The following is a 57671-nucleotide window of genomic DNA, read 5'->3' on the forward strand; positions in this document are numbered from 1 at the left end:
TGGCTGATCTGTGTTGGTGAAAGCTGTCCCGTTGAAACCTGTCCCGTAAACATGGGTGCCTGCATGGGGTTCTCCGTCGCGTTGAGAGAAGAGTAGGGGGATGCGAATTAAAAAGGATGAGACAAGGTTTTAGGTAACTAGGAATAATTCTTAGCTAATCGTCTTTTTGTTTAAATTTTGTGGGCAGGTTAACAATTATGTGTGTGCCGTGCGGTGTGGTGGATTCACTGCTGGTCGCGGTCTTCACCAGCCAGTGACCGCCCAGTGCCTGAACGCGTTCCTCGATGCCCCGCAGGCCGAAGCCGCCGCTCGAAGGTTTTTTCTTGTCTTTTTGTGCAATGCCCACGCCATTATCAATGACGTCAAGCGTAATCAGGTTATCCTGCTGAGAAAGCCGAACCGTAATCTGCGTGGCGCTGGCGTGTTTATTGATGTTATTCAGCAGTTCCTGCACCAGTCGGTAAAGGGTGAAAACCACCACGTCATCGTTCGGGGGCGTGGGAAGCTGATAATCCAGCTGAAACTGGATGCCGCGTGCGGCGAAGGCGAATTCATCCGCCAGATGATGCAACGCTTTATCCAGCACCATCTCATCCAGCACTGGCGGGCGCAGCTGGCGCAGAAGCTGGCGCGTGGTGTGGTGGATGCGTCGCGACAGCTCGCTGATTTGTCCGGCAGCATGCTGGGCGGCCTCGGCTGGCGCGCTGTGTTTTACCAGCATGGCCTGAATCTGAATGGCGGTGATATTTTGGCCGATGTCATCGTGCAGCTCGCGTGCGATGTCTTTGCGCACGGCCTCTTCGGTATGGATGATGCGCTCCATGAGCCGCCGCCGGGTTTTCAGCTCCTGTTCCAACTGCTGACGGTAGCGCTGAAGCCGCTGTGCCAGCTGTTGCTGGCGGCTGATGGCGATCCCCAGCCCAATACCGAGCAATGCCTGCGTGGACAGGAATAGCTCCAGCTCGCGCAAATCGTCGAAGGCACCGCTCACCTGGCGGGTGACGGCAATCATCAGACTGCCGAGTACGGCGGAGAGCACGCCACCTTGCCAGCCGAATTTATACGCCATCACCACGTTGGGCAGAAAAACGAAGATCAGCAGCAGTCGCTCCATCTCGGGTGTGAACGCCATTTGCAGGCAAACGCCGATCGAAAAAAACAGTGAGCACCAAATCAGCAGCGAAGTACGCAACGGCGGATCGGGGATCTCCTGCGCCAGCAGGGTCTGTAAGTGCTGCTGCTTGATGTATTCGTAGAGCAGATAGATGAACGGAATCAGCAGGACGCCGCCGGTAAACGTGGCCAGCAGCGTCTGCGTCAGCTGCGAATGCAACCAGGGGCCAATCGAGATGCCGTGCAGAATCGTGTTGAGCGACAGCGCCGCTAGCAACAGCAAGAGGCGTTGCCAATAAAGCGTGTAGCGATGCCAGATTTTATGCGTGATGATGGCCGGAATCAGGCTGAGGAACGGGGAAAGCAGTAGCAGCGAACGCGTCATGAGCTGTTCGCTGATAAGCCAGCTCTGGATAGCAATTTCCGAGAGTAGCAAGGTCGGCCAGTATTTGCGCGGCAGCAAAATCATCAGCGCCAGCCGTAGCCCTTGCGGTAACAGTAGCAGTGCCTGTTGGCCGTTGTTGCTCAAATAGAAACTGATGGTCCACAGCGCCAGCCAGGTCAGACTGTAGAAAAAGGCCAGAAACAGCGTCATACCGACGACGTGCAGGCGGCGCATGGTTTATTTCCCGGCCAGCAATTGATGCTGTAGTGCAAAGTGCACCAGTTCAACCGTGGATTCACACTGCAATTTGCTGAGAATATTGGCGCGGTGCACGTGAACGGTTTTATGGCTGAGTTCGAGCTGTTCAGCGATGCTTTTCACACTAATCCCGTTGATCAGCAGGCTGAATATTTCCCGCTCGCGTGGAGTCAGTGCCAGCAGTTCCTTCGGTGGCTGCTGCTGGTGGCGGATGGCGTGCAGGGCATCCGCGCAGAGGTAAATACCGCCGCTACTGACCACGCGAACCGCCTGTACTAACTCTTCCGGGCCGCAGCGCTTTGTGAGATAGCCGCCCGCGCCCGCGTCCAGCGCGCTTTGTACAAATGCGGTGGTATCGTAAATGCTCAGAATAATGGCGCGAAACTGAGGACGCTGCTGACGCAGGCGGGTTAATAACGACAGGCCGCTTTCATCCGGCATGGCGATATCAATCACGGCAACGTCAATCGGCTGTTTGAGTAGATGCGGCCACGCCTGTGCCGCCGAGGCATATTGTCCAACGACCTGAATGTCATTCTCTAATGCCAGAAGCTGTGCAAAGCCAGACCGTACAACGATGTGATCGTCAACCAAAGCCACATTAATCATGGTTTCGCCGTGTAAATCCAAAGTCATCAAAGTGTCATAATGCGGGGGAATCAAGAGGTGAGCAATAGCAGATAGGTAAAATGGAATCGGCTTAACACATTCACCATATGCATTGACCGAATGATGAAAGGCATATTGATAGAACGCGGAGTTATTTGACTCGCTTAAATAACTTTGCCAAATAGTAGATCACTTGAAGGGAACTCAGTCCGAGTTATGCGATCTGATCAATCGCCAAACATCACAAATCACCAACCGGACTGAGCGATGCCGATCATAGCAGCAATCCCTGATGAAGAACGACGACTAATGCGTAAAGAAGCCCAACAGACACATGATAAAAATTACTCCAGACGACTCATCGCCATACTGATGCTGCATCGGGGAATGACTGTCACCGACGTTGCAAGACTGCTCTGTGCTGCCCGCTCATCCGTTGGACGATGGATAAATTGGTTTACTTTACATGGTGTTGAAGGTCTAAAGAGCCTCAAAGCCGGACGAGCACCGCGCTGGCCAGTCGCTGATATCCTGCATATGCTACCGCTTCTTATTAAACGCTCTCCTCAGGATTTTGGCTGGCTGCGCTCCCGCTGGAGTACCGAGTTGTTGGCACTTATCATTAACCGGCTTTTTAACGTGACGCTTCATCCTTCCACGTTACATCGCTATCTGAGACGAGCGGGCATTGTCTGGCGCAGAGCTGCGCCAACACTGAAAATCAAAGACCCAGATTATGAGGAAAAGCGACTCGCCATCGAACAGGCGGTCTCTCGGAAACAAACGGAGCATCCCGTGTTTTATCAGGATGAAGTAGATATCGACCTGAACCCGAAAATCGGTGCAGACTGGATGCTCAAAGGGCAACAGAAACGTATTACTACGCCGGGACAGAACCAAAAGTATTATCTGGCAGGGGCACTGCATTCGGATACGGGACGAGTCCATTACGTTGGCGGCAGTAAAAAGTGTTCTGATTTATTTATCAAGCTGTTAGAGACATTACGGCGGACATATCGGCGAGCGAAAACCATTACGCTGGTCGTTGATAATTACATCATTCATAAAAGCCACAAGGTGAAAAAGTGGCTGGGAAAAAATACGAAGTTCCGGTTGTTGTTCCTGCCCACGTATTCGCCGTGGCTAAATCCAATCGAGTTGCTGTGGTTGTCGTTACACGAAACGATAACGCGTAACCATCAGTGCCGGTATATGTGGCAGTTACTGGAGCAGGTAAAACTATTTATGAATGCCGCTTCACCGTTCCCCGGCAATCAGCATGGTCTGGCTAAAGTGGAGCGGTATTAGGCGAAGTTATTTAATCGAGGGACATACTGTTTTTTTCTTTAAATCAATATATTGAGAAATCAATGTATTTACGATATCAGGGAATCAGAGTGATGAAGAAATGGCGTATAGCTTTGGTAGCGGGAATGGTCACGGCCGCGATGGCGCTGACCGCATGCGATAACGCAAGCCATTCTGCCAACCACATTAAAGTGGGTGTGATTAATGGTGCGGAACAGGATGTTGCCGATGTTGCGAAGAAAGTGGCAAAAGAAAAATATGGCCTGGATGTCGAGTTAGTTGGGTTTAGCGGTTCGCTATTGCCGAACGAAGCGACGGATAAAAGTGATTTGGACGCGAATGTCTTTCAACACCGTCCTTTTTTGGAACAGCAAAATCGTGAACACGGCTATAAGCTGGTGGCGGTAGGAAATACTTTCGTTTTCCCGATGGCGGGTTATTCGAAAAAGATAAAAAATATCAACGATCTGAAAGATGGCGACACTATAGCGATTCCTTTAGATCCGACGAATCTGGGGCGGGCGCTGTTATTACTGGAGAAAACCGGATTAATTACCCTGAAGCCTGATACGGGTTTATTGCCGACGGTGCTGGATATCACCACTAACCCGCATAACCTACGTATTATGGAAGTAGAAGGTGCGCAGCTGCCACGTTTATTAGATGACCCGAAAGTGACGGTGGCGATCATTAGCACCACCTATATTCAGCAAACGGGTTTAACGCCAACGAAAGACGGTATTTTTATTGAAGATAAAGAATCTCCGTATGTGAATATCATTGTTACCCGTGAGGATAATAAGGAGGCGGAGAACGTGAAGAAATTTATTCAAGCCTACCAGTCCGATGAGGTTGAACAGGCTGCTAACCATATTTTTAATGGCGGTGCAGTAAAAGGATGGTAGCGATAATAATTTGATGGCTATGATGCAGTCACCTTTATTAATAATGTGACTGCAAATTAATTAAATAAGAAGCTATTCGCAAGGTTCTTTTTTTATTAAACTCGATTAATAAGCATAGTAAATTCTCTTATATACACTCTGTAATTGTCGAAGGCGTGTTATTTATTTTATTAATTAACACCTCAAATGACATTACTATTCACTAATTGTAAAAAGGAAAATTTATGGCTTATCCAACAACGAATCTTACTGGGATTATTGGTTTTGCAAAAGCAGCAAATGTTACCGGAGGAACAGGTGGTAAAGTTGTTACGGTAAATTCTCTGGCTGATTTTACATCAGCCGTGAGCGGTTCCACAAAAACGATTGTGGTGCTGGGTGCATCGCTGAAAGCATCCGCGCTGACCAAAGTGGTATTTGGCAGCAATAAAACCATTGTCGGTTCTTTCGGTGGGGCGAATGTGTTGACCAATATCCACCTGCGCGCTGATGCCAGCTCTGCCAATGTCATTTTCCAGAACCTGGTTTTTAAACATGATGTCGGGATCAAGGATAATGACGATATTCAGCTGTATTTGAACTACGGTAAGGGATATTGGGTCGATCACTGCTCATGGCCTGGACATACGTGGAGTGATAACGACGGTAGCCTCGATAAACTGATTTATGTCGGTGAAAAAGCGGATTACGTCACCATCAGTAACTGCTTATTCTCGAATCATAAATATGGCTGCATTTTCGGTCACCCGGCAGATGACAATAATAGCGCTTACAATGGCTATCCGCGTTTGACTATCTGCCATAACTATTACGAAAATATTCAGGTTCGTGCACCAGGCCTGATGCGTTACGGTTATTTCCACGTGTTCAACAACTACATCAATAAATTCCAGTTGGCTTTTACGGTCGCACAGAATGCCAATGTTATTTCTGAACGCAACGTATTTGGCAGCGGTGCGGAGAAGAATGGTATGGTTGATGATAAAGGCAATGGTTCAACCTTCACCGATAATGGTAGTTCACCAGCGGCGGTGGCAAGTAAATCGCCTGCGGCTAAATGGACGGCGTCATCTAATTATTCATACAGTTTGATGACAACGTCGGCAGCGCAATCCTGGGTCGTTTCGAATGCAGGTGCACAGAATAGTGCGCTGAAATTCCCGTCATAATTAGTAGGAGGGAACGTTAGATAGTCGTCTGTCATGCATATTTTTGTGTGCTTGATTTTCAAACGCTTTACGTTTTAGATTGATGGATCTTAGACACATGCCACTCGACATACTTTTTTATGTTGAGTGGCACTTTTTTTATTTTAATAATGATTATTTCAGTAGCATAATGATTTTACGAATACTGCGCAGAAAAATTTCTTTCATCAATAACTAAAAGTGTAAAAAAATTATTCCGTGCCATCAATATCGGATAAGATTGTTCTATAATAAACACTTGGAAAGCCCCATTAGAAGAAGTTTGTAAAGGAAAATAACAAATTTTGTGGGGGATTTTTTCGGCAGTCATGGAGGAATGATGAAAAACAGAGAGTTTATCTATTCAACTATGCCTACGTTTTTACTACGTAGCATTAGTGATGAACTTGTCAATCAAGGTTTTGATCCTGAAATAATTTTTTCCGGCCTCCCTATCACATTGCAAGATGTCAATGATCCCTATGTCCGTATTCCAGTGCTTCATGGACAAACAGTTATCCAGAGAGCCTTACAGCTTTGCCGATATGATGGCTTTGGGCTAAGGATTGGCGCTAATCATACTATCTCTACAATGGGGCCGCTCTATTTTGCTTTTATTACTAGCCCAACGCTCCATCATTTATTAGATATCGGATTTAAATATCAAGGGCTTATCCATGGGTTACTGCATTTCTCGTATAGGAAAGAAGAGTCGAGAAATTTGGTGTTATTTGCCCACAGTACATTTCAGCAGATCGATATTCTTACCTTTCTCATTGAGGAAGCTTTTTCATTCTTACCAAGAATGATTCAAGAGATGTCTGCGAAAAATATCCGGTTGATAAAGATAGACTTTAGTTTCCCTCAACCTTCTTATTTTGATAAATACCGGAAAAAATTCAACTGCGATTTACATTTTAACCAGCCGCATAATGCATTATATTTTCAAGAATCTATTTTACAATTACCTATTCCTACTCATGACCATGTCAATCATAAATTGATGTTGACGTTTCTTGAACAACTGCTTGAACGTTATGTTGTTCAGAAAAATATTGTTAATGAGGTATCCCTTATCCTATATCGAACGCTGGAAAAACCGCCAATGTTTGATGCAATAGCCAGACAGCTTGCAGTAAGTGAACGTACATTACGGCGTCGACTTGCAGAATGCGGTAAAACGTATCTCACGCTGCTGGATGAGGTACGTAAAGAGCGTGCTCTGGCATTGCTGTACACCTCAGGATTATCAATAGAAAAGATTGGCCTTGCGGTGGGCTTTGATGACATTCGTAGTTTTAGGCGTGCGTTTACTCGTTGGACCGGCAAGACGCCTCGTCAACTTCGTGCGCAGCGGCATACCTGAAAATGGCCGGATTTGTCCTCAATTGACCGCCGTACGCCCTTTTTTATTTTAATCACTATTGTAACCTCATCATGCAGTTCGTAAATAAGACACATTATGATTACTCAAACGAGGTATGCAACATGGACGTTACTTTTCATAAAAAGCTACTTATGGCTTGTTCTTTTACCGCCACTGTTTTCTTTCTGCCTGCATTATTTTCATCTGCTACGTCAGCAGCAACATTAGGTGGAGTGACTGTCATTACTAAAGTTATGTCTCATTCTGCCTGGCAAGATAGTTGGGGGGCTGCTTGGGATGAATGTCGTTCCAAGTATCGTGGGACTAAAAGTCTGGGATTTAAAGGAGCAACGCAAGGTATGTCTGAAACGACCGGCGGCGTATATTGGCTGGCCTCATGGGATTGTCACGATAAATAATAAATTGCTATGCAGTTATAAGTATCAACACTCTCTTTAATATTATGTAATATCAAAAGGACGTAAAATATGAGATTAAAAAAATTCGCACACTCGCTTTTTTTATCTGTAGCGTTGCATTAACAGCAAGCTATGTTCCTCAGGCTAGTGCGGTAATATTTGGGATTGTTAATGTTTCCGATCCGGCAACAATTATCTTTGACCGTTCAACGGGGCGTGCAAGTTATACATATTCTATTCCGCCAACGGCGAGTTGGGGTAAGGCTTGGGACGCTTGTCGGAAAGCTTACCCTCAAACAAAAAGTGTGCATTATATAAGGGATACGGCAAAAATTAGTGGCGACCGAGTGTTGTCTAGTTGGGTGTGTGATAGTAATACATAATAGCATCGACTTGATGTGTTAATCTATTTAAAATGATATTTTGTTTGGCCAGTTTTTTATTGTCATAGGACTGGTCAAATATTATTGTAGGTTTTATTTCCACACGCCAGCGCCAGATTTTTTCTGAGTATTGAGTGTTAAATATGGAATCAGAAATAAATAAACAACAGAGAAAACTATGGCTCAGCCTATTATTGGTGTTGGGGGCTCTTGGTATTGGTATTGCGGTTTGGAGTGGCGGTCTATTTTTCAGCCAGACCGAATTTGCGAATCGCCATAGCGTTGAGGTTACCTACGCCGATATTGACGATGTGGTGACTGCAGCAGGGCAGATAAGCCCGATGCAATATGTCGATGTTGGGGTTCAGGTTTCTGGGCAGATTCAGCATATTCCTGTGGCGGTGGGGGCGACCGTAAAAAAGGGGCAGCTCGTCGCGCAGATTGATCCGGAATTACAACTCGCGACGGTTGAGGCGAATCGTGCATTACTTGATAGTCAGCAGGCGGCTATACGCCAGCAGATGGCGCAGTTGACATTAGCTCAGCGCCAGAATGCCCGACAAAGAAAAATGTGGATGGAAGGGGCTGCCAGCGAACAGGACATACAGATTAGCGAAGCCAACTTGCGGGTTGCACAAGCGCAGTTAGAAAGTCTTCAAGCACAGATACGCCAAACGGAGTCAACGTTAAAAGGGGATAAGGTCAAGCTAGGTTATACCCAGATTTACGCGCCCATCGCGGGTACGGTTGTATCATTACAGGCTCGTCCCGGTCAAACGCTCAATGCAGTACAACAGACCCCCGTCATTATGCGGATTGCCGATCTAACAAAGATGACGGTATCCGTTCGTGTCTCTGAAGCGGATATTCCCCGTCTCCGTATCGGAATGCCTGTCTATTTCAGTGTTCTCGGTTATCCGAAAGTGCGTTGGACAGCCAAGTTACAGCAGATCATGCCTGCTCCGCAAGGGAGTCAGGACAACACGATGAATGGTGGTAACATGGGTGGAAGCCCCATGATGGAAACGGTATTTTATACCGCCCTTTTTGATATTGATAACGCAGATGGTCGTTTGATGTCACACATGAGCGCTCAGGTTTACCTCGTTGTGAATGCGGTAAAGCAGGCTATTAGCGTCCCGATTACCGCGTTAACACTACGCCCCGATGGGCATTTTCAGGTTGAGGTGATCCCTCCAGAAGGCGGTCATGTCAACGCGATTCCCCGTTTGGTTCAGGTGGGTATAAAAGGTCCCGTTCTTGCTCAAATCACCTCTGGGCTGAGTCTTGGTGAGCATGTTTTGTTACCACCGTTGCCGCAAATTGTGGAAAGTGATTCGTTATGGTAAATCCTACCCCTTTAATCGCGTTATCTGGTGTTAGCAAGCAGTATGGTAACGAGGCTCAGGGCTACGTTAGCGTATTACAGGATATCAATCTGACTATTCATGCCGGTGAGTTTGTCGCTCTTGTTGGTCCCTCTGGGTCGGGGAAGTCGACTCTCATGCATATCCTAGGGACTTTAGATGGTGCGACTCAGGGTGTTTACCGCTTTGCCGGACAGGATGTTTCTCGGTTAAGTGCTGATCAATTGGCACAACTTCGTCGTACGGTTTTCGGTTTTGTATTCCAGCGTTACTTTCTTATTCCTGGGATTAGTGCGCAGGAAAATGTTGAACTTCCCACCGTCTATGCTGGGCTGGAAAAAAGGTTGCGCCATGACCATGCGCAGGCATTGTTAGGCCAGCTTTCTCTATCCGATCGTTTTGACTACAAACCGGAGCAACTTTCGGGCGGACAACAGCAGCGTGTGTCTATCGCTCGGGCTTTGATAAACGGCGGCGATGTGTTGTTTGCCGATGAACCGACGGGCGCGCTTGATAGTGTTAACGGTGAGTCGGTACTGGTGTTATTGGAGACGCTGGCGGCTTCAGGAAGAACCGTTGTTTTAGTCACGCATAACCCAGATGTGGCGAATCGCGCCCGCCGCGTGATCGAATTACGCGATGGACGTATTGTTTCTGATACCGTCCGTGTTGTCTCTGCCCCAGCAGAGACAATGGGCACACATTGGCTTGTTACGGCGGGAGGGAAAACTGACCGCTATGCGTTACTGCGTCAGGCCTGGCGGACTCTGCTGTTTTCTCCATTGCGCAGTGCGCTGACATTGCTGGGGATTGCTATTGGTATTGCCTCTATTCTCGTGATGCTTGGGATTGGGGAAGGCGCTCGACAAGAAATGTCAAAAACCTTATCGCGGCTGGGTAGCACGCTAATGACCGTGATTCCGCAGAGCATTGACGCTGATGTGGCTGCGGGACGTATTACTGATGCGGATATTGAAGCGCTTAAGCGGCTACCAGATATCGACGCCGTTGTCCCCATGCTTACAGGACAGGCTACGGTGCGACAAGGCGCCTTTAATTTAAAAAGTGCCATTATTGCCACGACGGCTGAGGCGATGGCGGTCAATAACTGGGGGCTAAGCGCTGGGGCATTTATTATGCCTCTGCACGAATACGCGAATATGTCTGTCACTGTGCTGGGTGCAGAGGTCGCGCAGCGCAGTTTTCCTTCTGGAAACGCAGTAGGCAGCGACATTCTATTGAACAATATTCCGTTCACGGTGGTAGGGGTTCTTGCGCCTCAAGGCGGGGCTGACATGAACGGGAATCTTGATCAAGCTGTTATCGTGCCTTTTGGCACAGGAAGTTTACGCGTCATAGGACGGCAGAATATCGACAGCGTGACATTGAAAGCACGCTCCTTACAAACGGTAAGACGTGTGGAAAGCGAGGTGAATGATCTACTGTCTGCACGTCATCAGCGCCCTGATTTCACCATCATCAACCGGGCGGCTATTTTGCGCTCTCAGGAAGCGTCGATGGATATCATGACTGCCATGTTGGGTTCAATTGCCGCGATTTCATTGCTTGTGGGTGGAATTGGCGTGATGAACGTGATGTTAATGTCTGTTGCAGAGCGTACGCGAGAGATCGGTATTCGTCTGGCTGTCGGTGCTCGTCAGCAGGATATCCAGTTCCAGTTTCTGTGGGAAGCCATCATTCTGGCATTGAGTGGTGGCCTGGTGGGGCTACTGTCAGGGTATTTTCTTGCTCACGTTGTTCACTCTTTCGGCAAGCCAGTCGCGCTGGGTTTTCTCCCTGCTTTACTCTCTTTTTGTAGTGCGCTTGTCACCGGGCTCCTATTTGGATATTTACCCGCACGTAAAGCGGCCCAGCTCGATCCCGTTATGGCGTTGAATCAGGAATGAGGACACTAACGAAATTCAGCTATGTATTGATAGGGATGCTATGTGCGGGCTGTACAGTATTACCCATTCCTGATGATGCCGCCTCCGAATTACCGGATACCTGGTCAATAGACGTGACTTCAGCGCTGAAGCCGCCAGATAAGGGGTGGTGGAAGGCTTTTGGCAGTCAGGAGTTGAACACGCTGCTGGAAGGAGCGCTGCTGGTCAATCGTAATCTTGATACTGTTCGCCAGAACATGGAGCAAGCTCGTATCCAATGGCAGAGTAGCCAGATGGCGAAAACACCAGAGGTGAATAGCGCATTTTCTAAGAATCTTTCGGGCGTTTGGGGAGAACATCAGCGGAACAAAAGCTATGGCGCCAGCCTGTCGCTATCTTATTCTCCCGATGTCTGGGGAGCCAAACGCGCTGCTTCTTATAGTAATGAAGCGTTGTGGCGAGCTGCATCTTATGATGTTTCCGCGACGGCATTAATGTTGCGTTCGTCAGTAATTACCCAATATTTAGCACTGCTTGGCATCCGTCGTCAGATCGCGCTGGCCGAGAAAAATTTGGACATTAGCCGCAGATTATTGACCCTTGTGGAGACTAAATATGCTGCTGGTGCTGTCGCGAGACTCGACCTTGCTCAACAACAATCCTTTGTTGCGGGAATGGAAGTGATGTTTCTGCAACTGCATCAGCAATCTCGGCAGGTCAGCAAAACGCTGGCAGCGTTACTCGATAAAACGCCGCAGGAATTAATAGAGCCTAGGCTGCATATTGAAGATCTCCGCATGCCTGATATTGGCAGCGGTCTTCCTGCGGATCTCATGCACAAGCGGCCCGACCTGTTAAGTGCGGAAGCCAAATTGGCTGCTGCGGGCGCCAATATTGATGCGGCACGAGCCGCAATGTTTCCCTCGATTTCCCTTTCGGCGACCTCCAGCGTGAGCGCAGCGGGACTAAATCAGTTATTTCGGTTAGCGCCAGGGTGGGGCAGCGGTCTGGAGATTTCGCTACCGATTTGGGATCGAGCTGCTCGAGTTGATAATCAGCGTCTTGCCTTAATTAACCGAAAAATTGCGCTTAACGCCTACCGCGAAGCGCTATTGGTGGCTTTTGGTGACGTCGAAACGGCGCTCCATGCGATGTTGAATTTACAGCAGCAGCAGCGCTGGCAAGATGCACAGTTGGCGGCGGCACGGGACTCGCTAAGGCTTGCTGAGATCCGCTATAGAGAGGGAGCTGAGGATCTACAGCGTTTGCTAAACGCACAAAATGTGTTTTATAGCACGGAGCTAGCATCCAGCATATTGTGGCAACAGAGGTTGCAAGCCGCCAACGATCTGGCTGTAGCACTTGGAGGCAGCGAGTTGCAGGAGTGATATGCACTGTTGCACCTTAAGCCGCAATATCATTTCTCGGGCTGTGGGAAAAATACCACTCGACCGTTTTCTTTATTAGCTCTTCCGTCGCATCGACATAATGCTGGGGTGACGTTTTGACTTCCTGCTCCAGAATGAGAGGAAGCTCGGTGCAACCCAGAATAATTTTCTCGACGCCAGCCTGCAACAGGCGATCTTTTACCGGCGACAGCATGCTATAGGCACCGGCGATATCACCGGATTTATACGCGTAAATGCTTTCCATTACCTGTTGTTGGTCTGCATCATCCGGCGTGTAGCACTCAATATTATCGGCAATCAGGTTGTCCTGATAAATTCTCGCTTTGACCGTCGCTGTCGTTGCTAACAGGCCGACGCGCGTGGTGTTGGCACTCTTAATCGCCTGACAGGTCACATCAATGATACTGATCATCTCCGCTCGGCATTGCTGTTTTAATTCATTAAACCAATAGTGCGCGGTATTACACGGGATAATGATACATTCAGCGCCTGCATTTTCGAGAATTTTCATATATTGCAGCATTTTTTCCAGCGGTGAGGCACTGTGCTGAAGAATGCATTTTGTTCTGTCAGGGATATCGGGAATAGACACCGCAATCATGGGGATATGGTCTTGATCCCGATACGCTGGCGTGTTTTTAATCAATTTTTGCATCGCATCGACGGTGGCACCCGGCCCCATACCGCCAAGAATTCCCACGAGACTGTTCATGCTGTTAACCCTGTAGCATTATGAAATTAAAAGGATAATCGCACACTGCCGGGCAATGTGAATTGCTAAATTCCCATCTGCTATGTATGATTTGCATAACTATTGGCATCCCTATGCTTTTATTGATTTTAACCGTATACGGTGGGAAGCCGCTTTATCGGCGAGGCAGGACGTTGGCAGAGATAGGACGTTGGTATAGGGAACGAAAACATGACGCTGCGCGTTTTGAGTGAGGGGTAATGCTGAACAATATCGAAACCAAGTGGCTCTACGATTTTATCGTGCTGGAAGAACACCGGAGTTTTACGCTGGCGGCCGAGAAGCGAAATATCTCTCAATCCTCATTTAGCCGGCGCATTCAGGCGTTGGAAGCGGCGGTTGGGTTTGACATTTTCGACCGTAGCGCGCTGCCGCTGCAACTCACCGAACAGGGCCGTGTGTTTCACGCCTATATCCGCAATACGCTGGATGATTTGGAGTATCAGCTCAATAAGCTGCACGGCGGGGATAATTACAAAAACAAGATCACCATTGCGGCGGCGCATTCGCTGTCGGTCTTCATCATGCCGGAGCTGTTAAAAGACGTGCCGGATCCGCAGGAAAAAATCTTCTATGTCGAATCCATCGATGTCGATGAAGCGGTACTGAATCTCAAAGAAGGACGCAGCGACTTCATTTTCTCATTCTACAATGAGGATCTGATGGGGGAGCCCTTTATGCACGAGAAGATACTGGAATCCCGGCTTTATCCGGTCTGCGCGTGTGATAGTGCAGGGAAGCCACTGTTTGATGTCAGCGCCTCATCGGTGCCGTTACTCAACTATACCGAGACGAGCTACATGGGGCGTCAGGTCAGCCGTTACTTATCCAGCGTCGATAGCGATAAGTTTACGGTCAACTTCGTCTCTTCTATGAGCGACTTGCTCAAACGCATGACGAAAAAAGGTTATGGAATTGCCTGGCTGCCGGACTATTCCATTCAGGAAGAGCTGAAAAACAAAGAGCTGACGATCCTGAGCATGGAAAATGCGGTGATCCGCATGGGGGTTTATCTGTATCGTCTTGATGCGCGGCTGAATGTGGCCTCTGAGAAATTCTGGCGCTACATGAAAGGGCTGTCATCGACGTCTGGGCTATAAGCGGCGTGAGACCATTGAGGTGCTGAGTCATACGACCCGCACACGGGCTGCTTGACGTATGGCGAGATAAAAAAATAGCGGCCCGAAGGCCGCTATGATGAAGCATTCACTCACTCAGCATTAGCTATTTTGCGTGGCTTGCTGAGGTTCCTGATAGGCGACGACTTCGTCGGTAGCCTCTTCCTCTTCCTCATCATCATCATCATGGATATCTTTTTCCATACTGGCCACAACGGCAGTAGAGATACTGTTACCGATGACGTTAGTTGCAGTACGGCCCATATCCAGGAACTGGTCGATACCGATAATCAGCAGAATACCGGCTTCCGGCAGGCTGAACATTGGCAGCGTGGCGGCAACCACCACGATGGAAGCACGTGCTACACCCGCCATCCCTTTACTGGTGATCATCAGCGTCAGCAGAATCAGGATTTGCTGGGTAATGCTCAGATCGATGTTGTAAGCCTGTGCGATAAAAAGAATCGCAAAGGACTGGTACATCATGGAACCATCAAGGTTGAACGAATAACCGAGCGGCAGCACAAAGCTGGTGACTTTTTTCGGCACGCCGAATTTGGTCAGCGCTTCCATGGTTTTCGGGTAAGCAGACTCACTGCTCGCCGTGGCGAAAGCCAGCATGGTCGGTTCACGAATCAGCTTCGCCAGCGTAACGATGGCTTTGCCCAAGAACAGGTAGCCAACCAGGAACAGAACGCCCCACAGTACGGCCAGACCGAGGTAGAACTCACCGATCAGTTTACCGAAGTCGTAAAGCAGACCCAGACCTTGCGTGGTAATCGCGGAAGCGATTGCGGCAAAGACAGCAATAGGAGCCAGCGCCATGACGTAGTCGGTCACGCGGAACATCACTTTGGTCAGTTCTTCGATCATGGAAATGATCGTGGTCGCGTGCTTGTTTTTGCCTTTGACATAAGCCAGAGCAGAACCGAAGAACAGTGAGAACACCAGAATTTGCAGAATTTCATTGTTCGCCATCGCTTCTACGATACTTTTCGGGAAGATATGGCTGATGAAGCTCTTAAGCGTAAATCCGTCAGTGTTCAGACCTGTAGCAACCTGTTGTACAGGAATCGGCAGATTCATTCCTGCCCCTGGTTGGAACAGATTTGCGAACACCATACCGATGAGCAGAGAGATGAACGATGCGCTGACAAACCAGATCATCGCTTTCATACCGATACGACCAACGGCAGAAGAATTTCCTCCCATGCTTGCCAGGCCGGAAACCAGCGTAGCGAAGACCAGTGGCGCGATGATCATTTTAATCAGGCGCAGGAAGATATCGGTAACCATGTTGAAATAGGATGCAACTTCTTTTGCTCGACTACCATCAAGATATTGATGGCAGGCCCAGCCGATTAATATTCCCAGGACGATAGCCAAGACTATCTGTACAAGTAACTTCTGCCTTTGCATATAAACCTCATGTTGATGAATTGATTCAGACAACACAATATTATTGCCGTGTGATGGCCGATGTTTCCCTGAATACACCAAGCCCTCACCCGAATCTGTTATTGGGGTGTTGTGTCTGCCCGCAGATATTACAACGATTCTTGCTTTTTACATTTTTTTTCTGCGGATTGTTATGTAATTGTGATCTTTGTCATGCGAAAAATGCATATCCATGTCGTGTATAATGATAAATGGGGATGTGACACACCGAACGCATAAAACAAGCATGCTTCATTAATTCATTAATAAACAATGGTTTGGGTGTGTTTTTTTTGCCCGAAGAGCGGGTGCGTAATGTGTTGAATTAGTGTTGCTAATGATCTGTGGCTATACATCAATAAAACATATGTTGAATTACTTAAAGATTAAGTAAAAATAAAAGAACAATTAACGAAAAGTTTATGTACATGCATTTTTATAAAAAATTAATTTCTTAATTATTTAAAACGTGACTTTTCTTTTGTGATTTAACCTTCATTTTGTTGTTACTGGTTTAATGTTTACTTATTGTTCTATGTATTTCTATTTGTAACTTTCAAAGCATTTGGTGTGTTTAAAATGGTGTTTTTTATTTTTTAAACATATGTTACCTATGATTTGAGGCCTCGCTGTTGGTTATTTCAGCGAAAAAGCTCGATGCTTACTTTATCGTGGCAGGCGTTTTCCAGATGTTTTTTCATCCGCTCTGCTGCCGTTTCGCGTTCTCCCCGCTGTAAACAATCAAGAATGTCCAGATGTTCTGTAATCTGTTCCAGCCGCTTGGGATTGAAGGTTGGGCTGCTTTGTCGGTATTCCACCAGACGCCGTAATTGATTGACTCGTTGCAGGCTATGGTGGGCGAAACGGTTGCCGCTACAGGCGAGTAGCGTTTCATGAAAGTGCGTATTGGCATCGAACATTTCATGGGGGGGCAGCGTTAGGTAACCCCCATTGAGAATGTCTTCCTGCTGCTTACGGCAGGCGTCCAGCGTATGCTGATCGATATGAAACTGCGGCGACAGCAGGCTGATCGGCTCAAGCAGCAGACGGAAGGTAAAACTTTCCTCATAGGCGGCGACGGAATCGATAATCGGCGTGGTTCGCCAACCCTGGCCGGTGCGAAACTCCAGCCAGCCTTCCTGCTGAATTCGTGTCAGAACGTTGCGCAGAACGGAACGGGACACCTGACATTCCCGCATCAGATCCACTTCTGAAAACTGTTCCGGCAACCGGCGGGCGAGACGCATATCGACAATCTTCTGGTAGAGTGGGTCTTCGCTGCTGGTGGCTAATTCGGCGACCAGATGACCCAGTTCATGGGCCGGACGGTCAAGATAAAACCCCCGATTACGGTGGTAATGCAGCATGCCTTTTTCTGTCAGATACAGCAGTGCGGCCTTGACCGGCGTGCGTGAGGCATTCAGCACCTGCGCCAGCGACGATTCGATCAGATGTGCGCCGGGGGGCAGTTGCTCGCGGCGAATATAGGCGACAATCTGCCTGACAATCCTTGTCTGTAGGGGAGTTAAAGCCATCGCTATCCTGCTATGTCATTTAAGGGTGTTACGGGGATCGTTATGTTCTGGAGCAAGGTTCGCTTGCCTGCGAAGTAGGCTCCGGCTGGAGCCGGAGCAATCCTGCGTTACTGGTGATAGAACGGAAACGCGCCGAAGACAATACCACCGACCAGCAGCGACAGGCTGACAAAAATCGCCCATTTGATGGCAAAGCGTTGGTGATCGCCGATGTCCACTTTTGCCAGACTGACCAGCAGGTAGAGTGACGGCACCAGCGGGCTGAGCAGGTGGAACGGCTGGCCGACAATCGACGCCCGGGCGATCTCCTCTGGGGTGATACCATAGTTGACCGCCGTCTGTGCGATAACCGGTAAGATTCCGAAATAGAATGCATCGTTGGACATCAAAAAAGTAAACGGCAGGCTAATGAGCGCGGTGAATACCGCAAGATACGGGCCGAAGCTCTCTGGTATCACCTGCAGTAGGCTTTTCGCCATAGCATCCACCATCCCCGTACCGGATAAGATCCCGGTAAAAATCCCGGCGGCGAAAATGAGTGAGGTCACCGCCAACACGTTAGCCGCGTGTGAGCCGATTCGCGCTTTTTGCTCTTCCAGCTTGGGATAGTTGAGCATGACGGCGATGGCAAAGCCGACCATAAACAGCACCTGAATCGGCAGAATGCCGATCACCAGAAACACCAGAAGCAGGGTGGTCAGGACAAAGTTAGGCCAGAACATCTTAGGGCGGCGATTGGCATCGCTTTCTTCGTCACTACCGTTGCCCAGGTTGATCGAGGCATTCTGGAAGTCGCTGATATCAATGATCCCCAATCGTTTACGTTCCTGTAGCCCCAGAAACACGGCCACGCCGACCAGCGTCAGGCTGGCTAGAATAATCGCAGGGAGCATGGGAAGAAAAACGTCCAGCGCATCAACGCGCAAGGCGGCGGCGGCGCGCGCCGTGGGGCCGCCCCAGGGGGAAAGGTTCATCACACCGCTGGCGATGTTCACCAGACAGGTCAGCCCGAGCACGCTCATACCCAGCCGCTGATAGAGCGGCAGGAATGCGGCAATCGCGATCATGTAGGTTGTTGTGCTGTCGCCGTCCAGCGCAACCATTAAGGTTAATACGGCGGTGCCGACCAACACTTTCAGCGGGTCGCCCTTAACCAAACGGAGGATGAAACGCACCAACGGATCGAACAGCCCTGCATCGATCATGATGCCGAAGTAAAGGATAGAGAATGTCAGCATAACGCCCGTTGGCGCCAGCGTTTTGATGCCGTCCAGCATCATTGCTCCCAGCCCCTGATAAAAACCTGCCGCCAGCGCAAACAGCGTAGGGACGAGAATCAGCGCGATAAGCGCAGACATTCGTTTAGTCATGATCAGGTACATAAAGCAGATGACCATAGAGAAACCGAGAATAGTGAGCACAGTGAATCTCCTGTTTTTTATTATTTTCCTAATAGCTTGCTGCCTTTCTCTTCGGCAAATTTAGGGTGCCAAAAGCCGTACGGTTTTTGCATAACCGCATATCGAAAGAGATAGGAACGGGTTATTTCCTGATGTCAGAGACGTTCAGAGGAAAGACGGATAAAAGGAGGAAATTAGCTTCCGGGGTCGATACGAATAATAAACGACAGGTAATGATGGCGAGACAAGGTAACGGTAATCGGCAACATAAACGACCTCGATACGAGCGATAATAACATTCCTTTTATCCCCGCCAGCTTAAATCTAACCGATTGTTTGGCATTACGTGGAAAATTACCACGACTGGCAGGGGCTCTTTTTGTTAAAAACAAATTAAATCATTGTAAAATGAAACGCAAATTGCGCTAAATTGGAATAAAAAGCAATTGAGCAGAGAGAGGGGATACAATGGCCAACATAATTTTAAAAGATAAACAGAGGTGTGAAAATTTAATGGCTGCGTAGAAATTTATTATCGATTAACGGAAATTCATCCGCGTCCATTAATAAATCTTTACAAGATGAGGTGAGGAATAAGGGTATTATCAGAGAGGGGAGTTAAACGTTGTCTAAACCAGCATGTATTTTCTGGACGCTATGTATTTTCTCAATCACATGTCTTGTCTGGGGGCGATGTATTTCCTAAGCCGCCACGGCTTGGATTCGCGGCGGCTAGAGAAGGGGATTAGCTGACGTTTTCTGCGGTAGTACGTAACCGATCTTTCAACTGGCTGTATTCCTGCTGTACGTAGTGCTCCGCCGCTTGCTGATCGTCAATCGCCTCCACCTTAACGGCGCAGTGTTTGTATTCTGGCGTCTTAGAAACGGGATCGAGATGATCCAACGTCAGCTCATTGCAGGCGCCGATCCACCACTGGTAAGTCATGTAGACAGCACCTTTATTGATGCGTTCGCTGACGGCAACGCGAGAGATAACCTTACCGCGTCGCGACGAGATCCAGGCCAACTGCTGATCGCGGATGCCTAAACGTTTGGCGTCGTATGGGCTAACCTGCACGTAGCCGGGTTCATCCGCCAGCGTTTGTAATGCCGTACAGTTGCCTGTCATGGAACGGCAGGAATAGTGGCCGACTTCGCGCACGGTGCACAAGACCAGCGGATAATCCTCATCCACCCGCTCCATCGGCGGTCGCCATTCTGCCGTCAAGAGCAGCGCTTTCCCACCGGGGCGATCGAAGTGATTACCCGCATAGAGCCACGGCGTTCCAGGGCTGTCTTCGGTCGGGCACGGCCAGGGCACGTAGCCCAGCCCCGCCATTTTCTCGTAGGTCGCGCCATAATACAGCGGGCAGAGTGCTCGCAGTTCGTCCCAGATCTCCTGCGTGTTGTTATAGTGCATGGGATACCCGAGCGCTGTTGCCATCAGGCTGATAATTTCCCAGTCGGGTTTTACATCGCCCTGTGGCTCCACCGCTTTATAAAAACGCTGGAATCCCCGGTCGGCCGCGGTATAAACCCCTTCGTGCTCGCCCCAGGAGGTCGCAGGTAAAATCACATCGGCAATCACGGCGGTCTTGGTCATGAAGATGTCCTGCACGATCAACAATTCCAACTCGTTGAAAGCATCACGCAGCATCGACAGATCCGGCTCGGTTTGCAGCGGATCTTCACCCATTACATAGTTGGCCTTGATTTTCCCTTTCTGTATTTTGTGCGGGAGATCGGTCAGCGAGTAGCCCACTTTGTCAGAGAGTTCAGCCACGCCCCAGGCATCGGCAAATTTCGCCAGCACCGCTTTATCTGTGACTTTTTGATAACCGGGGAACATATTGGGCAGCGCGCCCATATCGCAGGCGCCCTGCACATTGTTTTGCCCACGTACTGGCCCAACGCCGACGTTCGGACGCCCCAGATTCCCGGTCAGCAGCGCCAGACCGGACAGTCCTTTGACCACATCCACGCCTTGCCCCCATTGCGTCACGCCCATTCCCCAGAGAATAGTGGCGGACGGCGCGGCGGCATAGATCCGCATCGCGTCTCGAATCAATTTCGGTGACAGACCGGTGATGTCGGCAACATATTCCGGCGTATATTTCGCGACGGTTTGGCTGAATTCTTCGAAGCCTTCGGTATGGCGGGCAACGTAAGCCTTATCATAGTGTCCTTCGTTAATCAGGACGTTGGCGAAGGCGTTGACCAGCGCCATATTGGAGCCATTTTTCAATGGCAGCCACAGATCGGCGATGCGGGCGGTTTCAATATGGCGGGGATCGCACACGATGATTTTTGCCCCACGCGCTTTGGCTTTCAGGATCCGGCGCGCCACAATGGGGTGTGAGTCTGCGGCGTTGTAGCCGAAAATCAGTATGCAGTCGGTCTTTTCAATTTCACAGATGGAATTACTCATTGCGCCGTTGCCCAGCGTAACCTGTAATCCGGCAACCGAAGGGCCGTGGCAGAGTCGGGCGCAGCAATCGACGTTATTATTCCCGGTGACTGCGCGGGCGAATTTCTGCATCACGTAATTAGTTTCATTACCGGGGCCGCGGGACGATCCCGTGTGCATAATCGACTCGGCGCCGTACTTCTCTTTAATGGTTTTTAATCGCGAGCTGGCGAAGTCGATAGCTTCATCCCAGCTCACCGCTTCAAAGGGAGCGCCTTTCTGACGTCGGATCAGCGGCTGTTTTAAACGCGGCGTCAGAATTTTCGTGTCATTAAGAAAATCCCAGCCGTAATAGCCTTTCAGGCACAGTTCACCTTCATTGGTGACACCGTTTGCCCCTTCCGCACCAACCACTTTGCCGTTCTCTACCAGCAGGTTAATTTTGCAGCCTGACCCGCAATACGGACAGACGGTAAGTACTTTCTGCATGATTATTCTCCAAAGCCGAGTCTTGGATCGTAGGAACTGCATGCTTATGGCTGGCTGTTGATGCAGTCATCTAACATTCGATAATCACCGATAAAGAAAATTAATTTACTGATCGTGGTCATGCTCAGTGCGATGAAAAATCGGCCTAACGCGTTGAGCGATGTGACCTTTTGTCCATAGGGCATCCGTCAGGAAAATAAGGTGACAGCATATTCCTCCTCTTTATCTGTTAATGCCTATACTGTTTTTGATGATATTAATTCTACATGCCACCGATTTGGCTGTGGTAGTGACGCCTATCGGCCGTTTAAAACCATGGAGACAGGCATCTCAAGGAAGATAACGCATTCTATTTGTTCGTATTTAGCGTGACTTCCCATCTGATGGGGGATGAATCAGGGAATTCCAGAACGTCTGTTAGAGCGCGTGGGATAAGGGCGCGGTATAACGGACGGTATCGTCATGGGTAAAAAGTGAATACTTTTCCGACAGAGTATGCGGGCGGGAAATATTTGTTAACGTCGCGGAGTGCATTATGGAATTTCTAAGAAATATCAGCATAAGAATAATGGTGCTGCTTATTGTGGCTTCTCTGTTAGTGGCATGGGGAGTGGCATCAGGATTCAGCCTTTACTCGCTTCATCAGGTCACAAACTTGCTTGATAAAAGTGAGACTCAGCGAAAAACGTATTCCCATCTGGTCTATGGCGCCGATCAATATTTTCGCGCTGTAACTCGTATGGAAAGAACGATGGATTATTTGCAGCGTAATGAGCCAGAAAACGCCAAACAGACGTTGGATATGGCACAGATAGCGCTAAAGAATACCAAAGATTCGCTGGAGAAATTCCAGATGGCAGAGCACGTTGGCGTCGAGCCTGCGACGGTTGACGCGGTAAACAAAACGTGGAGCACTCTGATTGCTACTGCGCTCGACCCGATGAACGCGGCGCTACAGCGTAATGATTACGAAGGATTTCGGCAAATATTTCGCTCCGTGTATCCCCCCATTAGTCTGACGTTTGGTGAAGACATTAAACGCTATTCGGACAGCATCACGGCCTCCTCATTGATTCCAAGTGTCAATGAACACAATGTCGAGAATCGCAATGCAATCATTGCCGTGATGGTGATTGGTCTCATCGTGTTGATGTTTACGGAATTCTATTTGAAAAACTATCTGGTTGCTCCGATTTCTGTGCTGAAATCTCATTTGGCACAGCTCACGGCAGGCCGTTTAGGCTGTGAACTGGCGGAATTTGGCATGAACTGTGCTGGCCGGCTGATTCCCGATATCAAGAAGTTGCAGAAAAGTTTGCGTGATACGGTAACGGTCATCCGGCAGAGCACGACGGAGATCAATAACGGGACATCAAGTATCAAGAATGGTAACGATGACCTCTCCAGCCGTACGGAACAGCAGGCGGCGGCATTGCAGCAGACGGCTGCCAGTATGGAAGAGATCAGCTCGACGGTGCGGCAAACCACCGAACACGTTCATCAGGCGCGTAAGCTGGCGCAGGACGCGGCCAACATGGCGGAAAAAGGCGGGAATATCAGCACTAATGTGATGACGACGATGGATGGGATTAGCGCCAGTTCCCGACAAATTTCCGATATCACCTCGGTCATTAACAGCATCGCGTTTCAGACCAATATTCTGGCGCTGAATGCGGCGGTTGAAGCGGCGCGTGCAGGAGAGCAAGGGCGGGGTTTTGCCGTGGTGGCGGGGGAAGTTCGCACGCTGGCACAGCGCAGTGCGCAGGCGGCAAAAGAGATTGAATCGCTGATTGCAGAATCCGTATCGCGGGTGGAAAACGGTGCGGGATTGGTGAAACAATCAGGTGAGGCCATGACGGCAATTATTGCTTCTATTGCGCATGTCAATGATCTGATTGGCGAAATTTCGGCAGCAACGGATGAGCAAACACGGGGTATTACGCAGATTAGTCAGGCGGTGCACGAAATGGATAGCGTCACACAGCAGAATGCGTCGTTGGTAACGCAATCGGCAGCGGCGGCCGCCCGCCTGGATGAACAAACGAGCGAACTTTCCGCTGTAGTCGATGTGTTTGATCTGGATTCAGACCAGGATACCGATGTGACGTTTTCTCGTCCGGTGGTTGCAGCCCCTGTTCATCGTCCTATTCAGCAGAATGTTACACCGCTGTTGTCAGCACATAGCCGCAATAGCGGGGGATGGGAAAAATTCTGATTCGACATGGGAAACGTGTGACAGAACGTGCACATGTGGGCTGACGCGAAAACGAGATAAGCCATGAGGCTAGCGACAAACTTGGCGGGAAGGAGGGCGTCCGCCGGGGTCTGTTGGTCTCTGGTTATCAGTTGAATGCCACCGTGATTGAAGTGATGGGTGATGGCTCAAAAATAGTGGCGAAAGGCACGGCTAATCCCTTGGACTACCGGGGAAAATAGCATTTTTCTCTGTAAATCTGACCGTGTTACTGTAAAGAAATGCCATTTTAAGACGAGGGTCTCTAGGCCGTCGATGGTTTTTTATTAACATTGGCATTATTTTTGCTTTTCATTTTCGAATAACTTTCGTCGTTTTTGCGATCAAAAAACGGCGTTTTTCCAGAATGATAAAAATAAAATAGGAACGTTAGGCTTTAATTATCGATTGAAATTTTTAATTACAAATAAAAGAATTTATTGCGAATGTTTTCGTGACCTAAATCAAGACAGATGGCGGCTTCAAAGTGATAATAAGAATAACTATCATTTGTGCTTCATCACACGCTTATGTCTATCTGGCAAAAAACGCTTCTATTGTTGTGTTGGCTGTTGAGTTGTTCAGTGGCAGTTGCCGCGACCGATTACGCTTCATTCATTCAGGATATCGAAACCCGGCTGGATAAAACGGCTCAGCTCTATGAGCAGCAAAAGCCGGATGATGCCCGCACCGAAGTTCAGATGGCCTATTTCGAGGTGTTTGAAAACCTTGAAGGCCCTATCCGTATCAACCTTTCCGCGCAAAAAAGCTATCAGCTAGAGGCCACATTCGGTGAAATTCGCCGCATGATTGGCGAAGGAAAGCCACAAACCCAGGTACAGGCAAAAATTTCATGGTTGAAGGGCGAGCTGGATGCCGTTCTGCCCGTGCTGTCAGAAGGCCACAAGCTGGTTGCACAGGAGCAGCACGGTGCCTATGACAACACGGATATTGCACCGTATTGGCAGCAGAGTTTCAAAATCATCGATGACCAGCTCGCGCAGGCCGTGGCGGAATATCAGTCCGGTGATTACAAAAAGGCCAGTCAGAGCGTACAACAGGCTCACTATCAGGGGTTTAAAAACTCTGAAATGGAGATGTCGGTCAGGCAAAACCGCTCGGCGCAGCAGGCCGCTTCCATTAATCAACAATTCTCCGCACTGATTACGCTAGCTGGCCAGCCCGACCAACTGACAGACGTCGCCTATCGGGTAACCACGCTGTTGCAGGACATCGAAGATGTCTTACCGGGATTGCCGACAACGCGCGACAGCCAGCAGGCAACGGCGGCGCCCACTGCCAACGCGGATACGGGTGCGATACCGGATGCCAACTGGGCGAAAGTTGCCGACGATATTAATCAGGCCATTGCTGCTGCGATTGCGCAGTATCGTCAAGGTCAGACTAAGCCTGCCATCATGGCGGTGCAGGACACCTATTTCGATCTGTTTGAAGCCACGGGCATGGAGAACAAAATTGGTTCTCGCGATGCGGCGTTCAAATCTACGCTGGAAGGCTATTTTACCCGTTTGGTGAGTCTGATGAATGCCAAACAACCCGCGGAGCAACTTCAAGGGCAGGCCGAGGCATTGCAACAGGAACTGGCGAAGGCGGTCACCATGCTGGGCGACGGCGGTGAAACGCACTGGAGTTTGTTGATCTACAGCCTGCTGATTATTGTGCGCGAAGGTCTGGAAGCCTTGCTGATTGTGGCGGCAATCGTGGCCTATCTGGTGAAAAACAACCAGCAGGACAAGCTGTCGCTGATTCGTCAGTCGGTTTATGTCGCGCTGCTGTGTAGCGTGATTACCGCCGTCCTCTTCCAACTTCTCTTCACCAATTCCGGCGCCAGTCGTGAGCTGCTGGAAGGCATTACGATGCTGATCGCCGTGGTGATGTTGTTCTTCATGAGCTACTGGCTGTTGTCCAAAGTTGAGGCGCGGCACTGGAAGGCTTATCTGGAAGGCAAGCTGTCCCACTCGTTGAGCAGCGGTTCCATGATTGGCCTGTGGTTGACCAGTTTTCTGGCGGTGTATCGCGAAGGCGCGGAAACGGTGCTGTTCTATTACGCGCTGGTCGGCGATGCCAGCAACATGGCGGGGCACCTCTCTATTTTGGCTGGGTTTGCCATCGGTTGTGTGATTCTGCTGATCGCTTATCTCGTGATGCGCTACACCATTGTCAAACTGCCGCTTAAGCCGTTCTTCATGTTTACCGGCTGCTTTATGTACCTGATGGCATTTGTGTTTGCGGGTAAGGGTGTGTTGGAACTGATCGAAGGCAAACTGTTTGAGCCGACGCTGCTGACCGGCGTGCCGGAAATCAGCGGGTTGGGTATTTATCCTTATGTGGAAACGCTGATTCCACAAGGCGTGCTGGTTGTCGCGGCGTTAATTGCCCTGTGGGTGATGCTGCGCAGGGCGTCAGCCGTCTGATAAAGCATCCATGCAGCGCTAAGTTCATACTGGAAGCAATAAGAGCAGAAAATAACCATAACAACCTCAATCGCTTAGTGAATTAAGCGAAGAGGGTCGACTGAGATGAGGATGGGTTTGATGAATATGCAAAAAAGTCTGATTGCGGGTGCCGTTATTGCCGGTATTTTCACCGCGCCTGCCGCGCTGGCGTTTAAAGAATATCCAGCGGGTGAGCCGGTTTCCATGAACGAAATGGAAATTGCCGCCGTTTATCTGCAGCCTATCGACATGGAACCACGTGGAATGGGTCTGCCTGCCGCGAAAGCGGATATCCATCTGGAAGCCGATATTCACGCGGCGGAAGGTAACAAGAATGGTTTCGGTGCGGGTGAGTGGATGCCGTTCCTGACCATTGCATACACCCTGACTAACACCGATACCGGTGCGAAGCAGGAAGGCACCTTCATGCCAATGGTTGCCAGCGATGGCCCGCACTACGGTGCGAACATCAAAATGATGGGCGTGGGCAACTACAAAGTGACCTACCACATCGAACCGCCATCAAAAGCCGGTATGCACCGTCACACCGATGGCGAAACGGGCGTAGGCCGTTGGTGGAAACCGTTTGATGTCAGCTTTGACTTCAAATACGTCGGCTTAGAATAAGGTCTTCTGTCCGCGATGTTCTGTCGCGGCCGTGTTCACGCCTCTGCGGGTATGCTATCGCTTCCCGCAGAGGCGGTGATTTTTCGGTCAGGGTACTGATGCCAGCAAACATTATGCTCAACCAACACACCTGCAACTTGAACGGTGCCGGGTATATATGAGTTATTTCTTTATCACGACCCTCCAGTCCTTCCTGCCGATAGCGCTCTTGTTGGGGTTGAACTGGAGCCATCGTTCTACGCCGACAATTAGGCCGTTGGGCTGGATCACGCTGCTGGCGTTGTTCGCCGGTACGTTTATTGGCGTACATTTTCCTAACGGACAGGCATTTCTGCTGGGCTTTACGGCGCTTCAGGCGCTTGCCTTGATCCTGTTTCTGGTCTGCCAGTGTTTCTCCCACCCGCGTCTTGGCTACTTTTGGCAGGCGCTGCTGGTCGCGGGAGCGGCGGTGCAGTGGGGCAGCGATCCCAATTTGACCGCGCTGACAACCACCCATGTGGTGAATACCGATCTGCTGCTGAATTTTAGCGCCGTGGTGCTGGCGTTTGGCTGGCTGGTGTTCTGTGCTGCGCTGTGCGGCATGATCGTGCGCCGCATTCGCTTACTGCGCTGGCCGCTTCTTACGCTGCTGGTCGTACTTCTGTTGCTGCCGATAAGCGGCAACCTGCTGTTGCTGTTGATGAAATTACAGGTACTGGGGCTGACCAAGCCACGCCTGAGTTATGTGGCGCACGTGACTAACAGCGCGTATTTACTCAATTACCTCAGCGCGTTGTTTATGGCGATGTTGGCTGCCGGGCTGGTTTGGCCGCTGCGGCATGCGCGTCGCCAGATGCTGGCTGAGCATGACGCGATTGAAAAGCGTAAAGCAACCGCGGGCTATCGCACCGTGCGTCGTACGCTGCTGTCAACCGTCGCAGCGCTGCTGGTAGTGGTGGTGGCACAGCTCTATTGGGACAAAGTTGCATCACAGCCGCCTCGTCTGTCGGAAGCTCAGCCGGTGACGCTGGCGGCGGATGGTAAAGTACATATTCCGATTGAACAGGTGCGTGATGGCAAGCTACATCGTTTTGTATGGATTGCCGATGACGGCAAGGCCGTGCGCTTTTTCATTATTAACCGCTACCCCGATCGTCTTCGTCTGGGCGTGGTGTTTGATGCCTGTCTGCTGTGCGGCGATCAGGGCTACGTGATGGAAGGCAATCAGGTGATTTGTGTCGCCTGCGGCGTGCATATTTTCATTCCTTCTATCGGGAAGGCGGGGGGCTGTAATCCGGTGCCGATTGAAGGGTGGAGCAACGACGATAATGAACTGGTGATTGGACGAGCGTCACTGGCGGCAGGCACGAATTACTTCTCGACAGTGGTGTCGATGGACGTCATCGATCCGGTTGATGGTTCCAAACTGACCAACGTGAACGCGGAACATAAATATCGCTACGGCGGTAAAACGTACTTCTTCTCGTCGGAGGCCAACTATAACCGCTTCCGCGAAAGTCCCGCAAAATTCGCCACCGCCAAAGCGGCTGCTGGCGAGCAGGCTGAGGGGGAATGATCATGCTGTGGCGACTGTTACGTCAGTCCTGGCGCAGAAATATCCGGCGTAAATCGCTGGCGGTGCTGACCGTGTTTTTGGCCGCGGGGTTGATCTCCGCGCTGCTGGCGGTCTCCATCGACATCGGCGACAAAATGGCGCGTGAGCTGAAGTCCTACGGCGCGAATATTTTGATTGAGCCAGCAGGTCAGGCAGCGCTGCCTGCGCTGTTTGGCGAACGCAGTAATCCGCTGGAAGGGCAGGATTTCCTTGATGAGGCAGAGTTGCCGAACATTAAAGATATCTTCTGGCGTAATAACATTGTCGGTTTTGCGCCGCTGTTGAGCGGTGATGTTGAAATCAATGGTCAGCCAGTTGCCGTGCTGGGCACCTTCTTTTCTCAGCCTGTCGCGGTGCCAGATGAGGAAGACTATCGCACAGGGCAAATGACCGTTAGCCCTTACTGGCAGGTGGCGGGGCAATGGCCGCAGGAACCGGTGACGGCGGAACATGTGGCACAGGCGCTGGTGGGAAAACAGCTGGCGGCGCAAACGGGCTGGAAAATCGGGGATAAACTCGCGCTGCACGGCGCAAAAGGGGATGCAACGGTAGAAGTGAGTGGCATTCTGAGCAGCGGTGGTGATGAAGAAAGCCGTTTGGTCATGCCGCTGACAACGGTGCAATCGCTGCTGGGGCTGGCGGGGAAAATTCAGGCGATTCGCGTATCGGCGCTCACCGTGCCGGAAAACGAACTGTCGCGTCGGGCGCGGGAAAACCTGGAGGCGCTGAATTCCGAAGAATATGACCTCTGGTACTGCACCGCGTATGTCTCTTCAATCGCGCACCAGTTGGAAGAAGCGATTTCCGGCTCGGTAGTGCGTCCTATCTGGCAGGTCGCCGCCTCGGAAGGCGTGGTGATCGACAAGATCCAACTGCTTCTGGCGGTGGTGACGTTTGCTGCGCTGGTCGCTTCTGCGATGGGAATCGCCTCGCTGATGACCAGCACGATTATGGAACGCGCCAAAGAGATCGGGCTGATGAAAGCGCTGGGTGCCCGCCAGTGGCAGATCATGCTGTTGTTTTATCTCGAAGCGGCGTTGAGCGGATTGCTTGGCGGGATCGCGGGCTGCGTCGCCGGCTGGGGACTGGCGAAAGCGATTGGCCTGATGCTGTTCGGCGTCCCCTTGAGCTTCGCGTGGATCGTGATTCCCTGCGTACTGGTGATCTCGGTGTTGATTGCCATTATCGGAACGTGGTTCCCGGCACGCCGGATTGCCGGGTTGTATCCGGTGGAGGTGCTGTATGGGCGCTAACGGCTGGATGAACAGCATGTTCTGGCTACTGGTATTCCGCGCGCTGCGGTTGCGTATGCAGCGCGTCAGTGTGGTGTTCGCGGCGCTGATGGTTGGGGCAGCGATTGTGACGGCGATGTCCGCCGTCTATTTTGATATCAACGCCAAGATGAGTCAGGAACTGCGTACCTTCGGCGCGAATTTTTACATCGGTCCGGCGCGAGGCAATTCGATCCCACAGAGTACGTTTCAGCCGATTATTGATAACGCACCGGCTGGGTTAATCAATGCATCCAGCCCTTATCTGTACGGTATGGCACGTACGGAGCTGGAAAAAGTGGTGCTGATGGGCGTGTGGTTCGAATCGCTGCGCCAACTAGCACCGTACTGGCAGGTCACGGGTAACTGGATTGGCGTGAGCTTCGATGACCGTAACGCGATGATCGGGGTGAAGCTGGCGGAGCGACTGAACGTCAAGGTCGGCGACAGCATCACGCTGGTGGGCGACGGCGGTAAACAGCGTTTGCAGATCAAAGGCATCGTGGAATCCGGCGATGCGACGGACAACATGCTGATCGTGAATCTGGAACTGGCGCAAAAGTGGCTGGATAAAGAAGGTGCGATCAGTAATGCGTTGTTGAGCGTCAGTAACGATCTGGGGCAGGTGGATCGCTTCGCCGCTCAACTCCAACAGCAGTATCCACAACTGGAGATCCGCCCGATCCTGAAAGTGTCGGCGTCGGAAGGTCAGGTGTTGAATAAAATCAAAGGGCTGATGGGGCTGGTATCGGCGGTGATCCTGGTGCTGTCTTCCCTGTGTGTGAATACCACGCTGATGGCGATTGTTGGTGAACGTGCCCGCGAATTTGCGCTACAGAAAGCGCTGGGCGCGAGCGGACGAGACATCATTCGGCAGATGCTGGCGGAAACCGGCATCATTGCACTGGCGGCCGTGGTGTGCGGCTCACTTTTGGGTTATTTGCTGGCACAGGTGCTGGGAATGGCCGTATTCAACGCGACGATCTCGCTGCGGTTACCGGTGTTCCCGCTTACGCTGGGACTGTCGTTGTTGGTTGCTGCCGTCGCGGCAGTGGTTCCCACCCGGCGGGCGATCTACGTCGAACCAGCCAAAGTCTTGAAAGGAGAGTAGGTCGATGTCTGTAGAGGTGAACGCGCAGGAAAGGGCGCAGGCAGCGGAGGCGGTGATTGAAACTCGCCAGCTCTATAAACGCTTTGGTCAGGTTACCGCGCTGGAGAACATCAATATCCGTATTGCCCGCGGCGAGTTTATCGCCATCATGGGCGCGTCGGGTTCGGGTAAAACCACGCTGATGAATATTCTCACCTGTCTGGATACGGTGAGTGAAGGGCAGGTATTGCTGGACGGCGTCGATGCCGCTGGGCTGGATGAAGAAGGGCGACGCCAGTTCCGTGCCGATAAGATTGGGCTGGTCTTTCAGCAGTTCCACCTGATTCCGTTTTTGACCGCGCTGGAGAACGTGATGCTGGCACAGCATTACCACAGCGTGGTGGATGAAGCGGCGGCGCAGCGCGTACTGGATCAGGTGGGGCTGGCGCATCGCGTGAATCACTTACCGAGCCAGCTTTCCGGCGGTGAACAGCAGCGCGTGTGTATCGCCCGTGCGTTGGTGAACGAACCTCCTGTGATTTTCGCTGACGAACCGACGGGGAATCTGGATGAAGAGAACGAACGGCGGGTGTTGGATCTGCTGCAAGATCTGCATCGGCAGGGGCGCACTATCGTGATGGTGACGCACAATCCTGAACTGGGCCGGTTTGCTGACCGCATTATCCGTTTGCAACACGGTAAGTATTTTGGTGAAGAGGTGAATCATCATGAAATGGCGTAACGGTATTACCGCGTTTTGCCTGCTGGGCGCACTGGTGCTGAGCGGTTGTAAGGAAGAACAGGTTAGCGTTGGGGCGCAGGCACCAGCGCTGGCGGCTTACGATCTGGCTGGGCAGCAGGTGGATCTATCGCGCTGGCAGGGGAAAAACGTGTACCTGAATTTCTGGTCATCGGGCTGCGGCGGTTGCATGGTGGAAATGGGCACTCTGGAAAAGCTGAGTCAGGAGTATGGCGATAAAGTTGTGGTGGTTGCGGTTAATACCGATCCTGACGGCGTAGATATCACCTCGATGCTGGCGCACCACAAGGTGACTTATCCGGTCGTACGCGATCAGTTGGGCATCACCAAAGAGCGCTATCAGGTCAGCGGCACGCCAACCTCATTTATTATTGATGCCAACGGCAAGGTGACCGATCAGCATCAGGGCGCGAGGGATGAAGCGCAACTCACTGCGCTGTTTCAGAAGCTGGCAAGCCGGACATAAAGACCGGCTTGTCTTATTTCCTCACTCGCTTTCACTCAGTCCGTGAAATCGGCACCTGAACTTCCACAATCACAGGTTCCGGTTTCACCCGCATGGCGTAGATCACCCCGACAATCAGGCAGGTGATGCCGCAGAGCGTCAGCAGCGGCGGCCAGGATTGCCGGATGATGAAGGCATAGGTCAGCCCCGCCAGCGTTTCAAACACAATCAGCGGCCCTACCAGCACCGTCGGCAGACGTTGGCTGGCTTCGTTCCAGAACAGCGTACCGATCCACGAACAAAACAGCCCAATCGCCAGCATCAGCGGGATGAAGACCTCAGGCCGTGGGCCGAACGGCTGCGTAAAGGTGCTGTCCGTTAGCGCCAGATGGCCGCACACCAGCAGATAACCCAACAGCGCCAGCGGTAGCGTGACCAGCCCCTGCGCTGTAGCCCAGGTTGTTGGTGTGTTGCCTTTGTGGTCGCGCAGCCAGCGGGCGTTGCGTAGTGGATACCAGGTCCAGCAAACCACGGCGAGGAAAGCCATCGCAATGCCGCTGGCGTAACGCCATAAATCGAATGTGGCCGTGCTTCCCTTTAGCTCTGCAATATTGATGCAGACCAACCCCGCCGCAATCAGCAGCAGCGACGGCAGTAGCCGACGCCAGGCGACGCGGCCATCGTGCTTGCTATACAACACATTCGCGGTGACAGAAATCACCACGGGCAGGGTGCCGATAATCATCGTCGAGATCGGTGCGCCCGTGCGTTGAATCGCGCTGGCGAGCAGAAAGTAGTACAGCAGATTACCGATAATCGTGAGCTTCGTGGCCTCCAGCCAGTCGCTGCGGGTCAACTGGCGCAGACGACGGCGATCGAGCCAGGCTAACGGCAAGGCAATTAACCCAAAAGCCAGATAGCGCCCGGTAGATTGCAAGGCAGCAGAATAGTCCGGTACCAGCAGCGGCCCAACGAAAATCAGCCCCCACATCAGTCCGGCGGCAAGTGCAAATAAAATACCAATCAGCATGATAGACCCATTTGTTCACAATAGTGCATCGCGCCAGTCTAGGGAGAGTCTGCGATGAATTATTGTAGGATATTGCTGTTTGTCATCGAAGGGGGAGCGATGACCGTCGGCGTGCTGAAAGCGTTAGCGCTGAACCGGATACACCTGCTTTTGGTAGCGAATGGGCGTGACACCATAGCGTTGAGCGAAGGTGCGGGTCAGATGCGCCTGATCGGTCAACCCGACGGCGACAGCGACATGGGCAGCCGCCATTCCGCGCGTCAGCATCTGTTTAGCTTCATACAGCCGAATTGCCATCAGCATCTGGTGCGGTGTGACGTGAAACTGGGCTTTGAACTGGCGCAGAAAGTGATAGGGGCTGAGGGAAACCAGCGCTGCCAGTTCTTTTAGGGTAATCGTATGGGCGAAGTTTTCCCGCAGATAGGCTTTCACCACATCAAAGCGATGGATCGGTTCAATCCTCTGGCGCTGTGCGATGTGCGCATGCGGGCGGAAAAGTTCAATCAGCGACAGCAGCAGGCTTTCGCTCGCTAAGGGATCGGTCGTCTGCCACATCGCAGCCAACGTTACTGCCAACTGGCGAGCGGTGGCCGGATCGTGGCGCACCACGTCGGTAAACCACCAGCCTTTCTCGCCGGAGACGTTCTCCAGCACATCGGGTGGGATGTAGATCATGGGATAGCGCCAGCCGTCTTCCGCCGCCGATTCCCCCGTATGCAGCTCATCCGGGTTCATCAACACTAACGAATCGACAGGCGCAATATGCTTGGCGCCACGATAGCGGAATCGCTCCGCGCCGGCGTCGATGGTGCCGATGCCAAACGCCTCATGCGTATGCGGCTCAAAGGCATAACGGCAGATATGCGCGTGGTAAAGCTCAATGCCGGGCAGCGTCGGCAAATGCCGGAACTGGGCATAGTCTCTTTCATCGGTAAAGTGTTCCGGTACGCCCTGCATGCTGTCACCTTGTCTCTCATTATGATTTCCATCATAGCAGCGATAGCACGTCAGCTTGAAGTGGTGCGTCTTATTTAGCGGGTACGGAAAGTGTGAAAACAGGGAATAAAAACGCGGGGATAAATAGATCAGAAAGGCATAAATCATAGCGAAATGGTTGATTGATGGCACGCGAGTGACAAAAACGACTTCATCTAACTGTTTGATTTTAAAATTTATGTCTATTCCTTGTTAGGTAAGATAGTGCGGTAGACATACCGTTAGTATAAAAAAATATAATCAACTCCATTTGCTTATTTGTTCTGGCTCTCATTACTTGCATCAATATTGCTATCTGTAATAAAGGACAAGGGAGTGAAAGGTGAACTTTCAGCAACTGAAGATTATTCGTGAATCAGCACGGTGCAATTACAACCTGACCGAGGTGGCGAATACGCTGTTTACCTCTCAATCCGGCGTGAGCCGACATATCCGCGAGCTGGAAGAAGAGCTGGGGATTGAAATCTTCATCCGGCGTGGCAAACGTCTGTTAGGTATGACCGAACCGGGAAAAGAGCTGCTGGTCGTGGCGGAGCGTATTCTGAACGACGCCAGCAATATCCGGCGATTGGCGAATGTTTTCACCAATAACGATACCGGCCAATTGGTCATCGCGACCACGCATACGCAGGCGCGCTACAGCCTGCCGCCGGTGATTAAAGCCTTCCGTTCGCTGTATCCGCAGGTGCGTCTGGTGCTGAATCAGGGCACGCCGGATGAGATCGTGGCGATGCTCCATTCCGGTGAAGCGGATATCGGTATTGCCAGTGAGCAATTGATTAACGATCCCTCGCTGGCAGCGTTCTCCTATTATCGTTGGCACCATTCGGTCATTGTGCCGGAGGATCACCCGCTGACGCAGGAACGGGTTATTACGCTAGAGATGCTCAATGCGGAGCCGTTGATTACCTATCGTCAGGGAATTACCGGTCGCTCGCGTTTGGATCGTGCGTTTCAGGCGGTGGGGATGTCGCCGGATATTACGTTGAGCGCGCAGGATTCGGATGTGATTAAAACCTATGTTGAGCTGGGGCTTGGCGTCGGGATTGTGGCCGATATGTCATACGATCCTGCGCGCGATACCGGGTTGGTGCGGTTAAATGCCGAGCATTTGTTTGAAGCGAATACGGTCTGGCTGGGGTTAAAAAAGGGTCAGTTACAGCGTAATTATGCCTGGAAATTTATTCAGCTGTGTAACACGGAACTGTCGCTGGATGACATTAAAGATAAGGTGTTCTCGGATAACGATGAAGCGGTGATTGATTACCAAATCTGAGTGATAGCACGGTTTCCTAACCCGATGCCCAGACAGCATTTTTCTGACTGGGCAGGGTTTTTCCTGTCGATTTTGTGGCGATTTCTTGTACCGCAGCGCCCGCCATTTTCTGTACTCGATTCAGCATAAATATGGTTTATCGTGCCGACAATCTGCTTGATCTGATCGTGCTGCAATAGTAGCATTCCTGCCATAACAATAACTTATGTCTGAATTTTTGTTAAGTGATACAAATACTTGTGCGTTTTTATTGAATAATTATGTTAACGGTTTTTGTATCGTAATAGAAAGTTTACCCCAAATCATTCGAGTGGCAGGACAAAACGTGTGCGTTTTGAACAGCGTGCATGCAGCTTGACGTATGACGGGGTAATTCATCAGACATCCTTCTCAATAGTCAGTCACCTCCACGTTGATTTTTTCGGTTCGCATTGCGCCGGAGTCGCGCTAGCGCCATGTTCGTCATGGCGGGGAGTTTAAAACGGAAAATGACGATGAAAACACAAAAAATCAGCCTTGCCTGGCAAATCCTTATCGCATTGGTACTGGGTATTGCACTCGGTGCCGTGCTGCATGAACAGCAAGAAAGCCGCCAGTGGCTCATTAGCAATATTCTTAGTCCTGCTGGCGACATCTTTATCCGCCTGATTAAAATGATCGTTGTCCCGATTGTGATCGCCACGTTGATTGTCGGGATTGCCGGTGTCGGGGATGCCAAAAAGCTCGGACGCATCGGCTTCAAAACCATCCTCTATTTTGAAATCATCACGACAGTGGCGATTATTCTTGGCATCACGCTGGCGAATGTCTTCCAGCCGGGTCACGGCATCGATATGTCGACGCTGACCGCCGTGGATATCTCGCAGTATCAAAAGACCACCGAGCAGGTGCAGAGCGGTTCCCACAGTCTGGTGGGGACGGTGCTGTCGCTGATTCCGCCGAATATTTTTGCGGCAATGGCACATGGCGAAATGCTGCCTATCATCTTCTTCTCGGTGCTGTTTGGTCTGGGGCTCTCTTCGTTGCCGAAAGAACATCGTGACCCGCTACTGAACGTCTTCCGCGGCGTGTCAGAAACCATGTTCAAGGTGACCCATATGATCATGCGCTACGCACCGGTTGGGGTATTTGCGCTGATTTCCGTCACCGTGGCTAACTTCGGTTTTGCGTCGCTGTGGCCGTTGGCCAAGCTGGTTATGCTGGTGTACGCCGCGATTTTCTTCTTCGCACTGGTGGTGCTCGGCATTGTCGCTCGGCTGTGTAAGCTGCGTATTACGATGCTGATCCGCATACTGAAAGATGAACTGATCCTCGCGTACTCCACCGCCAGCTCTGAAACCGTGCTGCCGCGTATCATCGAAAAAATGGAAGCCTATGGCGCGCCGAAGTCGATTACCAGCTTCGTCGTACCGACCGGCTACTCTTTTAACCTCGATGGCTCTACTCTGTACCAGAGTATTGCAGCGATCTTCATCGCGCAGCTATACGGCATCGAACTGTCGATTGGGCAGGAAATCGTGCTGGTGTTGACGCTGATGCTGACGTCAAAAGGCATTGCCGGCGTACCGGGCGTGTCATTTGTCGTGCTGCTGGCTACGTTGGGCAGCGTCGGTATTCCACTGGAAGGGCTGGCGTTCATTGCGGGCGTTGACCGTATCCTCGATATGGCGCGTACCGCGCTGAACGTAGTGGGAAATGCACTGGCGGTGCTGGTTATCGCCAAGTGGGAGCACCAGTTCGATGAGCAGAAGGCGCGGGCCTATGAGCGTGAGTTGAAAGGGATAAGTACACAGCCCGCCCAGCAGGGATAATCCTGCGGTATTGATTGCATGAACAACAGGCGCGTCGAGTCATCGAGGCGCCTGTTTCTTTTATGGATCCACCGTCATGCTGCGTGGCTATTTATCTCGTTGGTTTCTAAAGTTTGTGTGCGCCACAGCGCCTGTTCAATACGTTCGGCATCCGTTGCAAAAGGGAGGCGGGCGGCAATTTTCGGTGCGATTTTGACGTTCTGCGCGATGCTTTCAACCTGTTGGGGGCGTTCGTTCAGGCCGAGGGCACTTAGCGTGATCGGGCTTCCGTAGCGGCGCAACTGAGCGAACAGCTCTTCGCGGTCGGCGTCGTTGTCGTGTTCCAGAAATGCTTGTGCGGCCAGGCCAAAACCGACTTTCTCTCCGTGCAGCCAGTCATGTAGCTCTGGCAGGCGCGTCATGCTGTTGTGAATCGCATGTGCGACGCCGATACGCGGCACCTCATCTTTCATGCTGTTCGCGACCCCTGCCAGCGCGATAACGGCGTCGATCACGCGCCGCAGAGCTGGCGTGACCAGACCCTGCTGATTGTCTGCGAGAGCCTGTTCGCCATACGTATTAAACGTCTCCACGGCCAGTCGCGCGGCCTGTGCTTTGAGCACCAGCGCCAGCCCGTCATCGCCGTGGCGCAAGTACGGTTGAAATTCGTACCACTTTGCCAGCGCATCCACGATGCCTGCCTTGAGGTAACGCACGGGACTATGAGCGATGATTTCGCTGTCTACCAGCACCCACACCGGCAAGCGCGTCAGCGGAAAGGGGCCGTTGTGCGCACCGCTGTCGCTGTATATCACGCTGATCGGTGACCAGGCGGCGCAGGTCGCTGCAATGGTTGGGACGGTGATGACGGGAATCTGCCCCAGAATGTCGCCGACGGCTTTGGCGACATCCAGCACACGCCCGCCACCGATGCCTAAAATCAGTTCTGCGCCAAATGTTCGTGCCTGTGCGGTCAGCGCTTCTATCGCTGGCTTGGTGCAATCACCCGGCAAAAACTCGACCTGATACTGTAAGCGGTGTTCGCTGAGGCTGCGTTCAACGGCATCCGACGTCGTTTTCCACGCCTGTGGGCTGGTAATAATCAATACTGTGCTGGCGTAGGGGGCAGCATATTCGCCGACAGAACGAATGACGCCATCACGATTCAGATAGGTTTGTGGCGCTTGGATTGCAATCATGTGCGCGATCTCTCATCTCTGTGGGAAAAGATAAATCAGTTGTAGCAGCGATGCAGAACGCCGCAAAAGAACAATTCTGGCTATGAATGGGCAAATTCTGCATAACCAGAATGAGGTCTAGCGCTGCATTCCCCAGCGTTTCACCGTGACGCGTTCGATAGTGGAAAACACCAGTCCTTCGACCAGCAGCCCGATGATGATGACGGAAGCCAACCCGGCGAAAACGCGATCGGTATAAAGTTCGTTACGGTTCTGGAAAATGTACCACCCCAAACCACCATTACCGCTGGATGCGCCGAATACCAGTTCGGCGGCAATCAGGGTTCGCCAGGCAAAGGCCCAGCCGATTTTCAGGCCGGAGATAATCGACGGCAGCGCGGCAGGAATCAGAATGGCGTTGATGTAGCGAAAGCCGGTCAGGCCGTAGTTGCGGCCTGCCATACGCAGTGTTTCCGAGACGCCGAGAAAGCCGGAGTAGGTGTTCAGCGCCATCGGCCACATCACGGAGTGAATGAGAACAAATACCAGACTCTTCTCTCCCAGACCAAACCACAGCAGCGCCAGCGGCAATAACGCAATCGCGGGCAGCGGGTTGAACATGGACGTTAATGTGCCTAAGAGGTCGCGCCCAAAACGCGTGGAAACCGCCAATGCGCTGAGCGCCAAGGCCAGCAGGCTACCGATGACATAGCCTTTCAACAGCGTACCGAGTGAAATCACCATTTTCTGCGGCAGTTCACCGCTGGCGAGATCGTCGCGAAAAGCCTGAAAGGTTTGCAGGAAGCTCGGCAGCATCAGGTCATTGTTTTGCCAGCGCGCGGCGAACTCCCACAGGATAAGCAGCCCAGCCAGTAGCACCAGCTTGCGCAGCCAGGTCTGATTCCACAGGCGCGTCGTCAGCGGCAGAGGTTGGGTGAGGGTAAAATCTTTCAGCGGCGCCAGTTCACGCTGATACTCGGGCCGCACGGGGGGCAGGATGCTCATAAAGTTTACCTTGTGTGGAGGTGACGGATGAAGGTGCAGCGACATCGGTTGGAAAAAGAAGATGGTGGATACGCTGTGCGGTGGTTTGAAAGGCTTCACTGCCCTGATCGCTCAGTGCAAACTGGTGACAGTTGATTTCCGCACGTACGCGGCCGGGATGCGGCGAGAGCAGCAAAACCCGGCTGCCGACGATGAGCGCTTCCTCAATTGAGTGGGTAACGAACAACAGTGTGAAGCGTACCTCTTCCCACAGCGCCAGCAGTTCTTCCTGCATTTTGCGGCGGGTTAGCGCATCCAGCGCGGCGAACGGCTCATCCATCAGCAACACTTTCGGCTGCATGGTGAGCGCCCGCGCGATGGCGACACGCTGCTTCATCCCGCCGGATAAGGTATGCGGATACGCATCGGCAAATTTCGCCAGTCCAACCTTATTGAGAAAATAGCGGGCGCGTTCTTCTGCCTCGGCACGTGTTGCCTGGCGGCTGGCCACCAGCGGGAACAGCGTATTTTCCAGCACGGTTTTCCACGGTGGTAGCTGGTCAAATTCCTGAAACACCATGATGCGATCCGGGCCTGGACGCGTGACGGGTTGGCCGTCAAGGCGGATTTCGCCGTCTACTGGTGAAAGAAAGCCACCAATCGATTTGAGCAGGCTGGATTTCCCGCAGCCGGAAGGCCCTAATAGCACAAAGCGTTCGGCGGGAAAGACGTCAAAACTTACATCATGGGTGGCGCGTACCAGACTGCGCCGCGTTCGGTATTCCAGCCCGACGCTATCAACCTGTAACAGCGGCTGGGTGACCGTATCCGGGGAGTGGTGTGTCATGCTTGTTCTCCTGCATAGCGACGAGGGGTATCGTCGAATAAGCCTGATTCTGGCCGCTTAGCTTAGCTGCCCGGCTGTTCGTAGATTTCAGCAAAGAAATAGTCTTTCCAGGAGGTGGCTTTGTTTTTCAGCACGCCAAGCTGTTGCAGTTTCTCGGCATAAACATAAGTGCGCTCTGGAGTGATCGTGAAATCGATCTCGGGATCGGCGACGATGCGTTTCACCAGTTCAGGATCCAGTTTCGATTTCTCGACCCGAATATAGGTTTCAGCCGCTGCGGCTTTATCTGCTTTGATGATCTGCGAGGCTTCTTTCAGGGCTTCATAGAAGGCGCGGTAGGTTTTCGGATTCTCATCATGGAATTTCTGCGTGGTATAAAGCACGTTGAACGTTGCCTGACCGCCTAACACATCATAAGAGCTCAGAATTTTGTGCACATTGGCATGTTCTAACGCCTGATATTGGAAAGGCGGGCTGGAGAAGTGTGCGTTGATTTCAGAACCGCCGGCGATCAGTGCCGCGCTGGCATCGGGATGGGGCAGGCTGATGGAAATCTTGTCGAAGCGCTTGAAGTCCCCCGCGCCGTAGAGCTTCGCGGTTTCGATTTGCAGCGTGCGCGACTGGAAGCCGACGCCTGCGGCAGGCACGGCGATACGGTCTTTATCGCTCAGGTCGCGAATGGTTTTCACCGCCGGGTTATTGCTAAGTAAATAGTTGGGCATGGAACCGAGTGAGGCGATGGCTTTCACATTCTGACGCCCCTGAGTGCGATCCCATACGGTCAACATCGGCGGAACGCCAGCGGAAGCGACATCCAATGCACCAGACAGCAGCGCTTCGTTCATAGCCGTCGCCCCCGAAAGCGTGCGCCAGTCTACCTTGATATCCAGACCCTGCTGCTTACCGTGCTTCTCTATCAGATTTTGGTCGCGCACGACATCCAGAATCAGGTAACCAATGCCAAACTGCTGCGCAATGCTGATGCTGCCTTCCGCACTGGCACCAAATGCCGTTAAGGTCAGGCCAATCATGACGGCAAGACGCGCGAAACGCGTCGATTTTTTTGCGGGTATTATGTGATTCATTATCGTTGTCTCATTATGAATGAATAATAGGGGCTGGCGATAAAACAAGAGAAATGGAAAATTATTATTTCAGTAAATAACGCGTCACGAATAATTGGGTGACGGAGGAATCCTATTTTCTTGTAACGTCATGGATAAAGTGTTTTTTGGAATAACTTAGAATGAATGTGATTTAAATGGCGGTGAATGCGAGAAATCAAGTAAATAACGGCTTTAGCTAAATATCGACTATAGATAGTCTTATTTTTCAGTTATGAATAAAAACCACCACGTTATAGTGAAAGTCAATAAAAATGGTGATCTAATATAGAGAAAACTTATGCCTGTTTTTACGCATCATTATTTACGCGATTATTTACGCAACCGGTTGACGGACAATGACGTGGACGCGTCAGTTGCAGCAATTGTGGCGGACAACCTCGTCGAATCCAGCCTGAAAGGACATGACTCCCACGGCGTAAGCATGCTGCCGCGCTATCTCGAGGCGATTCGAGAGGGCGGATTGTCGCCTCATGCGCAGGCGGAGAAAACGCTGGATTTCGGCCCACTGATCTCGTTTGACGGCCAGCAGGGTTTCGGGCAGGTGGTGGCAAAACAGGCTGTGGCAGAAGGCATTGCGCGCGCAAAAACACATGGTTTGGCAGTAGTTAGTTTAGCGAATGCTCACCATCTGGGGCGCATCGGTGCATGGGCGGAACAGGCCGCGGAGGTGGGGCTGGTGTCACTGCATTTTGCCAACGTGTATACCAAACCGGTGGTGCTGCCGTGGCAGGGACAGCAGGCGCGTTTTGGGACAAATCCGTTCTGTGCCGGCATTCCGGTTGAGCATGACGACCCGGTGATTCTGGATTTTGCCACCAGCGTCATTGCGGGTAACAAGGCCCGTATCGCGTGGAACGAGGGCAAATCGGTAGCGCCCGGCTGTATCGTTGATAACGAAGGTAACCCGACGGTGGATCCACGTTGGTTGATGGAGCAACCTCTGGGGGCTCTGCTGCCATTTGGTGAACATAAAGGGTCAGGGCTCTCGCTCGTCTGTTCTCTGCTGGGCGCGGCGCTAACTGGTGGTAAAACCGAACGCACGGCGAAAGGCGAAGGTAAGCAGATTATTAACAGTATGCTGTCTATTCTAATCGATCCGCAGAAATTAGGCGGAGCAGCAACCTATCAGCAGGAAATCCCCGCGTTATTAGAATGGGTGCGCCAATCCCGTGATGACGATACGTTATTACTGCCGGGCGATAAAGAAAAACAAACCTATCGTCAGCGGCTGGAGAACGGCATTTTTGTCGATGATGTCAGCTGGGGGCAACTTTCTTATTTACAGAATAACGTCGCCTGATCCGCTGAATTAATTATTTTTTAATTTATTTAACTGATTTTATTTATCCCAATGAGGGAAGTATATTTGGCGCACTCGGCTAAATACGTTGAAATCACGCCTTTATATCGCGTTGATGAAAGCCGCACGTCGTCATCTCAACCTGCCATTCGTATTTCAGGAGATTATTATGCACCTTGCCCGATTCCCCCGTTTGTCACTGGGGCATTTTCCGACGCCGTTGGAGGCGTTGCCGAACCTGTCTGCCTATCTGGGGGGGCCGACAATCTATATCAAGCGCGACGATGCTACAGGGCTGGCGACGGGCGGTAATAAAACCCGCAAGCTGGAATTCCTGCTTGCCGATGCGCAGCAGCAAGGGGCGGATGTCATCATCACGCAGGGGGCGACACAGTCTAACCATGTTCGGCAAACCATCGCGGCGGCGACAAAGCTGGGGCTAAAAACCAAAGTGCTGCTGGAAAAGCGTGTGGAAGATTACGGCGAAGATTATCAGCGCTCCGGTAACGTGCTGCTGGATAACCTGCTTGGTGGTGAAATAGTCGATCACCTGCCTGCCGGTACAGACATGCAGCAGGCGATGGAAACGCTGGCGGCGTCGCTGCGTAAAGAAGGGTTTAAACCTTATGTTATCCCCGGTGGTGGCTCCAGTCCGGTAGGTGCACTGGGCTATGTCGCCTGCGCAGAAGAATTGCTGTTTCAGTCCAGCCAGCAGCGCCTGCGCATCGATCATATCATTCATGCGACAGGCAGCACGGGAACACAGGCGGGGTTGGTTACCGGACTGGCGGCGACGCACAGCCAGATTCCCCTATTAGGCATCAGCGTCAGAGCGCCAAAAGAGAAGCAGGAAGAGAATGTTTACGCGCTGGCACAACGCACCTCGCAGCTGTTGGGGATTCCGGGTGAGCTGGCGCGCAGTGCGGTGCAGGTGAACAGCGATTATGTCGGCAAAGGCTACGGTATTCCAACCGAAGGCACGCTGGAAGCGCTCAGACTACTGGCGCAACTGGAAGGGATTTTGCTCGATCCGGTCTATTCCGGCAAAGGTATGGCGGGGCTGATTGACCTGATTCGTCAGGGACATTTTCGCGCTGATGAAAATATCGTCTTCATTCATACCGGTGGTTCGGCGGGGCTGTTTGGTTACCGTCAACTGTTCGAACAGACGGCGGCACAATGAGTACACCGCTGATTGGCGTTCTGGGTGGCATGGGGCCGCTGGCAACGGTCGATCTGCTGCATAAAATCATTGAAGAAACGCCTGCCAGCCGCGATCAGGATCATGTGCCAGTGGTGGTCTGGAATGTGCCGCAGATTCCCGATCGTCAACAGGCGCTGGCAGGAACGGGTGAATCACCGTTGCCGACGCTGTTGCATGCTATCCGGCAGCTTAATTGTCTATCAGTCAGCCATATCGTGGTGCCGTGCAATACGGCGCATCACTGGTTTGACGCGCTGGCTGAGGCAAGTCATGCGCCGCTGGTGCATATTGCCGACACCACGCTGCACGCCATTGCACAGTCTGCGGCAGTGAAGGATGCACCGCACAAGATTGGTCTGATAGCGACACACGGGACGCTCAACGCCGGGTGGTATCAGCAGCGTTTTGCCGCGCAGTTAGAGGCTGAAACCGTGGTGCCGAATGAGCAGGAGATGACGACGCTGTTTGTTCCAGGGTGCTATGCGGTAAAACGTGGCGAGCTACGACAGGGTGGACGCTTACTGGATCAGCTTGCTGAACAGTTGGTGGAACGAGGAGCAGAGCGTCTGGTGCTGGCCTGTACGGAAGTGCCTCCGGCGCTGGAGGCGGTATCGTCACGCTGGCGTGACATCAGTATCGATCCAACACGCGCGCTGGCACAGGCCTGCGTGCGCATCTGGCAACAGAAATGAAAACACCCTGCCAGCGGCTGCTAGCAGGGTGGCGCGACTATCGCATGAAAGCCGCTCATTGCTGAGTAATACTGTTCACTTAAGCGTGGATTTAGGGGGAAACACGGTGATGAGGTTCCCGCAGGGATACCTCGCACCGTGGTAGCCCCCGGTATCTCGATTCTTAAACGATCGGCATTACTCATTGCTGAGCGGCTTTTCGGCTGATTACAGGAAGCCGTACATGGCGGCGAACACCCAGCCAAAGATACAGGAGGTGGTTACGCCAATGAGTCCCGGCAGGATGAAGCTGTGGTTGATAACGAAACGGCCAATCTTGGTGGTGCCGGAGCGGTCAAACTGGATAGCAGCCAGATCGCTTGGGTAGGTTGGCAGAATGTAGTAACCATAACAGGCGGGTGCGGATGCCACGATGTATGCGGGATCCACCCCGATAGCCAGCGCTACCGGAACAATCGCTGCCAGCGCTGCCGCCTGCGAGTTTACGAACTTCGAGACAATCAGCAGGATAATCGCGTAAGCCCAGGGATACACTTTCACCAATGAACCCAGCGTACCCTTTATCTCTTCCAGATGTGCGCCAAACATGGTTTCCGCCATCCAGGCGATACCGTATACCGCGACGATAGCGATCATCCCTGAACGGAACACTTCATTCTTCGAAATCGATGACGGATTGGTTTTGGTCGCAATAATGATGATGGCGCCAGACAGCAGCATAAACATCTGAATCACCAGCACCATCGACAGCGGCTTACCGGCAAAGGCTGGACGTAGCCCTTCAACGGCACCCAAAATTGCTACTGCCGCGATGGTTGCCAGAAAGATCCACATGGCGATCCAGTTACTGCGTGGCAGTTTTCTGTCCAGCAGGGTGGCGGTATCACCATACACATATTGCTTGTTTTCAGGATCGGCGATGAATTTCTGGAAATCTTCATCCTTGTCCAGCTCTTTACCGCGGAACCAGCTGAAAATCCCGATCGCCAGAATACCCAGCAGGGTAGAAGGGATGGTAATAGACAGCAGGTCGAGGAATCCCAGATGTTTGCCCTGGAAAGTGAAATTCGCCAGCATGGCAACCAGCGACACCACCGCAACAGAGACTGGGCTGGCGATAATCCCCATCTGGGCACCGATGGAACTGGCAGCCATCGGCCTTTCTGGGCGGATATTATTCTTGATGGCGACATCATAAATAATTGGCAGGATGGTATACACCACGTGGCCGGTACCACACAGGATCGTCAGAATACAGGTGACGAACGGTGCGATAATCGAAACGTATTTCGGGTTACGCCGCAGCATACGCTCCGCGATTTGTAGCATGACATCCAGCCCACCCGATGCCTGAAGCGTTGCCGACGCGGCCACCACGGCAATGATGACCAGCATGACGTCAACGGGAGGTTTACCCGGTTGCAGTTTAAAAATAAAGACCAGAATAACAAGCCCAATCCCGCCTAATAAACCCAGCGCGATCCCGCCTTTTCTTGCCCCGTAAAAAAGGCAGATCAGGACAATGACTAATTGAATGATGAAGTCCATAGTAGCCCCATTGCAAAAATATAATGAACTAATTAGTTAGAATTAAAATAAGTGAGTTGTTACTGTGGGTACTATATGGACGGGTTGTTATTTATTTTCTTGATCTAAATCTATTAAATTTTATCTTTGCCTGCTTTACTGAAAATAAAAGATCTCGCTCGCAATAATTATGTTTTTCTGATTTATTTAGTTATTTAAGTGTAATTTTAATTTATTAATGATTGATTTAAGCATTCTTTGACTGGGTTGTTAATGGATGATGGCGTGTTTTTAAAATCCATTAAATTATTGTTCTTATTTTGTTGTATCTTGTTTTCTTTTATTTCTTATTTTCGTTAACGATAACTGTAAAAAAACAGACTTTAAGGTCACCTTATCTACCTCTAATGAGGTATTTTCTCCTATTGTATTGTTTTTAAATGATTAGTTTAAAAATGACAACATGAATCCCTTTTTGATAATGAAGTCAACGTCAGGCCACTGGAGAATAGCCGAAAAATAAAAACGGCTGTCGCGATACCACTATTTACACTGTCAGTATAGCTGACAGATTTACAGCTATTTTCACATCGTATGCGAAGCAAGACACCTTTTATAGTGTGATTAGTTATTAATATAAAATCTTTATAAATATTTTAGAATATCTGGATGCGGCTTATTTTCCTTTCTAACCGGATGTAGCCGCACAGCAGTGTTATCTCTTATATAGTGTTCTGAATTCGCGTTGTTAGCGGTGTACGAAATAGGTCGCTAATTGACGCAAGGTCTGTTCGTCCAGCGTTCCGGCGTAGTAACGCAACTGTAGCCAGGCCGTCAGCCAGGTATAACGCGCTTCAGTCAGATCGCGCCGTGCACCATAGAGCTGCTGCTCGGCGTTCAGCACGTCAAGGTTCACGCGCTCTCCGCCCTGAACGCTTTTTTGGGTGGCGGTAACCAGCGCCAGCGCCGACTTTTCCGCCAGTTCATAGGCGCGGATTTTCGCCTGACTGCTCGTGACCAAATTAAACTGGCGGCGCAGTTCCGTCTGGATTGTCGCCGTCTGTTCGTCTTTCTCCCGCGCCGTCTGCTGATAGCGCTCCTGTGCCTGACGCGTCGCGGCAGAGACGCCGCCGCCAGCAAAAATCGGTACGCTGACGCGGATGCCAATCGATCGCGTGTCGTATTTTTGGTTGTAGCTGTTTTCGGTGTCTGACTGCGTATTACGCGTGCTGGCAACCAGCGTGACCTGAGGCAGATGACCCGCCCGGTTACGCTCAATGCCGTACTTCGCCACGGCCAGCGACTGAGTAAGCGCCAGTAGCTGCGCGTTGTGACGCAGCGCCAGCGTTTGCCAGTGCTGATAGCCCGCGGGCTGAAGCGGCTGCGGCGTAAAGCGTGGCGTTAGCGCCGCAAGCTGATCCACACCAACGGGCATCCCCAGCAGCGTTTCCAGTTCACGCAGGCTGATATCCAGATTGTCCTGCGCTTCGATGAGCTGCGCTTCGGTCAGATTGACGCGCGCTTCGGTTTCCAGCATATCGGTGCGCGTACCTTCCCCCTGTTGGAAGAGGTGTTGATTCAGTTGATATTGCTCACGATAAGCGCGCTGCTGTGCCTGAACCAGCGCAATCTGCTCGCGGCTAAATAGCACGTTGGTGTAAGCCTGGAACAGACGTACCAATAACTGCTGGCTGGCATCGCGCAGCTGTTCGTCTGCCAGCACGGCGCTGGCTTCACCCTGCTGATAGCGTGACCACGCTGCGTAGTCGATCAGCGGTTGTTGCAGAGAAAAGCTGGAAGCCCGACTGGTGTAATCCCGTTCTGACTGCTGACCACCTGTCGTCACTGTGGAATCGTTACGGGACTGGCTGTAATCATAGGTGACTTTCGGCAACAGCCCGGCGCGCCCGATGTTTTTCTCTTCGCTATCGGCATTACGCGCATGCACAGCGGCCTGAAAGGCGGGGTCGTGCGTTAATGCATGTTGCCAGGCTTCCATTAATCCTAATGCCTGGCTCGGTGTGCTGTAGAGCAGCGTGAGAACAAGGGAAACGGCATAGCTGGAGCGGATCGCCGCGCGATAAACGGATGAAAGGCGCAGCATGATTACTCCTCGGTCAGTGCCAGATGCAGGCGATCGGAAAGCGGTTTGAACAGGTAGTTGAGTAGGGAGCGTTCACCGGTACGAATAAAGGCTTGCACCGGCATACCGGGACGCACGTCCAGCCCGGCGAGCTGTTGCTTACCCTGTTCATCGACGTGAATACGCAGGGCGTAATAGGGTTTTCCTGTTTGTTGCTCGACGAGTTGGTCGGCACCGATGAGTGCGACAACACCAGAAATACGCGGTGTGGTGCTTTGGTTGAACGCAGAAAACAGCAACTCGACCGGCAACCCGTTATTGACTCTGTCTACCAGCTCGATAGGCAACTGCGCGTCAATCAATAGCGGTTGCCCATCAGGAACAATCTCCATCAACATCTGCCCACTATTGACCACGCCGCCTTCGGTATGCAGCGCCAGCCCGACGACTGTACCGCTGGCGGGCGCGCGAATATGCGTGTGCTGAAGTTCATACTCCGCTGTTTTCAGTCGCTGGGTGAGATCCTGAATGGAACGCTGGGTATCGGCGAGCTGGGCGCGTACCTCTTTCTGATATTCGTTCTGGCGCTGTTGGATCTTTTGCTCCAGTTCGACGACCTGCTGCTGAAGCTGTACCTGATTATTCCGTTCCTGCGCAATTGCGCCTGCCAACTGGGCAGCCTGCCGCTCGACGTCCAGCAGGCGGTTACGGGCGATATAGCCTTCCTGCGCCAGCGGACGCAGCCCGCGTAGCTGCTCGCTGATAATCTGAAATTGCGTTTGGCTGCTAGTCAGCAGTGCCTGTGAACCCTGCGACTGCGCCTTTGCCCCGATGAGGGCTGCCTGCATCGCCGCGTGTTCCTGTTGCAGTGCGGCGCGGCGGCTGATGAAAAGCTGCTGCTGGGCGATCTGGATCTGCTGCGTGACGGTACTGTGTGGTTCTGTGGCGGCTGGGAAGGGAATCGCACTCAGATCGTCACGTTCCGCCAGCAGGCGTGCTTCGCCCGCGTGCGCTTCCTGAAGTTGGGTGACGAGATTGTCGCGCTGCGCCTGAGCGGGTGTCTGATCCAGCGTGGCAAGAATTTGTCCGGCCTGCACGTGGTCACCATCTCGCACACTGAGCGAGGCGATGCGTCCGCTACTGACGGGCTGCACTGCTTTGCGGTTGTCTGCGACAATGACCCGACCAGATACGGCGACGCCTTTATCCAACGGCGCCATGCCTGCCCACAGCAGCAGGCCACCAAAGCCGATAAGCACCAGCCAGAGGCCGTGCTTCAAATAGCGCCCGGCATCGGTATGTAATGGCATCGCCGCAACGTTATCCGCCACCGGATAGACGGGAGTTGTCGGCTGTGATGTGACTTCGCGTAACGCGGACATGATTATCCTCTTCTTTCCATGATGCTTTTCTGACGGCAGGCGTTTGTTATCAATGCGCTAAGCCTCATTTATCCGGTGCGGCACGACGCGGCGTCGGCGCGCTGTACACCATGCTCAATCCGGCGGAACCGGGCTCTTTTGGAGCAAAGGCATTTGCGGCGTCAGCGGTATTAACCGATGTAGGTTTAGGGCTGGTGGGTTTCGTCATCGGTTTGGTCAGAGAAGCATTGGCGGGCTTGGCGCGCTGTAGCTCTTTCAGTACCTGTTCCGTTGCGCCGAAATACTGAATCTGCCCTGCGCGCAGGACTAACAGCTTAGTGGCGCAGGACAGTAGGGCGGGCTTATGTGTGATCAGCACCTGCGTGCTTTTGGCCTCCTGTTGGGCGGCAATTGCGGCCAATAAGGCTTTCTCGCCGTCGTCGTCCAGGCTGGCATTGGGTTCGTCCATCACAATCAGGCGTGGCTGGTTGTAAATGGCTCTGGCGAGGGCAACCCGCTGCTTCTGTCCACCGGACAGCCCGGCACCGCCTTCGCCCAGTGGTGTATCGTAGCCTTGCGGCAGTCGCAGAATCATCTCGTGCACGCCTGCTGTGATGGCAGCGGCAACGATCTTCTCTGCATCCGGCTGAGTGAAACGCGCGATGTTTTCGGCAATCGTCCCGCTGAAAAGCTGCACATCCTGCGGCAGATAGCCGATGAAGCGACCTAAATCACCTTTGTCCCACTGGTGCATATCTGCGCCGTCCAGCCTGACTTTGCCGCCGAGAGCGGGCATGGCGGCAACCAGCAGACGGGCGAGGGTGGATTTACCTGAACCAGAAGGACCCAGCACGCCGAGCACATCGCCGGGAGCCAGTTCAAACGTGATATTGGCGAGTATGGGGGTACGCGTGTTGGGCGCGTTCGCGCTGAGCTGTTCCACCTGAAGTTTACCTTCTGGTGTTGGCAGCGCCATGCCAGCGGCACGCGCCGGGTGCGTATCGAGCAGGAGATTGACCCGTTGCCAGGCAAGACGCGCCTGCATCCACTGTTTCCAGACGCCAATGATCTGATCGATCGGACTGAGCACGCGGCTCACCAGAATGGATCCGGCGATCATCATGCCTGGCGTGATATCCCCGTTGACGGCCAGCAGCGCGCCCAGTCCCAGCATCAGCGATTGAAGCGCCAGTCGGGTACTTTTCGTCAGCGAGGTAATATTGGCGCTTTTTTCGCTGGCTACGTTCTGATAATAGAGGAACGCTTTATGCTGCGTCAGCCAGCGTTCTCGCATGGCGGGGAGCATGCCCATGGCTTCGATAGCATCGGCGTTGCGTAGGTTAGCGTTAGCCTGTTGCGTCGCCTGAACGGTGTTTTGTGCGGCTAAGGCGAGTGGTTCGCGAGTGAGCTTTTGATTCAGCCAGGCCAGCACAATCAGTATGATCGCCCCCGCCAGTGCCATCACGCCCAGCCAGGGGTGAAGTAAGAAGATCACCAGCAGATAAACGGGAAACCACGGCGCATCAAAGAAAGCGAACAGCGCATTTCCGGTGGCGAACTGGCGCAGGGCGGTCAGATCGTTTAAGGCTTGTCCGGCACCCGCCGTGCCGTTCCTGAGATTGCTTTCAAACGCCGCATTGTAGATACGCTGATTCAGCCGCATGTCCATCTGCGTACCGAGGCGGATCACCACGGCGCTGCGTATCCATTCCAGTAATCCCATCAGTAAGAACAGGCCCAGCATAATGATCGTCAACATGGCCAGCGTCATGGTGCTGCTGGAAGGTAATACGCGATCATAAACCTGAAGCATATAAATCGCTGGTGCCAGCATCAGCAGATTGATAACGGCGCTGAACAGGCCAATTCCCCAAAATCCCTGACGGTAGGCGGCCAGCGCGTCGATAATTTCCCTGCCTGATGAAGCCGGATGGGATGCGGGCATGGGAGGTTCCTTCTTCAATAAAGAGCCATCGTTCTCACCGTGGTGTGCCCACAAGGTGGAAGAGGGGGAAAACGGTTAGCCGTACCGCTATTGACGCGGTTTGCTAACGGTTATTACACTCAATAGACCGCCGCGGTGCCGTGCCCGTTATACTTCACGCTGCATCCGTGTAACGCGAAATATTCAGGGCATCTCTACTCTCTCCGTACCGCGACGGTGTTCACTCAAACGGCTAAAAGCGTCATCTTTTAGCCGTTTTCTTATGCCGCCAGCAGATCGGTCGTTTCGGCGACGCCAACGACGTCAACCACGGTATCCGCAGAAAGTGCGGCATCGGACGTTGCTGTCGCGAAGCTCAGGCTATCCAGGCTCGCATTGATGTCGATACCCGCATTGGTCAGCGCATCCAGCAGCGGCTGCACTTGTCCGCTCATCAGGCCGTAGACAACCTGATGCACCACGCCTTCACGGCCGCTATCCACGATGCTGGAGAGATCCAGGCCGCTAAAGGTGACTTGAGGTTCTTGAATGGCGTATTCGGTGCTGGTGCCGCCGCTCAGACCGTCGCCGAAGGTCAGTGAATCCAGTTGGCCATACAGAACGTGGTTAGAGAATTGATAGGTCAGGTTACCTTCGGCAACGAAGGCAGAGGTGGCGTTATTCGGGCTGACCAGAGAGTATTGTGTCCCGTTATTCCAAGAGGTACCACCGTAGAAACCTCCCGAGTTGCTGTCGGTGACGTTGCCGTTAGTGTGGTTAGCATCGCCGAACAAAGAGGACCACTCGGTCAGATACTGGGAGATAGAATAACTGGAAAACTCGGTGTCATACTGAATACTTAAACTCATGTTTTATTCCTCATTAATACTCTATCTGATAAACGGAGGCGTTTTGTGCCTCCTCTGACAAACCGCGCATCGTGATGATTCGCGGTTGATTCACACGCAGGCAGTCCCTGCGAAGAATGCTTAAAAGCGATATTCAACGCCGCCCTGGATGGTTCTTCCTCTCCCCAACGTGTATGAAATCGAATCGCCATAGCTAACGAGGTAAGCGCGATTAGTGACGTTTTCTATCGCCCCGCTGACCTTTACATTATTCGTGATTTGATAGCTGGCGTAGAGATCGAGTAGGGTATATTTGGGCCAGTCGGCGACGTAGAAATTGCCGGTACCTCCCGTCTGATTCACCGCCGAGCGATCCTGATAGCCTCGGTTGTAGCGAATCACCGCGCCAGCATCTAATTTACGATCGAATGCTCTGGTGCCAATCGTGAGACTTCCCCGATCGCTCGGCATATACGAAGACGAGCTAAAAACGGTGCCGTAATTGCATTGCACGTAGTTGTTCACGTCATCATAGGGAGTGGCGTAATAATTATTTCTACCGCCTTCGCGTATGACGACGCCACCAAGCCAGGCCGTGTTTGAGCAAAAGTCATTTTTGCCAATCATTCTGGTGTAGGTCAGATCGGCATAAAATCGACCTGTATCGTAATTCAATTGATATTCAATACCGCGGAAACGGGTTTTTGCCAGATTATTGACATAGGCTGCGTTACCGGAACCTGCGCCAGTGTAGACACCGGGTTTAACTCGCCCGATTTCCATATTGATGTAGTTGCTTATCTTGGTATCAAAATATGCCACCTTGGCAACCAGACGATCGGATTCTGTAAGCAGCTCGCTAGCCTTAATATTGAACCCCGTTTCCCACGCAGTTGACCGTTCCGGCGCCAAATAAGGGTTGGGATATTGCGTAGATGAGGAGTGCGCGCTGCCAGTGGTCAACGTTTCTGTAATCGCGGGTGGGCGCCATGATTTCCCATAATTACTGAACAACTCAAGCCAGGTTATCCCGGGTTTAACGGCGATAGCGGCGGTGGGAGAAAGCTTTCCGGTTTCGCTATCCACCTTCCAGAGCTGAGTGTTTCTGACGACCGGGCAGAGTGTTAGTCGATTTGCCGTGCAGGGGTTATCGACCGTATACGGGAACTCGGTGATCTCCATTCCCGTTGTTCCGCGCAGGCGATAGCGGTCATAACGTAGGCCGCCTTCTAGCATAAGGAAATCCTCATAGCCATAGGTCAGGTTGGCAAACAGGCTAGCCAGAGAACGATTACCACCCGGTGTGACGCCCGCCATGGATTCACGTGTGGACTCACTGCTGGACTTATCGTAGAAAACGTCAATGCCGTAGTTGGCGCTCAGCTCATGCTGAGCCGGTAAACTGAAACGTGAGATATTCTGTGCCTGCACGCCGTAAGTACGCATCCGGCTACGCGTCCAATAGCTATTATCGATGACGCTGGTACTGTAGGTATCTGATTTGTCAGTCGTATCCACATAATAAATCTTGGCGCTAAAATCAAGCCAATCGCGATCGTCCGGGTTTAGGTGATAATCCAGCGCGCTGCTACGCGACATGACGTCGCTAAACCCGCTTTTTTTCCAACCCAGTTCGGGAAACGTGGTGTTCGTTAACATACTGGGATTGGGCGTGTCTGTCTGAGTCTGCAAATAACTGAACTGAATACGTTGGTTGGCGGGAAGATTCCAGCCTACTTTAGCCAGCCGGGAGCGCATCGTGTGGCCTGAGTCAGTCACTTTGCCATGTTTCAGCGAATCGCTGGCGCGAAGCGTGTTCTCATCGCTTCCCGATGCGGTGCGGATGTCGCCGATTTTGCCTTTATTGCCCGGCCAGTAGTCGCCCAGATGGCGCTCGCTGGCTCCGACTAAAATATCACCGCTTTCGTTACCGAGTGCGAGAATCCCGCTGCCGATAAAATGCGTCCCATTGTCGCCCGTGCTGGCGTGCAATTTTCCGCCCAGTTCTTTACCCGGCACCAGAAAATCACTGGCGCTGACGGTATTAAACGTGGCGATACCTCCGAACGCGCCTGCGCCGCCCATGCCGCTTGTGGCACCTTTCTCAATCGTGGCGTGAGAGAGCAGTTCTGAATCAATATACATTTGGCCGTTACGTTGCCCGTGACCGCTTTTCTGGAAGTTCTGCCGCATACCGTCAATGTTCATATTGACGCGGCCATAATCCTGTATGCCACGAATATTCACCGAGAGGGCGGGATCCTGCTGGCTCACGCTGGAGTAAACGCCAGCGGACTGCTCCAGCATATCGGCAGCGTGGCGGGCTGGGCGGTTGTCCATCTGCTCGCGTGAGATGACGCTGATGGCGCGCGGTTGTTCGTAGATCCAGTCACCCGGATTAGCGACGGTAAACGCCCGTACCGTCATCACGTCATCTATTTTTACCGTATCGACGTTGACTGAACGAGGGCGCAGAGTAATGACGCCATTGCTGCCGATTTGGAAATCGATCGGGTTAGCACCGATCAACTGGCGCAGCCCTTGCTCGGGTGCGAAACGCCCTTGAAGCGCAGTGGCCTGCATATTTTCCAGTTTGACGTCGGCAAAAAAGACCTGTAGCCCGGCCTGTTCCGCAAAGCGGAGCAACGCGCTGCTCAACGGTTGTGTGCTGATGGAAAAGGTGACACTTTGGCGGGTTGCTTCCTGAACGTTGGCAGTGTGGGTCTCTGCTTGCACAGAATGGAATGTACCAGGCAGCGAAAGCGCGATGCCGACGGCAAGAGAAAGTGGATTAAGTTGTAACAAGCGGCTGTCTTGCTGTTGTGCTTTTTTAAACATTTTTCGCCTGGTCTGCCATTCGTTAAATTACCAATAAGCATTAATAAACAAAGGGATAATTAACCTTTCTTTTCTTAATGAAAATGATAATAAAAATCATTACCTAAATATGAAGACGGCTGAGAAGACAGAACCCGTAAAAAAATATTTAAATTTTTTTCTACGGCGCGTTGCGGCCTTGTGAACGTAAAGGGCGTTTATGAGAGAGCGCCACGCCTGAGCGGCGTGGCAAGGGTGGGACTACCGATGTAAGTAGAACTTGCCCAAAAATGATTAATCGCTATACTAATTGCATGTATATTGTGTTATATGCGACTTTGAGTCAGGTGGTTGTATGGGTGAAATTATTCGAAGCGAGTATCCGGAATTGGATAGGGTGCTTTGGGATTACCACACTCAGAGAATTCCGGCTGATTTGGCTTTTCGTATGTATGAAGAGCGTTGGAGATTTGTCGATAAGAATCGTATAGGCCAGAACGAACGTCTTCTTATTGAAAAGCTTACTGAACTATATGGTAACGGTCTTTTCATGGCTGCATGAGGGTGAATATCGCGTGACTGAATATAAGATATCTCATCATAAGATAATCAGATCGGTGTTGGATAATTTCAACACCGATTTTTTTATTGCAAATTCGATTTTCTTTGGTGGCGGCACTCGGATTGCTCTTGAGATTAATGAGTACAGAGAATCCATTGATGTTGATTTTTTATGCCCAAATAAGGACTCATATCGAGCTGTAAGGGAGCAAGTTACATCGGGGTCTCTTGGGTTGCTTGTAAAAAAAGAATTCAGTTATGCAAGAGAGATAACTTTTGACCGATACGCGGTTAGAACGTTTATCGATGAACAAGATACAAAAGTTAAACTTGAGATTGTTAGCTTTGACAACTATGAGTTAGTTGCAGATGACCGTAATATTTTTCCCGTTCCTTGTATAGATAGAGAAACTTGTTTTTATACAAAATTGCTCGCAAATGCGGATAGGTGCTTAGTGGGTCAATGCAAGGATGTCTTTGATATTATTGCGATGTATGACGAATGGGGTAGTATACCTGAACGCGCACTTAGTAAGGCTGAAGAACACTATGGCTCTACTGTGTTAAAAACGCTAATTTGTTCTTTGCGACATATACAATCTAATAAAGAAAAATATTATCAGATAGCAGAAAATTTGCTGATCCAAGAAGAGTATGCAAAGCGGCTCATTGATAAATCAGCGGATGAGTTGCTTATCAGTATTCAGTAGCAGGTAATTCTATTTATTCCTTCACATTAATAAACAACGCAAGAATAAAGATTTTTGGAGTGGGCGTCAGTATCAACATTCATTGTTGACCTGTTCCATTGATTAATATACCAAGATTGCATGTTCGTCCGCAGATCCTTGGCAAATATGAAGCCCGGCAGCTATCAACTGATACCCTGCTATCAGGGGGACATCATCGAATTTACGATAATCAATAGTAATCCCATATTTAGTGCTATCGCTGTTGATGGCTTCTCGAGTTTCTTTCATTCATTGAATTCTTTAATCAGTACAGCACGGTGACGCCGGGGAGTGAAACGGTTTTGGCGCCCAGTTCGCTGGTGATGGTTTGCAACGCGCCATCCAGCTCGTTCAGTGAAAAAATGCCGCTGACCTGACGCTGGCGCAGTGTTGAATTGGGAATGACGATCGTACCCGTTCGATACTGATTGATACGGGCGATCACGATGGCCAGCGGCTGTTGATCAAAGATCAGCAGGCCACGTCGCCAGTCGCCGCGCTCGCGGCTATTCCAGCCGGGGAGTCGCATCATCCCCTGTTCGGTATAGCGTGCCGCCTGCTGCTCATCAAGCCGCAGCGTTTCTCCGCTTGCCGTGACCTGCACGCTGTGTTCCACCACGCCAACGGTTGTTGTCTGTGATGAATGTTGCACGATGAACTGCGTGCCCAGCGCCTGTGTGGTGCCTGAGGCGGCATCAACCAGAAAAGGCCGCTGTTCCTGTGTGTTTGTTGGGGCGACGGTGAACCAGGCGGAGCCTTGCAGCAGCGTAACGCGCCGCTCTTGTGGTGTATAAGCGAGCGCAATGGCGCTACCCGCATCCATATCGACCTGACTACCATCCGGTAGCGTAACCTGTTTAACCTGATGGTCGGCACGATAATCCGAGCGCAGCATGAGGATGCCGTCGGAAAGCCATGTTGTGCCGATACAGAAACCCAGCAGCAATAACGCGGCTATTTTCCACTGTGTCGCGCGATTGACGCGTCGGCTGGGCAATGTTGCCGGTGGTTGTCGTTGCAGCACTTGCTGCTGCTCGGCGCTGAGCGACCCGAGCCCATGCCAAAGCCTCCCAGCCTGTTCCAACGCGTGGCGATGGCGCAGATCCTGTGCCAGCCAGTGCTGGAAGGTCAGTTCCTGTTCATCGTCCAGCGGCGCTTCGGCCAAACGTATGGCCCAGCGTGCTGCC

Annotated in this window: 47 protein-coding genes (2 of these 47 only partly in view); 24 read left to right on the forward strand and 23 right to left on the reverse strand. The window is 51.7% G+C overall.

Annotated elements, in window-relative coordinates:
- The 3 genes from uhpC to NAL19_RS07065 form a co-directional block, all read right to left on the reverse strand.
- Positions 1–65, reverse strand: the start of a protein-coding gene (gene uhpC / locus NAL19_RS07055; RefSeq protein ID WP_225087496.1) for an MFS transporter family glucose-6-phosphate receptor UhpC. Its footprint begins 1273 nt before the window's first position; the window shows 65 of its 1338 coding nt (coding positions 1–65); it begins with the start codon at positions 63–65; its stop codon lies beyond the left edge, outside the window.
- A gap of 89 nt (positions 66–154) precedes the next feature.
- Complete coding sequence (locus NAL19_RS07060; RefSeq protein WP_263059232.1) at positions 155–1732, reverse strand: MASE1 domain-containing protein; 1578 nt, start codon at positions 1730–1732, stop codon at positions 155–157.
- 3 nt (positions 1733–1735) lie between these two features.
- Positions 1736–2365, reverse strand: a complete 630-nt coding sequence (locus tag NAL19_RS07065) for a response regulator transcription factor (RefSeq protein WP_043881903.1) — start codon at positions 2363–2365, stop codon at positions 1736–1738.
- A 267-nt stretch (positions 2366–2632) separates the two neighbouring features.
- On the opposite strand from NAL19_RS07065, the gene NAL19_RS07070 reads away from it, so the two are divergent.
- The 8 genes from NAL19_RS07070 to NAL19_RS07105 all read left to right on the forward strand — a co-directional run bounded on the left by NAL19_RS07070 (position 2633) and on the right by NAL19_RS07105 (position 12574).
- Positions 2633–3673, forward strand: coding sequence for an IS630 family transposase (locus NAL19_RS07070; RefSeq protein ID WP_263059225.1), 1041 nt, complete (start codon positions 2633–2635; stop codon positions 3671–3673).
- 89 nt (positions 3674–3762) lie between these two features.
- Positions 3763–4578 (forward strand): lipoprotein NlpA, encoded by an 816-nt coding sequence (gene nlpA, locus NAL19_RS07075; RefSeq protein ID WP_411561421.1) that lies wholly within the window; start codon positions 3763–3765, stop codon positions 4576–4578.
- Between the two features lie 224 nt (positions 4579–4802).
- Entirely contained in the window at positions 4803–5747 is a 945-nt protein-coding gene (locus tag NAL19_RS07080; protein ID WP_263059234.1) for a polysaccharide lyase, read from the forward strand.
- 355 nt (positions 5748–6102) lie between these two features.
- On the forward strand, positions 6103–7131 hold the full coding sequence (locus NAL19_RS07085) for an AraC family transcriptional regulator (RefSeq protein ID WP_225087499.1): 1029 nt from the start codon (positions 6103–6105) through the stop codon (positions 7129–7131).
- Between the two features lie 122 nt (positions 7132–7253).
- The gene (locus NAL19_RS07090; protein WP_225087500.1) at positions 7254–7550 is read left to right on the forward strand and encodes a hypothetical protein; all 297 of its coding nucleotides are present in this window, start codon (positions 7254–7256) and stop codon (positions 7548–7550) included.
- 526 nt (positions 7551–8076) lie between these two features.
- On the forward strand, positions 8077–9282 hold the full coding sequence (locus tag NAL19_RS07095) for an efflux RND transporter periplasmic adaptor subunit (protein WP_225087502.1): 1206 nt from the start codon (positions 8077–8079) through the stop codon (positions 9280–9282).
- Complete coding sequence (locus NAL19_RS07100; protein ID WP_225087503.1) at positions 9276–11207, forward strand: ABC transporter permease; 1932 nt, start codon at positions 9276–9278, stop codon at positions 11205–11207. The genes NAL19_RS07095 and NAL19_RS07100 overlap by 7 nt, the downstream gene beginning before the upstream one ends.
- The gene (locus NAL19_RS07105) at positions 11204–12574 is read left to right on the forward strand and encodes an efflux transporter outer membrane subunit (protein ID WP_225087504.1); all 1371 of its coding nucleotides are present in this window, start codon (positions 11204–11206) and stop codon (positions 12572–12574) included. The genes NAL19_RS07100 and NAL19_RS07105 overlap by 4 nt, the downstream gene beginning before the upstream one ends.
- Positions 12575–12590: 16 nt before the next feature.
- Here the strand turns inward: NAL19_RS07105 and NAL19_RS07110 are convergent, their stop codons facing one another.
- Complete coding sequence (locus NAL19_RS07110; RefSeq protein WP_263059235.1) at positions 12591–13307, reverse strand: aspartate/glutamate racemase family protein; 717 nt, start codon at positions 13305–13307, stop codon at positions 12591–12593.
- Between the two features lie 239 nt (positions 13308–13546).
- On the opposite strand from NAL19_RS07110, the gene hypT reads away from it, so the two are divergent.
- Positions 13547–14446, forward strand: coding sequence for a hypochlorite stress DNA-binding transcriptional regulator HypT (hypT, locus tag NAL19_RS07115; protein ID WP_129703913.1), 900 nt, complete (start codon positions 13547–13549; stop codon positions 14444–14446).
- 120 nt (positions 14447–14566) lie between these two features.
- Here hypT and NAL19_RS07120 read toward each other — a convergent pair whose 3' ends face one another.
- The 4 genes from NAL19_RS07120 to fdhF form a co-directional block, all read right to left on the reverse strand.
- The gene (locus tag NAL19_RS07120; RefSeq protein WP_263059236.1) at positions 14567–15883 is read right to left on the reverse strand and encodes a dicarboxylate/amino acid:cation symporter; all 1317 of its coding nucleotides are present in this window, start codon (positions 15881–15883) and stop codon (positions 14567–14569) included.
- 659 nt (positions 15884–16542) lie between these two features.
- On the reverse strand, positions 16543–17436 hold the full coding sequence (locus NAL19_RS07125) for a GntR family transcriptional regulator (protein ID WP_263059237.1): 894 nt from the start codon (positions 17434–17436) through the stop codon (positions 16543–16545).
- Between the two features lie 107 nt (positions 17437–17543).
- A complete protein-coding gene (locus tag NAL19_RS07130) occupies positions 17544–18857 on the reverse strand; it encodes a CitMHS family transporter (RefSeq protein WP_263059238.1) in 1314 nt (437 codons plus the stop codon).
- 724 nt (positions 18858–19581) lie between these two features.
- On the reverse strand, positions 19582–21732 hold the full coding sequence (fdhF, locus tag NAL19_RS07135; RefSeq protein WP_263059239.1) for a formate dehydrogenase subunit alpha: 2151 nt from the start codon (positions 21730–21732) through the stop codon (positions 19582–19584).
- 535 nt (positions 21733–22267) lie between these two features.
- Here fdhF and NAL19_RS07140 point away from each other — a divergent pair.
- The 8 genes from NAL19_RS07140 (at position 22268) to NAL19_RS07175 (ending at position 32229) form a co-directional block, all read left to right on the forward strand.
- Positions 22268–23947 (forward strand): methyl-accepting chemotaxis protein, encoded by a 1680-nt coding sequence (locus NAL19_RS07140; protein ID WP_263059240.1) that lies wholly within the window; start codon positions 22268–22270, stop codon positions 23945–23947.
- A 548-nt stretch (positions 23948–24495) separates the two neighbouring features.
- On the forward strand, positions 24496–26400 hold the full coding sequence (locus NAL19_RS07145) for an FTR1 family protein (RefSeq protein WP_263059241.1): 1905 nt from the start codon (positions 24496–24498) through the stop codon (positions 26398–26400).
- A 120-nt stretch (positions 26401–26520) separates the two neighbouring features.
- Entirely contained in the window at positions 26521–27048 is a 528-nt protein-coding gene (locus NAL19_RS07150; protein WP_180743736.1) for an iron transporter, read from the forward strand.
- A 157-nt stretch (positions 27049–27205) separates the two neighbouring features.
- Positions 27206–28603 carry a Fe-S-containing protein gene (locus NAL19_RS07155; protein ID WP_263059242.1) on the forward strand — a complete coding sequence of 466 codons (1398 nt, stop codon included), beginning with the start codon at positions 27206–27208 and terminating at the stop codon, positions 28601–28603.
- 2 nt (positions 28604–28605) lie between these two features.
- Complete coding sequence (locus tag NAL19_RS07160; RefSeq protein WP_263059243.1) at positions 28606–29895, forward strand: ABC transporter permease; 1290 nt, start codon at positions 28606–28608, stop codon at positions 29893–29895.
- Positions 29885–31024 carry an ABC transporter permease gene (locus tag NAL19_RS07165; RefSeq protein WP_317630309.1) on the forward strand — a complete coding sequence of 380 codons (1140 nt, stop codon included), beginning with the start codon at positions 29885–29887 and terminating at the stop codon, positions 31022–31024. Before NAL19_RS07160 ends, NAL19_RS07165 begins: the two co-directional genes overlap by 11 nt.
- Before the next feature lie 4 nt (positions 31025–31028).
- Entirely contained in the window at positions 31029–31745 is a 717-nt protein-coding gene (locus NAL19_RS07170; RefSeq protein WP_263059244.1) for an ABC transporter ATP-binding protein, read from the forward strand.
- Complete coding sequence (locus NAL19_RS07175; protein WP_263059245.1) at positions 31732–32229, forward strand: TlpA family protein disulfide reductase; 498 nt, start codon at positions 31732–31734, stop codon at positions 32227–32229. The genes NAL19_RS07170 and NAL19_RS07175 overlap by 14 nt, the downstream gene beginning before the upstream one ends.
- A gap of 31 nt (positions 32230–32260) precedes the next feature.
- Here the strand turns inward: NAL19_RS07175 and NAL19_RS07180 are convergent, their stop codons facing one another.
- Together NAL19_RS07180 and NAL19_RS07185 are read right to left on the reverse strand one after the other, a co-directional pair.
- Complete coding sequence (locus NAL19_RS07180; protein ID WP_263059246.1) at positions 32261–33238, reverse strand: DMT family transporter; 978 nt, start codon at positions 33236–33238, stop codon at positions 32261–32263.
- A gap of 123 nt (positions 33239–33361) precedes the next feature.
- Positions 33362–34195 carry an AraC family transcriptional regulator gene (locus NAL19_RS07185; RefSeq protein WP_263059247.1) on the reverse strand — a complete coding sequence of 278 codons (834 nt, stop codon included), beginning with the start codon at positions 34193–34195 and terminating at the stop codon, positions 33362–33364.
- Between the two features lie 361 nt (positions 34196–34556).
- Here NAL19_RS07185 and cbl point away from each other — a divergent pair, with 361 nt between their 5' ends.
- Positions 34557–35510 (forward strand): HTH-type transcriptional regulator Cbl, encoded by a 954-nt coding sequence (gene cbl / locus NAL19_RS07190; protein ID WP_225087518.1) that lies wholly within the window; start codon positions 34557–34559, stop codon positions 35508–35510.
- On the opposite strand, the gene NAL19_RS07195 is transcribed toward cbl, so the two are convergent.
- A complete protein-coding gene (locus NAL19_RS07195) occupies positions 35498–35704 on the reverse strand; it encodes a hypothetical protein (RefSeq protein ID WP_225087519.1) in 207 nt (68 codons plus the stop codon). The two genes, cbl and NAL19_RS07195, sit on opposite strands and share 13 nt — an antisense overlap.
- A gap of 300 nt (positions 35705–36004) precedes the next feature.
- On the opposite strand from NAL19_RS07195, the gene gltP reads away from it, so the two are divergent.
- Entirely contained in the window at positions 36005–37321 is a 1317-nt protein-coding gene (gltP, locus tag NAL19_RS07200) for a glutamate/aspartate:proton symporter GltP (protein WP_263059248.1), read from the forward strand.
- Between the two features lie 74 nt (positions 37322–37395).
- On the opposite strand, the gene NAL19_RS07205 is transcribed toward gltP, so the two are convergent.
- The 4 genes from NAL19_RS07205 to NAL19_RS07220 all read right to left on the reverse strand — a co-directional run bounded on the left by NAL19_RS07205 (position 37396) and on the right by NAL19_RS07220 (position 41394).
- Positions 37396–38499: an iron-containing alcohol dehydrogenase family protein gene (locus NAL19_RS07205; RefSeq protein ID WP_263059249.1), complete on the reverse strand. Its 1104-nt coding sequence runs from the start codon at positions 38497–38499 to the stop codon at positions 37396–37398.
- A 117-nt stretch (positions 38500–38616) separates the two neighbouring features.
- Positions 38617–39483 (reverse strand): ABC transporter permease, encoded by an 867-nt coding sequence (locus NAL19_RS07210; RefSeq protein ID WP_263059250.1) that lies wholly within the window; start codon positions 39481–39483, stop codon positions 38617–38619.
- Positions 39443–40309: an ABC transporter ATP-binding protein gene (locus NAL19_RS07215; RefSeq protein ID WP_263059251.1), complete on the reverse strand. Its 867-nt coding sequence runs from the start codon at positions 40307–40309 to the stop codon at positions 39443–39445. Before NAL19_RS07215 ends, NAL19_RS07210 begins: the two co-directional genes overlap by 41 nt.
- 62 nt (positions 40310–40371) lie before the next feature.
- Positions 40372–41394, reverse strand: a complete 1023-nt coding sequence (locus NAL19_RS07220) for an ABC transporter substrate-binding protein (protein WP_411561422.1) — start codon at positions 41392–41394, stop codon at positions 40372–40374.
- 319 nt (positions 41395–41713) lie between these two features.
- Between NAL19_RS07220 and NAL19_RS07225 the strand changes: the two genes are divergently transcribed.
- The 3 genes from NAL19_RS07225 (at position 41714) to NAL19_RS07235 (ending at position 44632) form a co-directional block, all read left to right on the forward strand.
- Entirely contained in the window at positions 41714–42736 is a 1023-nt protein-coding gene (locus NAL19_RS07225; RefSeq protein ID WP_263059252.1) for a malate/lactate/ureidoglycolate dehydrogenase, read from the forward strand.
- A gap of 169 nt (positions 42737–42905) precedes the next feature.
- A complete protein-coding gene (locus tag NAL19_RS07230) occupies positions 42906–43919 on the forward strand; it encodes a D-cysteine desulfhydrase (protein WP_225087525.1) in 1014 nt (337 codons plus the stop codon).
- Positions 43916–44632, forward strand: a complete 717-nt coding sequence (locus NAL19_RS07235; protein WP_225087526.1) for an aspartate/glutamate racemase family protein — start codon at positions 43916–43918, stop codon at positions 44630–44632. The genes NAL19_RS07230 and NAL19_RS07235 overlap by 4 nt, the downstream gene beginning before the upstream one ends.
- Before the next feature lie 207 nt (positions 44633–44839).
- Here NAL19_RS07235 and NAL19_RS07240 read toward each other — a convergent pair whose 3' ends face one another.
- The 6 genes from NAL19_RS07240 to NAL19_RS07265 all read right to left on the reverse strand — a co-directional run bounded on the left by NAL19_RS07240 (position 44840) and on the right by NAL19_RS07265 (position 55213).
- On the reverse strand, positions 44840–46180 hold the full coding sequence (locus tag NAL19_RS07240; protein WP_263059253.1) for an anaerobic C4-dicarboxylate transporter: 1341 nt from the start codon (positions 46178–46180) through the stop codon (positions 44840–44842).
- Positions 46181–46907: 727 nt separating this feature from the next.
- Complete coding sequence (locus tag NAL19_RS07245) at positions 46908–48263, reverse strand: TolC family outer membrane protein (protein WP_263059254.1); 1356 nt, start codon at positions 48261–48263, stop codon at positions 46908–46910.
- Between the two features lie 2 nt (positions 48264–48265).
- Positions 48266–49624: an HlyD family type I secretion periplasmic adaptor subunit gene (locus NAL19_RS07250; RefSeq protein ID WP_225087529.1), complete on the reverse strand. Its 1359-nt coding sequence runs from the start codon at positions 49622–49624 to the stop codon at positions 48266–48268.
- A 64-nt stretch (positions 49625–49688) separates the two neighbouring features.
- The gene (locus NAL19_RS07255) at positions 49689–51548 is read right to left on the reverse strand and encodes a type I secretion system permease/ATPase (protein WP_263059255.1); all 1860 of its coding nucleotides are present in this window, start codon (positions 51546–51548) and stop codon (positions 49689–49691) included.
- Positions 51549–51808: 260 nt separating this feature from the next.
- Positions 51809–52396: a heme acquisition protein HasA gene (locus tag NAL19_RS07260; RefSeq protein ID WP_263059256.1), complete on the reverse strand. Its 588-nt coding sequence runs from the start codon at positions 52394–52396 to the stop codon at positions 51809–51811.
- Positions 52397–52516: 120 nt separating this feature from the next.
- Positions 52517–55213, reverse strand: a complete 2697-nt coding sequence (locus NAL19_RS07265) for a TonB-dependent receptor (RefSeq protein WP_263059257.1) — start codon at positions 55211–55213, stop codon at positions 52517–52519.
- A gap of 334 nt (positions 55214–55547) precedes the next feature.
- Between NAL19_RS07265 and NAL19_RS07270 the strand changes: the two genes are divergently transcribed.
- Together NAL19_RS07270 and NAL19_RS07275 are read left to right on the forward strand one after the other, a co-directional pair.
- Positions 55548–55754 (forward strand): hypothetical protein, encoded by a 207-nt coding sequence (locus NAL19_RS07270; RefSeq protein WP_225087533.1) that lies wholly within the window; start codon positions 55548–55550, stop codon positions 55752–55754.
- A 55-nt stretch (positions 55755–55809) separates the two neighbouring features.
- Positions 55810–56463, forward strand: coding sequence for a nucleotidyl transferase AbiEii/AbiGii toxin family protein (locus tag NAL19_RS07275; protein WP_263059258.1), 654 nt, complete (start codon positions 55810–55812; stop codon positions 56461–56463).
- 102 nt (positions 56464–56565) lie between these two features.
- Here the strand turns inward: NAL19_RS07275 and NAL19_RS07280 are convergent, their stop codons facing one another.
- Entirely contained in the window at positions 56566–56733 is a 168-nt protein-coding gene (locus NAL19_RS07280) for a hypothetical protein (RefSeq protein ID WP_263059259.1), read from the reverse strand.
- A 16-nt stretch (positions 56734–56749) separates the two neighbouring features.
- Positions 56750–57671, reverse strand: the 3' portion of a protein-coding gene (locus NAL19_RS07285) for a FecR family protein (protein ID WP_263059260.1). Its footprint extends 32 nt past the window's final position; 922 of the gene's 954 nt are visible here — the last part of the coding sequence; its start codon lies beyond the right edge, outside the window; its stop codon occupies positions 56750–56752.

This window comes from Pectobacterium sp. F1-1 (assembly GCF_025643735.1).
GTDB lineage: Bacteria > Pseudomonadota > Gammaproteobacteria > Enterobacterales > Enterobacteriaceae > Pectobacterium > Pectobacterium colocasium.

Bases quoted from the DNA above. Each gene is read 5' to 3' on its own strand.
- NAL19_RS07165 (WP_317630309.1), top strand. From the start codon at position 29,885: ATGGGCGCTAACGGCTGGATGAACAGCATGTTCTGGCTACTGGTATTC.
- NAL19_RS07270 (WP_225087533.1), top strand. From the start codon at position 55,548: ATGGGTGAAATTATTCGAAGCGAGTATCCGGAATTGGATAGGGTGCTT.
- NAL19_RS07160 (WP_263059243.1), top strand. From the start codon at position 28,606: ATGCTGTGGCGACTGTTACGTCAGTCCTGGCGCAGAAATATCCGGCGT.
- NAL19_RS07145 (WP_263059241.1), top strand. From the start codon at position 24,496: ATGTCTATCTGGCAAAAAACGCTTCTATTGTTGTGTTGGCTGTTGAGT.
- NAL19_RS07195 (WP_225087519.1), bottom strand. From the start codon at position 35,704: ATGGCAGGAATGCTACTATTGCAGCACGATCAGATCAAGCAGATTGTC.
- NAL19_RS07155 (WP_263059242.1), top strand. From the start codon at position 27,206: ATGAGTTATTTCTTTATCACGACCCTCCAGTCCTTCCTGCCGATAGCG.
- NAL19_RS07245 (WP_263059254.1), bottom strand. From the start codon at position 48,263: ATGCTGCGCCTTTCATCCGTTTATCGCGCGGCGATCCGCTCCAGCTAT.
- NAL19_RS07210 (WP_263059250.1), bottom strand. From the start codon at position 39,483: ATGAGCATCCTGCCCCCCGTGCGGCCCGAGTATCAGCGTGAACTGGCG.
- NAL19_RS07125 (WP_263059237.1), bottom strand. From the start codon at position 17,436: ATGGCTTTAACTCCCCTACAGACAAGGATTGTCAGGCAGATTGTCGCC.
- NAL19_RS07185 (WP_263059247.1), bottom strand. From the start codon at position 34,195: ATGCAGGGCGTACCGGAACACTTTACCGATGAAAGAGACTATGCCCAG.
- NAL19_RS07215 (WP_263059251.1), bottom strand. From the start codon at position 40,309: ATGACACACCACTCCCCGGATACGGTCACCCAGCCGCTGTTACAGGTT.
- NAL19_RS07065 (WP_043881903.1), bottom strand. From the start codon at position 2,365: ATGATTAATGTGGCTTTGGTTGACGATCACATCGTTGTACGGTCTGGC.
- NAL19_RS07080 (WP_263059234.1), top strand. From the start codon at position 4,803: ATGGCTTATCCAACAACGAATCTTACTGGGATTATTGGTTTTGCAAAA.
- NAL19_RS07150 (WP_180743736.1), top strand. From the start codon at position 26,521: ATGAATATGCAAAAAAGTCTGATTGCGGGTGCCGTTATTGCCGGTATT.
- NAL19_RS07220 (WP_411561422.1), bottom strand. From the start codon at position 41,394: ATGAATCACATAATACCCGCAAAAAAATCGACGCGTTTCGCGCGTCTT.
- NAL19_RS07095 (WP_225087502.1), top strand. From the start codon at position 8,077: ATGGAATCAGAAATAAATAAACAACAGAGAAAACTATGGCTCAGCCTA.
- fdhF (WP_263059239.1), bottom strand. From the start codon at position 21,732: ATGCAGAAAGTACTTACCGTCTGTCCGTATTGCGGGTCAGGCTGCAAA.
- gltP (WP_263059248.1), top strand. From the start codon at position 36,005: ATGAAAACACAAAAAATCAGCCTTGCCTGGCAAATCCTTATCGCATTG.
- NAL19_RS07260 (WP_263059256.1), bottom strand. From the start codon at position 52,396: ATGAGTTTAAGTATTCAGTATGACACCGAGTTTTCCAGTTATTCTATC.
- NAL19_RS07265 (WP_263059257.1), bottom strand. From the start codon at position 55,213: ATGTTTAAAAAAGCACAACAGCAAGACAGCCGCTTGTTACAACTTAAT.
- NAL19_RS07085 (WP_225087499.1), top strand. From the start codon at position 6,103: ATGATGAAAAACAGAGAGTTTATCTATTCAACTATGCCTACGTTTTTA.
- NAL19_RS07175 (WP_263059245.1), top strand. From the start codon at position 31,732: ATGAAATGGCGTAACGGTATTACCGCGTTTTGCCTGCTGGGCGCACTG.
- NAL19_RS07120 (WP_263059236.1), bottom strand. From the start codon at position 15,883: ATGCAAAGGCAGAAGTTACTTGTACAGATAGTCTTGGCTATCGTCCTG.
- NAL19_RS07235 (WP_225087526.1), top strand. From the start codon at position 43,916: ATGAGTACACCGCTGATTGGCGTTCTGGGTGGCATGGGGCCGCTGGCA.
- NAL19_RS07140 (WP_263059240.1), top strand. From the start codon at position 22,268: ATGGAATTTCTAAGAAATATCAGCATAAGAATAATGGTGCTGCTTATT.
- NAL19_RS07225 (WP_263059252.1), top strand. From the start codon at position 41,714: ATGCCTGTTTTTACGCATCATTATTTACGCGATTATTTACGCAACCGG.
- hypT (WP_129703913.1), top strand. From the start codon at position 13,547: ATGCTGAACAATATCGAAACCAAGTGGCTCTACGATTTTATCGTGCTG.
- NAL19_RS07105 (WP_225087504.1), top strand. From the start codon at position 11,204: ATGAGGACACTAACGAAATTCAGCTATGTATTGATAGGGATGCTATGT.
- NAL19_RS07230 (WP_225087525.1), top strand. From the start codon at position 42,906: ATGCACCTTGCCCGATTCCCCCGTTTGTCACTGGGGCATTTTCCGACG.
- NAL19_RS07240 (WP_263059253.1), bottom strand. From the start codon at position 46,180: ATGGACTTCATCATTCAATTAGTCATTGTCCTGATCTGCCTTTTTTAC.
- NAL19_RS07110 (WP_263059235.1), bottom strand. From the start codon at position 13,307: ATGAACAGTCTCGTGGGAATTCTTGGCGGTATGGGGCCGGGTGCCACC.
- NAL19_RS07255 (WP_263059255.1), bottom strand. From the start codon at position 51,548: ATGCCCGCATCCCATCCGGCTTCATCAGGCAGGGAAATTATCGACGCG.
- NAL19_RS07250 (WP_225087529.1), bottom strand. From the start codon at position 49,624: ATGTCCGCGTTACGCGAAGTCACATCACAGCCGACAACTCCCGTCTAT.
- NAL19_RS07280 (WP_263059259.1), bottom strand. From the start codon at position 56,733: ATGAAAGAAACTCGAGAAGCCATCAACAGCGATAGCACTAAATATGGG.
- NAL19_RS07180 (WP_263059246.1), bottom strand. From the start codon at position 33,238: ATGCTGATTGGTATTTTATTTGCACTTGCCGCCGGACTGATGTGGGGG.
- NAL19_RS07090 (WP_225087500.1), top strand. From the start codon at position 7,254: ATGGACGTTACTTTTCATAAAAAGCTACTTATGGCTTGTTCTTTTACC.
- NAL19_RS07060 (WP_263059232.1), bottom strand. From the start codon at position 1,732: ATGCGCCGCCTGCACGTCGTCGGTATGACGCTGTTTCTGGCCTTTTTC.
- NAL19_RS07170 (WP_263059244.1), top strand. From the start codon at position 31,029: ATGTCTGTAGAGGTGAACGCGCAGGAAAGGGCGCAGGCAGCGGAGGCG.
- NAL19_RS07100 (WP_225087503.1), top strand. From the start codon at position 9,276: ATGGTAAATCCTACCCCTTTAATCGCGTTATCTGGTGTTAGCAAGCAG.
- NAL19_RS07205 (WP_263059249.1), bottom strand. From the start codon at position 38,499: ATGATTGCAATCCAAGCGCCACAAACCTATCTGAATCGTGATGGCGTC.
- NAL19_RS07070 (WP_263059225.1), top strand. From the start codon at position 2,633: ATGCCGATCATAGCAGCAATCCCTGATGAAGAACGACGACTAATGCGT.